Source organism: Nocardia sp. NPDC051832 (assembly GCF_040681285.1).
GTDB lineage: Bacteria > Actinomycetota > Actinomycetes > Mycobacteriales > Mycobacteriaceae > Nocardia.
Genome location: NZ_JBFAYL010000007.1, coordinates 1 through 56021 on the forward strand (window position 1 = coordinate 1; position 56021 = coordinate 56021).

Consider the following 56021-nt stretch of genomic DNA (forward strand, 5'->3'; position numbering starts at 1 on the left):
GGCCACGATCCACATCGCGGTGATCAATCAATGGCTACGACACAGTTGATGGCGGGCCACCGGCCCGCCATCAACACTTCGAGACAGAGCCTAGGTCACCGGTGACCGTCGCTCCAATGAGTGTGAGTGACTTGATGTGGGAGCCGCTGAGCTGCAGCGTTTGCAACGTCGAACCGGTCAGATTGATGTGATGCTCGACGTGGCACGCCGTGAGGTGCAGAGCGTGCTCGAACTTGATGTTTTCCAGATCGATCGGACCAATGATCCGAGCGCCGTTGATCCGGATCCCGTGGGGATCGACATCAAGGTCTCGGTCGACCAAAACTTTGCGCAGCGCGGCAGCCGGTATCTGGCGCTTGGACCGCCACTTTTTGCCGCTGGCCGGATCTCGGGCAGTTGAGTCGGCAGCGAGATCTTCCGCGAGATCGATTCGCTCACCCCGCTTGGCTGCGGTGGTTAGCCGTTCCACCCACGATGCAACGTTGTCGGCCTCCACATGCAAAGTCACGGAGGTGATCGTTCCGTACCGGCCCGGTCGACGTGCCGATGTTCGCGAGACTGGTCACACCTTGCCCAATTCCTCAGCCGCGCTAGGGTTCTCCGCGGCTCTGCCGAGGTCCATGACCCTTCTGCTGCCACTCGTTGGCAGCTGGGGTGGTCGCCACGCGTGGCGACGGTCCGCCGGATCGGTCGTATACGATTAACGGGCGGGTCTGCCCCGAGAGCTGAGATACGCACCAATAGAATATTGCGAGAGGCTCAGCGCCGAACAGTATAGTCGCAGGTCAGCACAGCGTCGGCAGTGTTTGATCTCATAATCCATTGGTCGTGGGTTCGAGCCCCACTTAACCCGCCGACCAGCGGGTTTTCTCATTTCACGAGAGGTTTCGGTCTAGAACAGTGCTCTTCCACGGATGGACTATGGGAGTACGTTCTGGGTTGGGGACGCTCTCGCTGGACGATATCCGCGAGTTGAAGGACGACTTCGCGACGGAGTTGCGGCGAAAGAACCGCGCCCAGAAGACAGTCGACGTGTACCTCGTGCACATCGGGCACTTTGCGGAATGCCTGCTCTCGGAAGGGTTTCGACCGACGCGCCCGCGATCACCCGCAACCACATCGGCGGCTACGTCGAGGAACTGTTGACCAAGGCCAACAAGCGCACCGGTGAGCCATGTCTCCGCAGTGCGCACGAAGTACCGGAGTCTTCAGCAGTTCTTCAAATACCCGACGGCCGAGGAAATCGTCGAATCGGATCCGTTCAGCAAGATGAGCCCGCCCGAAGCACAGGACACGCTGGTCACGGTGCCAAGCCTGGACTCTCGACGTAGCCCGTTGAACGACCGGGCGTGTCTGGCAGCCCCGGGCGGCACTCGAAACGGTCGGATCCAAGATCCGCCTGCCCGATTACCGACGAAGGTTGTTCAATGAGGCACTAGGCAGAACCTTGTGATCGGGATGGTGTGCGTGAATTCCGGTCACCGTGAGTGTGAGCTCTCCAGCCATGACAATCGCTCCTTATGAGAGGGGTGAAAAGGACCGGACCGACAGCCCACCGAGGGCTCGTTTCCCGCCGTCGCCGGATGCCGAAACAGGTTGTGGCGGAGCGTCATCAACTGAATGCGATGACGGTTGAGCAGTAGAGGTTCAACGGAACAGCGGGTTGGACACTGTCGCGCGCTGGCCAGTACGATCCGCTCATGGCTGACGGGGGATCATCGAACAACCTTGCTGTTGTGCCCGAGAAGGTTCGTGATGTCGGAAAGTACGTCTACGAGCTGGCCGACACCTTGCGCACGGCGATGGACGCGGCGGCAAAAGAAGTGGGCCTGCTTCTCGACGGGGGCTGGACGGGAGCTTCAGCGACGGACTTCGCTGAGGGCTGGACCGATGTCAAGGACGGCGGAGGGCAGATCATGTCAGCGTTGACTGAGATGGCCGAAAAGCTCGGCGTCACCGCCGAAACATATGAGTCGGTTGACGAGGGCAACGCCTCGCCGCTGTACACGTCCGCTTCGAGTTTGGATCTGCCATGACCACGGAATTCTCCGTCGATCTCAACCATCTCGAAGAAATCGTTGCCCGCCTGTCGGGCCTGTCCGGATTTATTGCAGAGCACCTCGATGAGGTCGATAACCGGGTGGCAGGTTTGGCCGGCACCGGTTGGGAAGGTGTCGCCGCAGCCGCGTACGCGGAGGCACACAGTGAATGGGTCGCAGGTGCGCGCGAGTTCGCCGAAGGCATTCGCAACATGAGCGAGGCCGCAAAGAAGGCTCACGGCCGCTACACCACTGCGATCAGCACCAATCTGAAGATGCTGCAGGGTGAGTGAGGGTGCGGGTCAACTGGCCAACCTACTATGAGGCGGCCAAGAAGTGCCATGACCTCGCTACTGCTCTGCGTACGGCGGACAAGCCCGTTCACGACGCGATGAAGAACGACTGCGTCGGCATGGCTGGGGACGCCCCGGGCTGTAGGGAGTGGGGACAGGCGTTCGACCGTGCAGCGCTGACCACCGCGCAAACGTGCACGAACCTGGCCGACGCGCTCACCAACTTCGGTTACGTACTGTATGCGGCGGGCTACAATCTCGGCGTCAGCGATGTGGGTAAAACCAGTACTCAGCCACCTCGCCCGGATGTGCGGCCGGTTTCTCTGTACAAGGTGGATTTTCCGTCCTCGGTGGGGGACAACGGAAACGGCATAGAACGCGACGACAGTGTCGGGGTCGAAGCGGTCTTCGACGAGGTCGCCGGCCAGGTCGCCAAGGTATTCGGCAAGCTCCCCAACGGTAATACTTCGAAACTGTCCAAGGCTGAGTCGGTCTGGACAGCTTTCGCCCGCGAGGAGACCGTTACCGGTGCTGCATCCCAGATCAAGACCATTCTCGGTTTGTTCGACGGTGCTGATGACCCGAGCAGCAGCGAATACCAGAAGTCTCTGGAGTCGATCCGTGGACACCTGGGAACTCTCCAGACCGGTGCCACCCAGCTTGCCGCAGCGTCGCTGACCATGGCGAATCCGATCAAGGAGTACAACTCCAGCACCACCGAGGTGCGCGTCGACTTTGGAAACGCGATCAAGTCAGCGTTGATCGCGATCACCACCGCGCTCGCCGTCACCGCCGTGACCGCATGGTTCACCTTCGGGGCAAGCGTGGCTGTAGGCGGTGCGAGTGTCGCGGTGATCGGGGGCAACACGATTCGTGCCATCCAACTTGCCTACGACGCAAGCAAACTATATAAAGCGCTAGGCTGGACCACGGCTGCTGCAGCAGCCTACGTAGGCACCATGGCGGCCTTCAACGGTGTGCCCGACCTTAATTCGGCGTCGGCCGCACTTGCGGGGATTATCTCGCTGGTCCCGACGCTCGATGGCGCGGATGAGGACATCAACTCCAGCAATCCGAGCGGTGCGTTCACGTCCCCGTCGATGACCACGAAGGTCCCCCGGATTGCCAGCCACTACGGAGTTCCCGCGCAGGAAGTAAGAGAGGCGATCCATAGGATCAAGAATGCGGCCGCGTTTCGCGGAAACGGCGCCATGAGAAACCCGGACGTGGTTGTGGATTTGGAGTCGGGCGAAGTGTATCCGAAGAATTCCGATGGCTCGGTTTCCGAGGATAGTATTGGCAATATCCTCGATGAGCTGGGGGAGTAGAATGGCTCTCTACATCAAAGAATACGACGACCGATGGATTATGGATCCAATTCGCGGTGCCAAAGTTTCCGGCATCGATTGGCATGCTGATCGCATCGACATCCGCTTCGGCGGTATGGCCACACTGACCGTTGGATACGATGCCGAGCTTGCACCGCGCTCGCTATTGGAAGACAATCCGGATCGCCATCCGATAACATACTGGACCCGGGCCGATCTGGAGCGAAATCTGGCGTCGCCCATTGCTTCGCCTGTCTTTTTCAAGTCAGGTCGTGTGCGGCTCGGCTTCAGGAACGGTTGGAAGCTTTTTTCGTCGATTCACGACACTCCTACCACCCTGAAACTTGGGAACGACTGCATTTGGACACCGTCGGGACTCTCGACCTCTACGGAGTATCCGGTCCTCCAGATCGATAAATGGACGGGCATGGCGATCGAAGCCCCTCCATGGCCAGGACGGCCGAAGGACCTACACTTTGACGATTCCGATGACATCAATGAGTGAAGGCGTCGCCTTCGGGCAGGCGGATCTTGGATCCGACGGCGAAGTTGCGTGCAACATTAGCAGTGATTGATCTCACAATCCATTGGTCGTGGGTTCGAGCCCCACCCGCCCACTTGCAAGGCCTGAACTGGGAGAATCTCGGCGAACGGGCGCATGCGATCGAGCCGGCCGCCGAGGCGGTTGGCGCAACAGGATGGCTGTGACCTTTGGGTGTTGGGTATTACCGGCGCACCCGCTACTCTGCGAACAAGGAATTGGGGGTGGGTGAGTCATGGTCGATTTCGCGGCCGACGTATCGGGTCTCGCGGGATTCAAGCTGGATCTGCAAGATCTCGGCACGAACTTCACGACGAATGCTTCGCGACTGCTGCCGGGGGTGGCGCTGCCCGCCGGGACGGCGGGACTCATGGCCACACTGGGGCCCTCGATCGAGAAGCTCACGACGGCGCTCAGTTCGGCACATCAGAAAGATCTGTCCGCCCTCGGCACGCTCGGCGACAATCTCGCCACGGCGAGCACGAAATACCAAGCGACAGATGGTAACTCGGCGAAGCAGCTGAACCAGGCCGCGGCGACCGGGCTCGGTGACACGGGCGGATCCGGCACCAGTAACGCCGAAGGTGTCAAGCGGTTCAGCGGTTTGCAGTTGCCCAGCCTGCCGGACGTGTCGGAGGAGCAGTACGCGACGCGCCAGGTCGTGACCGCGGGCATCGCCTCGATCAGCAAATACGACGAGGCGCTGAGCCAGGCGATCGGTATCAAACCCGCAGCCGACTACCTGGTCCCGCTGGAAGCGGATTGGGAAGCGCTACAGGCCATCGGGAAGCGGATCGGGCTGCTCGGCATCAACGACTTCGTCGCCTCGGAGAATCTCACCGGCGGCACGCGCTGGTTGCAGAGTCTCTGGTCCGGCGAGGCGGCAACGGCCTTCGGCACCAGCTCGACCAGCCTCGGTCAATCGATCGCCGGGCGCAGCACCGACTTGGAGACCATCGCGAAGATCGTCGAGAACGGCGGCACGGTGCTCGACCGGCTGGTCTTCAATCAGACCATGGGACTGGTCAGTGGGCTCGCACAGCCGATGACCTACCTCAATTTCACCCTCCCGCTAGGGGAATGGGCGCAACTGATCAACGACCCGATGCGGGAATCGATTCGGTCGGAGATCACCGCAGCGGTCGATGCACTGAAGAAATCAGCCGAGTCCAGGAAAGGGGCGCTTACCACGATGCTCGAACGCATCTCCAAAGCGTTGGACTACACGCCGGGGCAAAGCGTACCCGCTTACAACGCAGGCGAATTCGAGGTTCCCGAGAAGGTCGTCGTCGATGTCGGCGCGCTCCGGTACGGGTATGGAAACAACATCTGGTGGGAGAGCAACATTGCATCCGCCGGCTGATCCCGCGATACCGTCCAGTCACCCGCAGTTCGGCTCCGATCGCAGCATTCTCAACCGATCCGAAGCAGGCCTGATCAGTACGACAACGGCCCCGTCCGTGCAGCTCTACTTCGATCACAAGGGCTACGACTTCGCCGGGGACATCCTGGACCAGTACCTGGCCTGTCACGGCCCCGACTACGAATACATCATTCGACCGGTCAATGTCGCTCAGATCGTCAAGACGGGAGCCATCAAAGCCGCCGTCGAGAGCCAGTTGACGTGGATCAAAGGTGAGGCCAAGCGGAATGGCGACCGCGGCGGCGCCGTGCAGGAAATCACCGCTGCCTGGGAACCGGTGGTGGTGACCGACGACTCCGATGTCGTACTGGCGCTGGGCACCTTCTCGGTGGCGGTCGGTAGTGACACCACCGTGCAGAAATCGGGCGACAAGCTGACAGCCGACATCCGGTATCGCGTCTATGTTTATGACTTGTACGACTTCGACAAGACCGTCGACTGGTGGTCCTCGGATCCGGAGTTGGCGGTCAAGAAAGGCCTCAACCACGATATGCGGCAACTCGAGGAAGCGGGCTGGGCGCGCAGTTTCAAAGCGCGCGGCAACACCGAATCGCTGGGTGACTACACGTGGTCGGGGGAACTGTGATGCGGCGAATCCGTTGGGCGCCGGTGTTGATCGGCTTGCTGGTGCTGACAGCGTGTGGCGACGACCCTGCTGATGATGTCGAGCGGATCGGGGGCTGCGGCGACATCCATTTCCCGGAGAGCGCGAAAGCGGTGACGGCCAAGGACGCGACGGCCGGCCTCAACGATCAGATCGTCGAGGTGGTCGTCGAACTACCGCGTGCCGACCTGGACTCCTTCAAAGCGAAGTCGCGTCTCGGCCAATTCCAAGCCGGGGTGCCGAGCAACTGGAAGAGTCAGTACTGGCAGGGCAGCGGTGTAGCGGACAAGCTACAGGCCGACGCCGGCAACGAGCATTACACCGAATGGGACGGCAAGAACGGGCGCCAGGTCGTTGTGCACGACCTCGGCGGCGACAAGAGCATGGTGTTCGCCCGGGGATTGTGCTGACAGCAGCCAAGAGCTGGGTCCCGCGCCCGAATCGTTGTCGAAAAGGCCTGCTGGGCAGGATGTTTCATAACTGGCTCGACTGAGGCGACATGAAGGAGCTGCGATGCGGGGCGAGTTGATGCGGGGTCGGATCACCGGGGGTTTCGCGGCGCTGCTTGTCGCGGTCGGGCTGGTTGTGAACGCGCCGGCTGGGGCGAGTCCGGGGACGTGTGCGGCGGGGAATCCGCTGGCGCCTACTGCTGAGCTTTTCGCGACGGATAACACCGCGACGATCACGGATCCCGCGGATCAGCGGTTGCGGACTCGGTTGGAGGGGTTCGAGGTGGCGGTGGGGGCCATTGCCGTGCAGAACGTGGGGTTGCCGGTGGGGTCGACGCTGGTGAGCGGGGTGTTCTGGTCGGAAGACCGGCAGGCGGCGACGTATGAGCGGTCGCGGGCGTTTCGGCTGGCTTGTGTTGATGCGGCGGAGTTGGAGCGGATCGCCGATCAGGTGCGGGTGCGGTTTCGGCAGGAGTCGGTGCTGACTTTCGAGCCCTTGGCGGCGAGTGATCCGGAGGTGGACGCGTTCGTCGCGGAGATTCCGGGGGTTGATGTGCGCCGGTTTCATGACGGGCTGGTCGGGGATAGGGTGGCGCGGGAGCGGCTGGTGGGTGGGTCGGTCACCGAGGGGGACACGCTGATTTTGGTGGCCGAGCCGGCGGATCTCGAGGTGGCGCGGGATTTCGTCGCCGGGCTGGGGGCGAGCTGGCCGGATGTGGTGCGGTACGGCGACCGGGAGTTCGTCGGATAGCAGGAAGAGCGGGGCCGAGGGCCTCGCTCTTCCCGGACTTCCTTCGGTCAGCGGTTCTGGTGGCTGTGCGTGCCGCCGAGGCGTTTGGCCTCGACGGGCTGCGCCGCGGCACCCTTCTTGCCGGCTTCGCTGGCGCGCTTCGGATCGTTGTCGAAGCTGCCGCTGCTGGCTTTGCCGCCCTGGCTGGCGATTTTTCGTTGTCGCTCCGGGTCCATTGCCGCGAAACCTCGTGGCGTAGCAGCCATTAAGTCCTCCGTTCGATGGTTGCGGAGTGGTGGCGGCTGGTTCTGCACCACCATCTCGGAGCTACCCGTACGGTTCGAGGGCAAACCTTCAGCGCTTCGGCGGCGGCATTTGGGTGAGCGCCCACTGTGCCCAGTCCTGGTTCATCGCGTAGAAACGCTTACCCCATTCCAGGGCGATGTGGCCGTAGATGGAGAACGGGTCGTCGTCCCATTCGATCGAGGTCTCCAGTTCCGTGAGCCGCGCACCGGCCTTGGTCATCCGGTCTTCGATGTCGCTGAGGTAGTCGTGGGCCTGGTCGTGTTCGAGCACCCCGAGGCAGAACACGCGCAGCAGCATGTCGTTGCGCGCCACCGGTTTCGGCTCGGTTTCGGTGAGCCAGCGCCGCACCTCGGCCAGCCCCGCCGCGGTGAGCGTGTACTCCTTGCGCCCGCGTGGCCCCTCGTCGGACACCTCGATCAGTCCGGTCTCGGCGAGTTTGGTGAGCTCGGTGTAGATCTGGCTCTGGGTGGCGGGCCAGACGTTGGCCAGTGAGTCCTTGAAGATTTGCAGCAGGTCGTAACCGCTGGCGGGCCCCTCGGCGAGCATGCCGAGCACGGCGTGTCGAAGACTCATGCCCGGATCATACATTCCAGTATTGACAGGTCGAGAACGCAGACTCTACATTCGACATGTCAAAACTGGAATGTCGAGGAGATCTCTGGACATGTCGTCTTTGCGCACTTTCGCTCCCTGGATCATCTTCGCGGTGGTCCCGCAGGCGTACTGGCAGTGGGCCGCGCTCGCCGCGGTGCTGGTCTCGGTACTGGAGCTCGGCATCCGGTTCCGGCAGGGGAGCAAGCCGGACGCCCTCGTGATCGAGTTCGGCACGGCGCTGTTCTTCCTCGCGATGACGGTGCTCGCCTTCGTGAACCCGGATACCGCGGTGCACCCCTACGTGCCGGCGCTGGCCAACGGCATGCTCACGATCATCGCGGGCGTGTCCCTGGCCATCGGGCTGCCGTTCACCCTTCCGATCGCGAAACAGACTGCGCCCGAGGAAGTCTGGGACGAGCCGCTGTTCATCCGGTTGAACTACGTGCTCACCACGGCGTGGACCGCCAGCTTCGCGATCGGCGCGGTCACGCTGGCCTTCCTCGCGCATTCGCCCGGCCCACGGTTCGCGGTCATGGTCGCCGTGTTCGTGATCCCGGTCGTGTTCACCGTCCGCTATGTCGCCCACGTCCAGGCCCGCGCCGAAGCCCTCGGCGCACCCGAGTAATTCAGATTGGTTGTGTCCCATGGCTGTTCCGCATCTGACCGGTAACTATGCCCCCGTCACCGAAGAAGTCACCGCTGTCGACCTGGCGGTCACCGGCAGCATCCCGCCCGAGCTGTCCGGCTGGTACCTGCGCAACGGCCCGAACCCGCCCGCCGCCGATTCCATCCACTGGTTCGCCGGTGACGGCATGGTGCACGGGGTGCGGATCGAGAACGGTCAGGCGGTGTCCTATCGAAATCGCTGGGTGCGCACCACGACCTTCACCGACGGCGCCGCGTCCTACGGCCCGCAGGGCCGCGATCTCGCGGCGGGAGTTGCCAATACGCACGTCATCCGGCATGCCGGTCGCACGCTGGCCCTGGTCGAATCGTCGTTCCCGTATGAGATCACCTGCGAGCTGGACACTCTGGGCCCGCACGACTTCGACGGCAAACTGACCACCGCGATGACCGCGCACCCGAAGACCTGCCCCAGCACGGGCGAACTGCACTTCTTCGGCTATGAGGTGATCGAGGCGCCCTATCTGACCTACCACCGCGCCGACGCCGCGGGCAATCTGGTCGTCAGCCGCCCGATCGACGTGCCCGCCGCGACCATGCACCACGACTTCAATCTCACCGCCGAGCATGTCGTATTCATGGACCTGCCAGTGCTTTTCGACATGGACACCGCGATGCACGGCGGTGGCATGCCGTTCCGCTGGCGCGACGACTACCAGGCCCGGCTCGGCGTGCTGCGCCGCGACGACCCGTACGGCGAGGTCCGCTGGTTCGCGATCGATCCCTGCTACGTCTTCCACAGCCTCAACGCCTACGACGAGCCGGGCCGAATCGTGCTGGAGGTCATGCGTTATCCGGACATGTGGCGCACCGACTCCGCCGAGATCGACGACGCCACGCTGTGGCGCTGGACCATCGATCTCGCCGCGGGCACCGTCGACGAACGTCAGATCGACGACCGCCCAGCCGAATTCCCGCGCATCGACGACCGCCTGACCGGCCTGCCCGCGCACTTCGGGCATGTCAGCACCGACACCGCCCTGGTGCGCTACGACCTGCGGACCGGAGCCGGCACCGCCCACGAATTCGGTGCGGGTCGCCGCCCGGGCGAGGCGGCCTTCGCGCCGGCCGACGAAACCCCGGGCGGTGCGGGCTATCTCATGACCTACGTCTACGACGCGAGCACCGACCGCAGCGATCTGGTGATCCTGGACGCGGACGACCTGAGCGCCCCGGTCGCGGCCATCCATCTGCCGCAACGCGTGCCGTTCGGCTTCCACGGCAGCTGGCTCGCCGATCACTGACCAGGTTTCGATCTCCAGCCCGGCGGCATTCTCCAAGAACGAATACTCTCGGAAAGGCAGCCGGGAAGGGGATCAGCAATGGGTCATGTCGAGCACGCCGCGGTCGGGAACGCGCCACGGGAATACTCCTTCGACTACGTCAACGATTATCGCAATGTGCCGGACTGGATGTTCGGGGTGAAGCACTTCACGCCGGTGGGGGAGCAGACCAGCGGGGTCGGCGCGGTGTTCGACACCGCGATCAATCTCGGTCCGATGACGCTGCATGTGCGTGGCGACGTCGTCGAGTGGGAAGAGAATTCGGTGATCGCGTTGCGTGCGGTCAAGGGCATCGAGGGCCGGATGCGCTGGCAGTTCGAGGCGCTGGGCGCGGACACCACAAAGATCAGTGTGGTGTGCGACTACAAGGTCCCCGGCGGGTTAGCCGGGCGTGCGCTGGACAAGGTGATCCAGGCCTTCATCGGGCCCGCCATCCGGTACACCGAGAAGCATCTGCGGCAGCAGATCGAATCCGGCTACAAGAAGGCGTCCAGCGCCTAGGCGATCAGCGCGTTCATGATCGTGCCGGCGCTGGTCGCGACCACGCCGCCGATCATGGCGCCCGCCACCATCTTCGGTGAATCCAGCCCGCCGCCGGTCCACTTCTCCCAGGCGAACTTGCCGCCCGCGAAAATGATCGCGGCGATGCCGGCCAGGAGGACGAACCAGGTGAAGTAGCTGACCATCTGCTGGAACTTGTCGGCTATCGGCGGAGCCAACGGCTCCGGATTGCCGACCTGGGCCAAAGTGTCGAACGCGGTCACCAGAATCATTGCCAGTGCTGCTCATTCCGCTCGGGCCGACGGGGTTTCCCGAAGATGATATCGCGAATCGACTGACCTTGGTTGTGCCGCAACCGAACTGTCAATGGGGCTGCCGGTGATCTCTCGGCCGAAGTGGGTATGCCTGCCCATGATGAGGGATTGCGTCGCGATGAGGAGTAGGTGGTGACATGCTGACAACGATCGGGGAGACCCTGCTCGCGCAGATCGGAAACCCGACCCCGGAGACGCCTCCGCTGTCCGACAAGATCATGACGATGGTCCGCTGGCTGACCTGGTTCGCCATCCTCTCGGGGATCGTCGCGATCATCTTCGCCGGCGGCAAGTTCGCCTGGGAGAAGTGGCAGGGCAGCGCACTGCAGTCGCCGAAGATGGTGGCGGGAGCCATGATCGGCGGCGTGGTCGCCACCAGCGCGGGGACCATCATGAACGCCCTCGTGGGCGCGTGAATCGGACAAAGTAAACGGGTTTTACTAAACACTGTTCACAACGGGCAGTGATTGTGGTTACATACTCTCCACTGGAACGTGTTCTACACAACGTTGTGAGGTCCGCAGCCCGGACCGGTAGGAGATAGCCGTGACCACATCCGTCCCCGCAGGATTCGACTTCACCGACCCCGACCTGCTCGCCCAGCGCTTGCCGGTCGAGGAATTCGCCGAGGCGCGCCGCACCGCGCCGATCCACTGGGTCCCCCAAGCGGGCAGCGGATTCCAGGACGACGGCTACTGGGCGGTCACCCAGCTCGAGGACATCAAGGAGATCTCGAAGACGCCCGAGGTCTACTCCTCCGAGGAGAACACCGCGGTCATCCGCTTCTACGGCGACATCCTGCGCGAGGAGATCGAGGTCCAGCGCTACCTGCTGCTGAACCAGGACCCGCCGCGGCACACCAAGCTGCGCCGCATCATCTCCAAGGGTTTCACCCCGCGCGCGGTGGAATCGCTGCGTGCGGCGCTGCGCGAACGCGCCGAGCGGATCGTGTGGGAGGCCAAGAAGACCGGCGGCGGCGACTTCGTCGAGCAGATCGCGTGTGAGCTGCCGCTGCAGGCGATCGCCGAACTCATCGGTATCCCGCAGGAGGATCGCGGCAAGATCTTCAAGTGGACCAACGAGATGATCTCCTACGACGACCCGTCCTTCGAAGGTGACCACAAGGTCGCCACCGCCGAGGTCATGGGCTACTCCTGGAATCTCGCCGAGGAGAAGCGCAAGTGCCCGGTCGACCTGGGCGGCGCGGAGGACATCATGTCCACGCTGCTGAACGCCGACGTCGAGGGCGAGTCGCTGGCCTCCGACGAATTCGCCTGGTTCGTCATCCTGCTCGCGGTCGCCGGCAACGAGACCACCCGCAACGCCATCACCCACGGCATGAAGGCCTTCGTCGACTTCCCCGAGCAGTGGGAGCTCTACCAGGCCGAACGCCCGCGCACCGCGCCGGACGAGATCGTCCGCTGGGCCACTCCGGTCATCGCCTTCCAGCGCACCCTGATGCAGGACACCGTGCTGTCCGGCCAGGAGATGAAGAAGGGTCAGCGGGTCGGCATGTTCTACAGCGCCGCCAACTTCGACGAGCGGCACTTCGAGAACCCCTACCAGTTCAACGTGCTGCGCAACCCGAACCCGCACGTCGGCTTCGGCGGCACCGGCACGCACTTCTGCGTCGGCGCCAACCTGGCCCGCCTGGAAATCGACCTGATGTTCAACGTCCTCGCCGACGTGATGCCGAACATCAAGCAGGTTTCCGAGCCGGTCCGCCTGCGCTCGGGCTGGCTCAACGCCATCAAGAGCTGGCAGGTCGAGTACAACTGACGCACCGATTCCGGCCGCACCGAGCTGCGGCCGGCATCGATCACGCTGTGGCGTGATCAGCGCAGCCGTGATGAGGTGGCGGAATGAGTGAGGCCAAGTCGCGCGGGCGCGCGCCGGTGGTGAGCGACGCCGATATCCGGCGGGTCGCCCGGATGTTGCTCACTTCCGAAGGCGTCGACGCGGTGACGTTGCGGGCGATCGCCCGCGAACTCGGGATCACCGCGCCGGCGCTGTACCGGCACTACAACTCTCGTGACGATCTGCTCGAACGGATGCGGCTGGACTACTGCGCCGAGCTGGCCGCGGAATTGGCCGACGAGATCGCGCCGCTGCCCGAAGACGGTGCGGAGCAGTTCTTCGCCATCTGCAAGGGTTTCCGGCGCTGGGCGCTGGCGCACACCAAGGAATTCACCCTGGTGTTCGCCTCGCCCGGCACCGGATCCGCGCCCATGATGCGCCGTTTCGACGAACCCTTCGGCCGCATCTTCCTGGCGGCCGCCGGGCGACTGCTGGCGACCTACGACGTGGTCACGCCGCCGACCGATGTCATCCCGGAGGAACTGCGCGAAGACCTCGTCCAGTTCCAAACCGAGCTGCTGGCAACCCTTTCCGAGTCCGAGCAGAAGTTCCCGGCGGAGAAGCTGGATCTCGGCGTCACCTACCTGATGATCCAGATCTGGGCCCGCCTGTACGGGCATGTCACCCTCGAGGTGTTCGGCAACTATCCGATCCCGGTGTCGCACCCGGAGATTCTGTTCGACGCCATACTCACGGATCTGGGGCGCAACGCCGGGCTCATCCCCGGCTGACCGTCAGCGCTTGGTCAGCCACTCCGCGAAACCGATCCCGACTGCCGCGCCGCCTTCGCCCACGCACAGCCCACCGGCGCGCAGCCGGCGGCCGAGAGTACCGGGAATCGGCACGGGCAGAGGCAAACCCGCGCGCCCGGTGTGCTCGCGGTAGATCCGGGCCGCGTCGGTGAACGTGATGACCTCGGGTCCGCCGATATCGGGAACGCGCCCGGCGGGGCCGGCTTCCACCGCGTCCACCAGTCGCGCGGCGACCCTGTCGACATCGATCGGCTGCGTATTCGCCGACACGCGCGGCGCGATCCGGAAACGGGTGGGGACCGAGACGAATTCCTCGATCAGATGATGGAACTGGGTGGCGCGCAACAAGGTCCACGGCACCGGTCCTTCGGCGACCACGCGCTCCTGAGCGACCTTGGCCTTGTAGTAGCCCAGCGGCACGAGATCACATCCGACGATGGATATCTCGACGTGGTGCGCGATCCCGGCCTGCTGCTCCGCCTCGAGCAGCGTGCGCACGCCGTCGACCAGCACCGAATCGAACTTGGATCGGGTGCCGACGGCATTGACGACCGCGTCGCACCCCGCCAGCGCCTGCTGCAGCCCCGCCCCGGTACTCAGATCAGCCGCCCGATGCTCATGCACCCCGTCCTTCGGCGCACTCCGGCTCACCACCCGAACCTCATGCCCCCGCGCGCTCAACTCCCGCACCACGGAACTGCCCAGCACTCCGGTCCCACCGACAACCGCCACCCGCATGTTTTCCACTCCCTCCAAACCACCCTGTCCGGTATCGCTGCACGTTACGGCCCCGACATCGCGCCCCTCAACGTGCGTCATCCCATATGTCGGATCCGCCACGTGCGCTTCCCCGCACCCCGCCCTCTCCGCTAGGGACTCCGGCCCGACCCATCCGACCCGGCGGTCACGACTGATGCCGTTCGGCTGGGGATCAGATGCGGGCGCCTTTGACGCGGTTGCAGGCGCGGCAGAGGATTTGGAGGTTGGAGGCGCTGGTGGCGCCGCCGCGGGACAGCGGGATGACGTGGTCGAATTCGAGGTAGTGGCTGCTGCCGCATTCGACGCAGCGACCGCCGTCGCGTTGCCAGACTTCGGCTTTCACCTCTTGCGGGATGCTGCGGGAGTCGCGCTGACCGGGGGTGAGGACCAGGCGTTTGGCGACGCGGAGGGCGCCCTCCAGGGCGGCCGCGACATAGTCCGGGTCGTCGACTTCGAAGCTGGCGCCGCCGCGGGCGGAGGTGGCCGAGAGCACGACCAGGTCCTCTTCGATGGCGACCGAAACCACGCGGCTCCAGGGGAGTTCGGTGCCCGCGGAGGTGCCGACGAAACGCAGCTTCTTGTTGCTCGCGATGAGCCGGCCCTCGCTGAGTTTGGGGCCGCGGGCCAGCTGGCGCACGTGGGTCGCGGGCAGGTCGAGATGCACGCGTTCTTCGGGATCCAAGTGCAGGCCGGGAGTGCGGATGGCGGGCAGCTCACCTTCGCGCAGCCGGGACAGCAGACGGCCCCGGGCCATGCGCCGGTGCAGGTCGTCGATGAGCGGGCCGGTGAGGTCCAGTTCGACGAGGGCGTCCTCGAACGCGTCGAATTCGGACTGCGCGATCTCGCCGTCGGCGAAGGCGAAGGTCACCAGTCGCTCCACGTAACTCAGCGCCGCGTCCCGCAGCGCGAGCCGGCCCGCGTCTTCCTCGATGCGCTGATACCGCAGCGACGCCCACAGCGCGTCCCACTCCGGTCCGCTCGGCCCCGAGGCGGTGAGCACGCGCCAAGCCTGGGTGTGCCAGTGGGTGAGGAACTCCTCGATCTCGGGCTCGCAGATCGCGCACGGCGCGAGCCGCCCGAACAGCTTGCGCCGCCGCGGATTTCCGCACCGATCACAATGCCGGGGATTCGAAGGTATCGGTTCACGCCAGGCCGAGGTCCACTCGACGCCATCCCACCACCGTAGTCGCGCGGCGTTCTCCGGATCCGGATGCCAGTCCGCCCGTTCCGGATTCGGCGGGGGAGCGGGCGGCGGTTCGGGAGCTTGGACGGTGCGGCGGCTGAGGTCGATCGGGCGCGTGGTCCGGTCAGGGTGGATTTCGTCGGCCGGGCGGGTGGTCTGGCCGTGGTGGGTCCCGTCGGTCGGGCGGGTGGTCTGGCCGTGGTGGGTCCTGTCGGTCGGGCGGGGGCTCCGATCGCGGGGTATCTCGTCGATCGGATAACCCGTGGCGGCTGGCAGGGGTGCTGGGTGGCGCGTGTTGCCGGTGTCGGCCGTGTGAGCGTAACCCGTTGTGGGAGCTGTGGATTCGGGTGACCGATGCGAGGGCATCCCGACCGGCGGGTGCTGGGCCGGTGTGGCCTGCCCTGCCGAGGCCGGTTCGCGGGTGTCGGCCAATGCGGTGGCGCCGGCGGACGGCGCCGCCACGTGCCGAGTGCCCGCTTCGGGAGCAGAGGATTCGTGGGAGCGCGAGGCTGCCGGGCTGGTGTGCCCATGATCGGCTGCGGGTTCGTCGATCTGCACACCGAATTCGCCGATCAGCCCGGCCAGCCCCTCGACCCACCCCTGCCCGATGGCGCGGAACTTCCAACGCCCGTCGCGCCGGTAGAACTCGCCGAACATCATGGCGGACACCGCGTCCGCGTCGGTGATCTCGTACTCCGCGACCGGCCCGTCGGCGTCGAACACGGTGACGGTCAGTCCGGCGACCGCTCCGAATGTCCCGTCGTCGAGGGAACCGCTGAGCACTATCCGGTCCACCTCGGCCTCGGTGCGGGGCAGCGACACACTCAACCGGGCAGTCCCTGGCCCGGGTTCCTGGTCGAGCGTGACGGCCTGGGATACATGGCGCGGGGCGTTGTAGAACACCAGGTCCCGATCCGTGCGCACCGTGCCCGCTTCGGTGAGCAGCAAGGCATGCGCGTCCACGACATGGGCCGACCGCCATGAAACGACCACGGCCAGTAGGGATGTCGGAACCGCTGTGTTGGCGCCTTTGCTGAGTTTCATCGTGTCCGAAATACTGCCACGCCCCACCGACACGCCGAATTCCCCGACCCTTTCCCTCGGCGCTGCGGACCGTCCGCCGGTCCGGCACAGTGGAGGTATGACCAGTCCGCTGGGCCCCCGCCGCCGGAAGCCGATCCCGAAGCCGCCACCGCCATCGAGCCCCCGCCGATCCGGCCCGGCCGAGCTCATGGCTGCCGCGCAGGCCGCCGTCGAAGCCGCGCAGGCGGCCGCGGGTCAGGCGCTGGAGACCGCCCAGCTCACCGCGGGCCACGCCTTCGACGCCGCGGTCCGGCTCCCGCCCGCCTCGGCGCAATTGGTCGCCCAGCTTCCGGACCTGGTCGAGAACCTGGCCACCGCCGTCGATCGCCTCAACACCACCATCGACCGCCTGGACCGCACGCTCGCCCTCGCCGACCCCGCCTTCGCCGCCTACGACCGGCTCCTGCCACGCCTGGAGGCGATGATCTCGATGGGCGAGGACGTCTTCGGAGCGCTCGCCAAACTCCCGGGTGTCTCGCTGCTCGGCAAAGTCACCGGCTTCACCGCGAAACCCGAGTCCGCACCGGATGCGAAGCCCGGCAAGAGCCGCAAGAAGTAGGGCGCAATACCGGAAGCGATGGGGCGCTGCGGGATTCGCGGGCGGATTGTTGACTATCGCACAATCGCCACCAAGCAAGTGCTTGGCTTGATAACGTCGGAAGGGCAGGAGGAGGTGTCGGGATCGGTCGAGAGGCCGCGACCAGCACGCCGTTCGGGTCCGCGTATCGCGTGACCGTCGGAGATATCAATGGGGATGTGACCGGGGACAAGTCAGCTTTTCGTGTCGTCGCGCGCCGCCGCCGTTTCTCCGGCATCGTGACAGATCAAGGACGGCACCATGAGCGAAACCAAGCAGACGCAGGACCTCGACCACCCGCTGTTCGTCGCGGCTCGCGCCTATACGAACTACTTCACGCCCACCGTCACCGGGCTGGAGAATCTGCCCACCTCGGGCCCCGCGCTCGTGATCGGGAATCATTCGTCGATCTATTGGATGCCGGAGGTGTGGATCACCTTCATGGCGATGCTGGGGCACCGGCCGGACGAACCGTCGTTCGGGGTGGCGCACGATGTCGTGCTGGGCGCACCGATTCTCGGCGACGCCATCCGGCAATTCGGCGTCATCCCGGCGAACAAGGAGGCCGCCGCGGCGGGCCTCAAGGACGGTGGCGCGGTCCTGGTCTACCCCGGCGGCGACTGGGAAGCCTGCCGCCCCTGGACCGATCGCGGCAAGATCAATTTCGCGGGTCGCAAGGGCTTCATCCGTCTCGCCCTGGAACTGGGCGTCCCGGTGATCCCCGCCGTCGCCAACGGCGGTCACGATTCCATCTTCGTGCTCAGCCGCGGTGAACGGTCCGCCAAGCTGCTGCAACTGGACAAGCTGTTCCGCGCCAAAGTCTTTCCCTACACGGTGGGTGTCCCCTTCGGCGTCGCGCCGATCCTGCCGCAGCTCCCGCTCCCGGCCACGGTCGACGTCAGCTTCCTGCCCGCCCTGGACTGGTCCACCCAGCCCGGCGACCCGGAGGACACCGACCTCGTCGACACCCACTTCACCCACACCGTCGAGGTCATGCAGACCGAACTCGATCGCCTTCGCGCCGCCACTCCCCACCCGGTGGCCACCGGCATCAAGAACCACCTCGCGGGCCTGCCCGGCCCCCTCTCGGCCCTGGCCACCCTGGTTTCCTGATCAGCGGCGCAGCGCGCGGTAGGGGGCGGCGGCCTTGAGGAGGACCTCGTGGTACTCGGCGTGGGGGTCGGAATCGAGGACGATCGCGCCGCCCGCGCCGATGCGCCAATGGCCGTCGTGGCGGACGGCGGTGCGGATGACGATGTTCAGATCCGCGGTGCCGCCCAGGCCGAGGAAGCCGATGGTGCCCGAATAGACCCCGCGCGCTTCGGTTTCCAGCTCGTCGATGATCTCCATGGTGCGCAGCTTCGGCGCGCCGGTCATCGAGCCGCCCGGGAAACACGCACGGACGCAATCGATTACGTCGACGTCGGCGCGCAGTGTGCCGCGCACCGTGGAAACCAGTTGGTGCAGTGTTGTGTACGTCTCGGTGGCCATCAGGTTCGGCACGTGCACGCTGCCGATCTGGCAGACCCGGCCCAGGTCGTTGCGCAGCAGGTCGACGATCATCAGGTTCTCGGCGCGGGTCTTGGGGTCGGACGCCAACTCCCGGCGCAGGCGTTCGTCCTCGGCGGGGGTCGCGCCGCGCGGCGCGGTGCCCTTGATCGGCTTGCTCTCCACGGTCCGCGCCCGATCGATCCTGAGGAAGCGTTCCGGTGAGGAGCAGGCGATATCGAGGTCGTCGAAGCGCAGGTACGCCGCGTACGGTGCCGGGTTGCAGCGGCGCAGAGTCCGGTAGAAATCCAAGCCGTCGGCAGCGTCGGCGGCCACGGTCACGCCATCGGTCAGGCAGATCTCATAGGACTCGCCCGCCCGCAGCTTGTCCAGGCACACCGCGATATCCGCGAGGTACTGGGCACGCCCGCGGGTGAGCAACCCCTCGACCGCGCCGAGATCGGAATCCACCTCGAGTTCAGGTGGATTCGCCCAGGTGGGCAGCGCCTCCAGGACTTCGCGGGTATCGCGCAGCCAGTCCGCGGTCGCGTCGCGCGCCAGCTCCGACCGCGGATCGGTGAGCGCGAGCAGATGCGTCTGCCCGGTCACGTGGTCGACCACGACGAGCCGGTCGGCGAAGATCCACTGCGCGTCCGGCACCGCCGAACGGTGCACCGTGCCCGCCCCGCAATCGGCCTTCACCTCATACCCGAGATAGCCGACATACCCGCACGCGAAATCGAAAGGCAGCTCCGGTATCTCGGCCTTGCGCCAGCGCAGCTGCTGAGCCAGGTAGCTCAGGACGTCCCCCTGCTCGGTGTGCCGCTCACCGTCCGCGGTCTCCACCACGACCGAGCCGTCGCCGACCCGATAGCGCACCACCTCCGCGTACGGACCGCTCGCGTCCCCGAGGAAGGAGAACCGATCCAAGCCGGGCTCCACATGCTCACTGTCGAGCCAGAACGCCGTGGAAGATTCGCGATAGAGCCGAAGGAACGCCGCCTCGGTATCGATCGCCCGCTCGATCACCTGATGCCGCACCTGCCACGGGCGGCCGAATTCGCCCAGCCGGTAGGGAGTTTCAGCTGGGCCGTCCAGCGGGGAACGCCACACCTCCGGCACGGTCCCCGGACCCACCGCGGGCCCGACTGCGTCGGAATGTAAATCGCCAGAGCTGGGGGCGGTCATTGTGCCGGCGCGAGGGCGGCATGCCGCGGGATCGACGGCGGCAAGGCTGCCCGACTCGGCGGGACCCGCGAATTGTCGTACTGCGGACCCGCCGGGCACCGGGATGATCGCGCCGGGTTGCGGGTAGCGAGTGGGCGGATCCAGTGCTTCGAAGCGGTCGGCGGTTGGTAGATGATCGCTGACGTTGCTCAGGATCCGGTGCGCGGCAGTCAGTTCCGCGAAATTGCGGAGCAGCGTCGCGCCGTACTCCCCGGCGATGGATTCGGGGTGGAATTGGACGCCCCACTGGGGCCGGGTTCGATGCCGGACTCCCATGATCACCCCGTCGGGGGTGGTGGCGGTGATTTCCAGACTGTCGGGCAAAGGCTCCAGTGCGCACAGCGAGTGATACCGGACGACCGTGAAATCCTGGGGTAGTCCCGCGAACAGGTCCCGTTGGTCGTGGCCGACCCGATCCAGATATCCGTGCCGCGCCGCCGGGGCGCGCCCGACCACTCCGCCCGCCGCGACCACAATGCCCTGGTGCCCCAGGCAAACCCCGAGCAAGGGCAGCTCGGTTTCCCGGATCACCGCCGCGGAGATGCCGATATCTCGTTCCACATCGGGTCGGCCGGGGCCGGGCGAGACGACAACATTGTCGAAACCGGAAAGCCCCAGCTCCGCCACGGTCTCCACGGCATCGTTGCGCACGACGGTCGGCTCGACCCCGTTCACCTCACTGATCAGCTGATACAGGTTGTAGGTGAACGAGTCGTAGTTGTCGATGAGCAGCGTGCGCATGGTGTGCAAAACCCTACGCCGGGCCCGGGCGGGCTAACTGTTGTCACTTGCCTTCAGTTACTCCGGACTCGTGGTGCACAATGTGGGCATGTCTGATGCGCAACCGGCCGGAGTGGATCCTGACGTCGTCGATTTCGCCGTCGTCGGGAAGTGGATGGATGAGCAGGGGTTGCCTGGCGCGACTTTCGAGGAGGTGCGCGCGCTCGGCGGCGGCACCCAGAACATCATGCTGCGCTTCACCCGGGGCGGCCGCGATTACGTGCTGCGGCGCGGCCCGAAGCACCTGCGCGCCAAGAGCAACGAGGTGATCCGCCGCGAGGCTCGTCTGCTCGGTGCGCTCGACGGCACCGGGATCCGGGCACCGCGCGTGATCGCCGCCTGCCCCGACGAGTCCGTGCTCGGCGCCGTCTTCTACCTGATGGAACCGATCACCGGCTTCAACCCGCAGAACGAAATGCCCGAACTGCACGCCGGCGACCCGGAGGTCCGCCGGCAGATGGGTCTGTCGGCGGTCGAGGCCATCGCCCGGCTCGGCATGCTCGACTACGAGAAACTGGGCCTGGCCGATTACGGCAAGCCCGCGGGCTTCCTGGAACGCCAGGTTCCGCGCTGGCTGGGCGAGCTCGACTCCTACTCGGCCAACGAGGGATACCCCGGGCCGGAGATCCCCGGCGTGCGGGAAGTCGGCGACTGGCTGGAGCGCAACCGCCCCACCGAGTGGCGCGCGGGCATCCTGCACGGCGACTGTCATCTCGCCAACATGATGTTCGAGTTCGACAGTCCGCGGGTCGCGGCGATGGTCGACTGGGAGATGTCCACCATCGGGGACCCGCTGCTCGACCTCGGCTGGCAGATCGCCACCCGCCCGGAACCCGGCACCACCATCGGCTCGCTGACCGGCAAACTCGGCACTGTCGGCGGCCTGCCGACGCCGGCGGAGATGGTCGCGCACTACGGCGAATTCTCCGACCGCGACCTGTCCGCCGTCGACTGGTACACCGTGCTGGCCTGCTTCAAGCTCGGCATCGTGCTGGAGGGCACCTACGCCCGCGCGTTCGCGGGCAAGGCGCCCAAGCAAGTCGGCGACTTCCTGCACGCGTGCACCCTCGAACTCTTCGAGCGGGCGCACCGCGTAATGCAGTAGATCTCAGGTCCTTCGAGCGCGACGAACAGATCCGGCGCGGCCGCACCAGCGGCCACGCCGGATTTTTTGTTGTCCGGCCATGCCTCCCGGAGCAACTTGGGTTGACTATCTAGAATTGTCAACTAAGGTTGCTTACATGTCCGACCTGGAGATCCCCGACGCCACCGATCCCGCCGGCCGCCTCGCGGCGGTGGTCGCCCTGCGGCGCCTGGCCGATCGGCTGGAAGACCTCGCCGTCGAGGAGGCGATGCGGGCGGGCTGGGGCTGGCCGCAGGTGGCCGAGGCGCTCGGCGTCACCCGTCAGGCAGTGCACAAGAAACACGCCAAGCGGCTGATCGCCGCCGGCGTCCGGCTGAGGAGGCGCTGAAACATGTTCGGCAACAACGAATTCGACAAGTATCTGCACGCGGTCATGGAGCGCGGCGGGCACGAGGCGCGGCAGGACGGGTCGGCGACGATCGAGGCGCAACACCTGCTGCTGGCCGTTGCCGCGCAGGACGGCACCGCGCCGCAGCGGCTGCTCGCCGAAGCCGGGCTGGATGCCCGGGCGATCCGGGACGCGCTGGACCGGGAATTCGAGCAGAGTCTGGCGATCGCGGGTGTCTCGATCGCGAATCTGCCTGGACCGAGTCGGCATTCGACCAAGGCGCCGAGTGTCGGGGCGACGGGGAAGCTCGTGCTCGAACGGATGACCACCACCTACCCCAAACGTGAACTACGCCAAGCGAATGTGCTGCTCGGGATCCTGCAGGCGGAGGTCGGCACGGTGCCGCGGGCGCTCGCGCTCGCGGGCGCCGACCGGGTCGCGCTGGTCACCCGAGTCCACGAATCGCTGGAAGATCGATAGGAGCGAGAATGCATGTCATGGCGGTGTCGGCAGTGTCCGACAATGACGGTTTCTGGAATGCGCTGAAGCAGGCGCATGTGCGAATGCCCAAGGGCAGCAGATGGACTCTCGCGGTGGCGAGCGCCGACGGGGCCAAGGCTGTCAACCTGATCGTGGGCGAATCACTCGAAAGCGTTCAGGCCTTCTTCGACTCCCACGCGGGCTCGTTCGCGGCGACCGAATTCTTCGAAGCGGACGCCGCCAATGCGGTCGGTCTGCCGAAGTAGGCGATCGCGATGCGGCTCGACCTGATTCGAGAACTGTTGCCGGAGTACGGAATTCCCAGCGCTGTCCTCGGCGTGCTCCATGCCGGGCAGGTCACCGAGTTCACCGTCGGCGTCAAGGACGTATCGACCGGCGAAGCGGCAACCACGGACACCGTCTACCAACTCGGTTCCATCTCCAAAACCTTTACTGCCCTTGCTTTCATGCAGTTCGTCGACGAAGGCAGGATCGGCCTGGACGATCCGATCCGCGCGTATCTGCCCGGTTTCTCGGTGGCCGACCCGCGGGTCACGGCCGAGCTCACCGCGCGCCACCTGCTCAATCACACCCATGGCATCGAGGAAGCCTTCGGCGACCCCGGCGAAGGCGCCGACGTGTACGCCCGCATGGTTTCGGCCATCGCCGGCGCACCCCAGGTCTTTCCGCTGGGCGAAACCCACGGCTACAGCACGGCATTGGGCTACGCCCTGCTCGCCCGCCTGATGGAAGTCCTCGACGGCCGCTCCTGGGACGATCTCGTGCGCGAGCGCCTGCTGACTCCGATGGGCTTGTCCGACACCAGCACCTGGCACGCGCAGGTCGACCCGGCCCGCGCCGCCACGGGCCATCTGCTCCGTTCGCTCGACGAGGGCCCGATCGTCACTCCGATCCCGCACCTACCCCGGTCTTACGGCCCCGCGGGCAATTTCACCGCCACCGTGCGCGACTTGCTGGCCGTCGGCCGGCTCTTCCTGGACGACGGCAAAGCCCCCGACGGCACACGGATCGTCTCCCCGGCCGCCCTTCGGGAAATGACGTCCTCGCGCGTGCCCATCCCCGACCCCTACATGTTCGGTCCGGAATGGGCTCTGGGGCTGATCGTCTGCGACTGGTCCGGCCACACCGTCTATGCCACCGACGGCAGCACCATCGGCCAGAACGCTCGCCTCCGCATCCTCCCCGATCACGACACCATCATCGCGATGGTCACCAACGGCGGCCCTCGGGAAACCTTCTACCAGAAGGTCTTCCAGGAAATCCTGAGCACCCTCGGCATCCCCGGCCTGCCCGCCCCGCCGAAACCGAACCCCGCCCTCGCCCTGGACCTGTCCCGCTACGAAGGCGTCTACGAACGCCCCGGCACCCGCTATGTCGTCCACGCCGAAGCCGGCCGCCTGCACCTCACCCTCGGCCTCGACCCCATGCAGGCTCAGTTCCTCGGCAAACCCGACCACCTCCGCTACGACCTGCTCCCCATCAGCGAAACCCACTTCCTCATGCCACCCACCGACCCCCTCGAAGACCCGCAAACCGTCGCCCTCTACGACTTCCGCGACGGCCGGGCCCACTACCTGCACACCAACTCCCGGGTGCACCCCCGAACGGACTGACGGCGCGACACCCGGTTCGAATCCGGACCCGTGATCGCCCGCCGGTACGCTGGCTCGGCGATACCCCCCAACCGTCTGGAGGACCCCTGATGTGTTACCCGATCACCTGCCCGAGCTGCGGCAAGACCACCTGGGACGGCTGCGGCGAGCACGTCGACGACGTGCGCGCCATGGTCCCCGCCGAGCAGTGGTGCGAGGGGGAGCACGACGCGTCCGGGGCCGAGTAGCGATCGGGGTCGTTAGGGTCGAGCCGTGGCAAAAGGTTCCCGGCGGGCGTATCGGACCGGTCTTTCGCGGGCGGTGATTGTCGAGGGGGCGCTGGCGTTGACGGCGGAGCGGGGGCTCGATGGGTGGAGCATGCGGGATCTCACCGGGCGGCTGGATACGTCGCTGTCGGTGATCTATCACCATGTGGGGGATCGGCAGCGGGTGTGTGCGGCGGTGATCGATCGGATTTTCGCGGAGATCGATTTGAATCTCGGGGAGCCGGATTGGCGGAAGCTGTTGCACGGGATTCTGTCGCAGATCATCGAGCATTTCTCGGGATATCCGGGTACCGCGACGTGGCTGCTGCGGAACGGGCCGCAGACCGAGGAATTGCTGCCGTCGATGGACGCGGGGATGACGCGGATGCTGGAAGCGGGGTGGGGGGAGGAGGCCGCGATCGCGTATTCGGTCGCGTTCAACAGCTGTCTCGGGATGATCGCGCTGGGGGACCAGCGCGCCAGTGACGACGGGGAGCTGGGGATGGCCGGATTGCAGAGCCTGTTGGCGGGGCGGCCGGATGCCGGGCCGGGCGCGCAGGAGATGTTGCGAATGGTGCGGCGGTACGTGGGGAACCCGCGGGAGCGGGACGCGGCGCACCGCGAGCAGTGCCGGTACGCGCTGGAGCGGACGCTCGAGGGGATGGCGGCCCGGCTCGAGGTGATCAGGAACGCGTCGCCGTAGCGGCGGTTCGCGAAAAAGATTCTGTACCGCGGCCGGAGTGCTCGCTACACTGCAAATTGGAACAGTGATCTAATTTGCCCTTGGGAGCCCGATGAGTACAGCGGTGCTGGATCCGGTAGCGGTCCAGGAAGAACAGCCGAGCGAGAAACCTGGCGGGCTGAAGGTCGTGCTCGCCCCCGTGCGCGGGCGGCTCGCCGGGGCGGCGGTGCTGCAATTGGTGGGTGCGCTGGCGGGGCTCGCGCCCTACATCGCGGTCGTGGAGATCGCGCGGGAGCTGCTGGGCGGCGCGGATCGCGGCGCGGTGTGGCTGTGGGTGGGGATCGCGGTGGTCGGGTTCGCCGTCCGAACCCTGGGCGCCGCAAGCGCTTACACGATCAGCCATATCGCCGACGCCGACCTGGGGTTGCAGATCCGGCGGCAGATGGCCGACCGGCTGGGCGGTGTCGCGCTGGGCTGGTTCACCGACCGCAGCTCCGGACGGGTGAAGCGGGTGCTCTCCGATGACGTGGGCGCGATCCACCACGCGGTGGCGCACGCGCTCAACGACCTGGTGGCCGCGCTCGTCACGCCCTTGGTGGCGCTCGGCTACCTCTTCTACCTGGACTGGCGGCTGGCGCTGATCTGTCTTGTGCCCCTGGTGCTCTGGTTCGCCGCCACGGCTTTCGAGCTGCGCGACGGCGGCGCGGGCATGAAGCGGTTGAGCTCGGAGCTCGACAAGGTCAACGCCGCCGCCGTCGAGTTCGTCGACGGCATCGCGGTGGTCAAGGCTTTCGGCCAGGCCGGGCGCGCCCAGGACCGATACCGCCGCGCCGGGGACGATCTGGCGCGCTTCTTCGGCGAATGGCAGGGCCCGATGCGCCGGGTCGAATCGATCGCGAACACCCTCATCGCACCGCCGATGCTGCTGCTGGTGGCACTCGCCGGAGGCATTTGGCTGCAAGCGGATCTGGTCGAGGTCATCGCCTTCGTCATGCTGGCGGTCGGGCTGGGCGCTCCGATCATGGCACTCGGATTCGGCGCCATGGCCATGCAGGCGGCCGCCGAAGCGGCCGGCCGGATCGGCGAGCTCCTGGCGACCCCGGAATTGCGCCGGGTCGGCACCCCGCGGACACCCACCGGTGCGAGCGTCGAATTCGACAGTGTGCGTTTCTCTTACGACGGTCGCACCACCGTGCTCGACGGCGTCGACCTGCGCCTGGAGCCGGGTACCGTCACCGCCCTGGTCGGCGCCTCCGGCTCCGGTAAGTCGACGCTGGCCCGGCTGCTGCCGCGCTTCTGGGATGTCACCGAGGGCGCGGTGCGCATCGGCGGCGTCGATGTTCGCGACCTGTCCGAGCGCGATCTCTACCGGCGGGTGGGTTTCGTCTTCCAGGAAACCTCGTTGCTGCGCACCAGTATTCGCGACAACATCGCCCTCGGCCGCCCAGAAGCCGACCTCGCCGATATCGAAGCCGCGGCTCGGACCGCGCAGATCCACGACCGCATCATGGCCTTGCCCCGCGGCTACGACAGTGAGATCGGCGCCGACGCGCACTTGTCCGGCGGTGAGGCGCAACGGATTTCGATCGCCCGCGCGCTGCTGGCCGACACCCCGGTGCTGGTCCTGGACGAGGCCACCGCCTTCGCCGACCCGGAATCCGAAGCGGCCGTGCAGGACGCGCTGTCCCGCTTGGTCGCCGGCCGCACCCTGCTGGTGATCGCCCATCGCCTGCACGCCATTCGCGGCGCGGACCGCATCGTGGTCCTGTCCCGCGGGCAGGTGCTCGAATCCGGCAAGCACGACGACCTGCTGGCCGCCGACGGCGCGTACGCCCACCTGTGGCGCACTCAGACGCAGCCCCTCGCTGTAAAGGAATCCTGATGATTCGCAAGCTGTTTCGTCTCGTCGATCCCGCCGACCGCCCGCGTTTCGTGCGCTGGATCGGCCTGATCATCGCCTTCTCGGTCCTCCAAGGCCTCTGTGTGCTGCTGGTGGTCCCGGTCCTGCGCGCGCTGCTGGACGGCGACCGCGACGCCGCGATCGGCTGGCTGGCGGTGCTGGCCGGGACCACCGCCGCGGCGGCCGCCGTCTTCTACGCGCAGGCGATGGACGGTCAGCAGATCGCCAACGACCTGTTGCTCGGCATGCACCACCGCATCGGCGACCACCTTTCCCGGCTGCCGCTGGGCTGGTTCGGCACCGATCGCACCGGCCGCCTGACCCACTCGGTTTCGCAGGGCACCGTGAGCATCGGCGCCGTGCCCGCACATCTGATGCAACCCGTGATCAGCGGTGCGATCACCCCCGTCGTGGTCGCGGTCGGTATGTTCGCCTTCGACTGGCGGCTGGGGGTCGCGCTGCTCGCCGCGGGCGCGGTGCTCCTGGTGGCGCACCAGTGGTCCCAGTCGGCCATCGCCCGCAGTTTCGGCGCGATCGATGCCACCGCCGTCGAATCCGCGGGCCGCATTGTCGAATTCGCGCAGAATCAGCCGATCCTGCGCGCCTTCGGCCGGCGCGGCGAGAGCAATCGCCTGCTCGACGACGCGCTCGCCGGCCAGCGCCGCGCCTACGGGGCGATGAATCGCGGGGCGGTGACCGCCCTGCTCACCTTCTCGGTCGCGGTGCAGTCCGCCTTCCTCGCCCTGATGGCCGTGGGAGTGACACTGGCGCTGGGTGGTTCGCTCGACGCCGCCGAACTGATCGCGCTGCTGGTGCTCATCACCCGCTTCGCCGGTCCGCTGCTGGAGATCGTCGACCACTCCGCCGCTCTGCGCATGGCCGCGGAGAACCTCGACCGCATCGACGAGGTCCTCGAGGTGCGGCCGCTGCCTGAAGGCGGCCAGGAGCGTGCGGTCGCCCCCGGCAAGGTCAGCTTCGAGCACGTCGGATTCGGTTACGACGACCGAACTGTCCTGCGGGACATCAGCTTCGACGCCCAGCCGGGCACGCTGACCGCGATCGTCGGCCCGTCCGGCGCGGGTAAGACCACCCTGCTGCGGCTGGTCGCCCGATTCTGGGAGGTGAACACCGGCACGGTCCGCGTCGGCGGCGTCGATGTCCGTGATCTGTCCACTGAGGCGCTGATGAGCCAGCTGGCCATGGTGTTCCAGGACGTGTACCTCTTCGACGACACCATCGAAGCCAACATCCGCCTCGGCCGGCCCGGCGCCGGCGCCGCGGAGATCCGCGAGGCCGCCCGGCTGGCCCGCGTCGACGAGATCGTCGACCGGCTGCCCGACGGCTGGGAGACCCGCGTCGGCGAGGGCGGCGTCAGCCTGTCCGGCGGTGAGCGCCAACGAGTTTCGATCGCCCGGGCGCTGATCAAGCAGGCCCCGATCGTGCTGCTCGACGAGGCCACCGCCGCACTGGATCCGGACAACGAGGCGGCGGTCGGCGCGGCCGTGCGCACGCTGGCCGAGCAGCGGACCCTGCTCGTCGTCGCGCACCGGTTGCACACCGTCGCCGCCGCCGACCAGATCCTGGTGCTCGACGAGGGCGGTATCGCGCAGCGCGGCACGCACGCCGAGCTGATCGATCAACCCGGCCGCTACCAGGACTTCTGGCGGGAACGCGAGCGCGCGCAGGGCTGGCGACTGGTCGGCTGAATCTTTGCGCAGGGTTGGCAGAATATTGCTGTTCAAATATATTCTGCCAACCTACAGTGTTCCGCATGGCTATCGTCCCCGATGACAAGAACTGGACCTGGGTCCTGGAGAAGACCTGTCCGGAATGCGGTTTCGACGCACCCGCGACACCGTACGACAAGGTGCCGGCCCTGACCCGCGACTACGCGGCGCGCCTGGCCGGAGCGTTGACCAGGGACGACGCTACCGTCCGCCCGGACGAGAGCACCTGGTCGGCGACGGAGTACGCGGCACACGTCCGCGACGTGTGCCGCATCTTCACCTATCGCACCGATATCGCCGCCCGGCGCGAAGCCGTCGATCCGCGGGTCCCGGGCTTCGACGCCACCACCGGCAGCGCCGAAGGCCTGCCGTTGTTCTCCAACTGGGACCAGGATGTCACCGCGATCGCCGCCGGCTACGGCGCCCAGGAGCCGGCCGTGGTCGCCGCCGAACTCGCCGTCGCGGCCGAATCCGTGGCGCGCGCAATCGAATCCGTTCCGCCGGCCGATCGGGAATTGGCCGTTCGGCGCAGCGACGGCTCGGGTTTCACCGTAGAGTCTCTGGCGATCTACTTCCTGCACGACGTGGTCCACCACGTGTACGACGTCCGGGCCTGAAAAGACGCCCGACCAGCCGCTGTCCAGGAAATTCGACCCCGGCACTAGAACGAGTTCTACTTTTCTCGTAGTGTGTGTGCAGTCACATAAGTACACGTGCACGCGAGAGGTCGACAGGAATGAAGACGAAGGGCGCGATCCTGTGGGGGATCGACCAGGAGTGGTCGGTTGAGGAGATCGAGGTCGGTGACCCGGTCTCCGGCGAGGTGCAGATCCGGATGGAAACCGCCGGTATGTGCCACTCGGACCATCACATCGTCACCGGGGCGACGCCGATGCCGGGCTACCCGGTCATGGGTGGCCACGAGGGCGCGGGCGTGATCACCAAGCTGGGCCCGAACTGCCCGTCGGACCTGGCGGTCGGCGATCACGTGATCCTCTCGTTCATCCCCGCCTGCGGCCGCTGTCCGTCCTGTGTGTCGGGCAACATGGCGCTGTGCGACCTGGGCGCGGGCTTGCTGATGGGCCAGGCGATCAGCGACGGCACCTACCGGATCCAGGCGCGCGGCGAGAACGTCATCCCGATGTGCCTGCTGGGCACGTTCGCGCCGTACATGACGGTGCACCACACCTCCGTGGTGAAGATCGACCCGAGCATCCCGTTCGAGGTGGCCTGCCTGGTCGGCTGTGGCGTGCCCACCGGCTTCGGCTCCTCCACCCACGTGGCGCAGGTGCAGCCGGGCGAGACCGCGGTCATCGTCGGCATCGGCGGCGTCGGCATGAGCGCGCTGCAGGGCGCGGTGCTCTCCGGCGCCTCCAAGGTCATTGCCATCGACCCGAATCCGTGGAAGCTGGAGCAGGCGCAGAAGTTCGGCGCCACGCACACCTACCCGACCATGGCCGAGGCGATCATGCCGATCATGGACATCACCGAGGGCCGGATGGCGGAGAAGGTCATCCTCACCATGGGTGAGATGCAGGGCCAGTACGTCGAGGAGGGCCTGATCCTCACCGGCAAGGCCGGCACCATGGTCATCACCTCCATGGGCCGGATGGAAGACGGCGACGTCAAGATGAACAGCTTCCTGCTGTCCATGCTGCAGAAGACGGTCAAGGGCTGCATCTTCGGCGGCGGCAACGCCCGCCAGGACGCTCCGCGCCTGCTGTCGCTGTACAAGTCCGGTCAGCTCAACCTGGACGACATGGTCACCCGCCAGTACTCGCTGGAGGAGATCAACCAGGGCTACAAGGACATGCTGGACGGCAAGAACATCCGCGGCATCATCCGCTACACCGAGAACGACTGGTGAGCTGACGCCGTAACCGAAAGGGCCCCTGCGTAATCGGCAGGGGCCCTTCGCGTCTCAGTGGCAGCGCAGCAGCGCTTCCCGCAGATTCCGGCTGCGCACGTCATCGAGCACGGCCATACCGAGCCGGTTCATCGTGTAGCCGAAGCCCAGACCCGTTGTGGGATCCGCGAATCCGAAGGACCCGCCCAAACCCGTTGTCCCGTAAGCCCGCTTGTCGGAGCCGAATCGGAAAGAACCGCGCGACTTGCGGAATCCGAGGTGGTACCGACTCTTGGTGTACAGCACGAGATCGTCGGCGGGTACGTCATCGGCGGTGTTCGCGGCGGCCAGATGCGAGAGCACCGCGTCCGCGATCGGCAGCGCACCGGTGCGACCGGCGGCGGCGCCATAAACCTTGGCCAGCGAGCGGGCATTGCCCACGCCGTTGGACGCGGGCAGTTCCACCTCCAGGAATTCGCGACGCGTCGCGCGGGCGGGGGCGCCGACGCGCGGATTGGTCAGCGAACCGTAGGCAGGTCCGCGCTTGGAGTAGACGTCGAGGCCGATCCGCAGCGGCAGATCTCGCTCGTAACGCAGAATATCCAGCCCCTTGGTGGCCGACAGCACGGCGATCCGGTCCATCGCCTCCTCGGCGGGCAGCCCGATGAAGAAGTCCAAGCCGAGCGGTTTGGCGATGTCCTCGGCGAACACCCGGCCCAGGGTGCGATGTTCCGGATCGACGCGGCGGATCAGCTCGCCTTGATACAGGCCGAGCGTGATGGCGTGGTAACCGTGCCGGGTGCCCGGCTGCCATGCCGGCTTCTGCGCCGCGAGGATTGTCGCCAACCCGTCGAAGTCTTTGAGCTGGTCGAACTTCACCACGGTATCGAGTCCGGACAGCCCGGCCTGATGGTCGATCAGCTGACGGACCGTGATCTCGCCCTTGCCCTGGGCGGCGAACTCGGGCCAGTAGGCGGCGACCTTCTCCTCGTAGTCCAGCAGGCCCTTCGACACCGCGGCCGCCACCACGAACGCGGCCATGCCCTTGGTCGAGGAGAACACCGGAACGATGGTGTCGCGCTCCCACGGCTGCGCCCGGTTGCGGTCGCGATGCCCTGCCCACAGGTCGACCACCGGCCGGTCACCGGCGTAAACGGCCACGGCCGCGCCGATTTCACCGTGCTGGGCGAAGTTCTTGCGGAAGGCGTCGGCGACGGGGCCGAATCCGGCCTCCACATCGCCGTGGATCGTGGGTCGCGCACTCATAGTGCAGTCGATGGTACCGGCGGTACCGCGTGCCGATGACCCAGATTTGCGCCTAGGTGTGCTCCGCCCGGTCAGCGGTCTCGTAGGCTCGTTTGGTGCGATCACTCGAGCAGATCAAGGACTGGCCGGTTCGGCATGCGGGCGCGGGCGTCGTGACCCCGGCGGGCGCGAACTCCGCGGGCGACACCGATCGGGTGTTCCCGCTGGCCTCGGTGACCAAGCCGCTGGTTGCCTACGCGGTGCTGGTGGCCGTCGAGGAGGGCGCGATCGAGCTGGATCAGCCGGTCGGCAGCCACTCCGCGCCGCCCGGAACGACTGTGCGGCACCTGCTCGCGCACACCTCCGGCATCGCCTTCGACACCACCGACGCGCTGGCCGAGCCGGGCGCCAAGCGGATCTACTCCAGCGCCGGATTCGAGGTGCTCGCGCAGTTCGTCACCGCGCAGACCGGAATCGCGTTCGACGAGTATCTGCGCGACGCGGTCTTCGAGCCGCTGGGCATGAAGCACTCGGTGCTCACCGGTTCGGCGGGGCACGGCGCGCGATCAACTGTCGACGATCTGCTGCTTTTCGCCGCGGAGTTGCTGAATCCGCAATTGATCTCCGCGGAGATGCATAGCGAAGCATGCACCGTGCAATTCCCGGGAAGTAATGGTGTCCTGCCGGGTTACGGTTCGCAGCGGCCCAACGACTGGGGGCTGGGATTCGAGATTCGCGACAGCAAATCCCCGCATTGGACCGGTAGTGCGAATTCGCCTCGTACATATGGACATTTCGGCCAATCGGGCACATTCTTGTGGGTTGATCCGGAAATCGAGGTGGCGTGTGTCGCGCTCGCCGACGAGAATTTCGGGGACTGGGCGCGGGCCGCGTGGCCGGTATTCAGCGACGGGGTGATTCAAGAACTATCGCGCGGGTAATCCAGCTAGCACTGTTCAGTGTCGAAAAGCGGGAAACGGCAACACAGCCGCGAAGTAACACCCGTAACATCGGACACTCCAGTACACTCAGGCACCGTAGCGACCGCCAGCGGTCGCTCGATGTTTCAGCCAGCCGAAACGGGTCGTTGGGGAAGACGGTCCTCGTCGACGCTGGAGGTTTTAGTGGTGCGTGCATCGAGTCAGTTCGCGGACGCGACGGCGGGTGTTGTCTGGATCCACTCGTCGCCAGCCGCGTTGTGCCCGCACATCGAGTGGGCGCTCACCTCCGCGCTCGGCACCCCGGCGAAACTCCGCTGGACCGCCCAGCCCGCCGACGGTTCATTGCGCGCAACCAGCGATTGGGTCGGCCCCGTCGGCACCGCCGCGCGCATTGCCCAATCCTTGCGCTCCTGGCCGGTCCTGCGTTTCGAGGTCACCGAGGAACCCAGCGAGGGCGTCGACGGCGAGCGCTACAGCTTCGTGCCCAACCTCGGGCTCTGGCACGGCTCCACCAGCGCCAACGGTGACGTGGCGCTGGGCGAGATGCGACTGCGAGCGATGCTGCAAGCCGCCCACGAACTCGGCAAATACAACAGCTACGACCTCGCCGCCGAAATCGATCGCGCCCTGGGCACCGCCTGGGACGACGATCTCGAGCTCTATCGGATCGGCGTGGACGGCGTCGGCGCCGAGATCACGTGGCTGCGCCGCGACGTCGGCTGAGTGCCTCGAACTTCGGTTCCAGCCCGTCCAGGAACGCGCTGAGCGCCAATTCGAAACTGTCCGAGTCGATTTCCTCGGCTTTGTCGCGCAATAGATGCGCCTGCTCGAGATTGGGGTAGCGGTCGCGATAGACCTGGATGTCGTCGACGAAGCCGCGGGAGAACGAGCCGACCGTCGAACCGAGGACCAGGTAGCGGGCGGCGGCGCCGATCATGGTCGCCTGGCGGGGCGGCCAGCCGGCATCGACCAGGCCGCCGTGCACGGCATTGGCGGCGCGCAGGGCTTCGTCGCGGCGGCCTGGGCCCGAAATCGCCAGGTAGGGAACGAAGTTGGGGTGCTTCGCCAGGGCGGCGCGGAACGAGCGAGCCCAGGAAACCAGTGCGCTGCGCCAGTCTTCGCGTGCGAAGGCCGAGGCGTCGACGTGGCTCATGATGGCGTGGGCGATGTCGTCGAGCAGGTCGTCCTTGGTGGGGTAGTGGCCGTACAGCGAGGCCGCCTGGACGCCGAGTTCGGCGGCCAGCTTGCGCATGGAGAGCTCGCCGAGGCCGTCGCGGTCGATGAGCCTCAGCGCGGATTCGCGGATCCGGTCGCGACTCAACAGCGGTACGCGGGGTCGCGCCACGGCTTTCACCTCCTGGAACAGTTCGTCGAACCTAGCACCCGGACGAACCGGGCCTTGTCTGCCTAACAGCGTTGAGCTAACGTGCGGCCGGTAAACCTAACACTGTTTGGTTCAGGATGGCACTGCATGAATCTGGAATTGAGCGAGACCCATCGCGATCTGCGCGAGCTGGCTCGCACCTGGGTGGACAAGGAAGTCGTCCCCAACGCCACGGCATGGGATCGCGCCGAGGCAGTCGATCCGGCCATCGTGGGCAAGCTCGGCGCGATGGGCTTCCTCGGTATCGGGGTGCCCGAGGAGTACGGCGGTTCCGGCGGCGACGCCCTCGACTACTGCCTGCTGCTGGAGGAACTCGGCCGCGGCGACAGCGCGGTGCGCGGCATCGTCTCGGTGTCACTGGGATTGGTCGCCAAGAGCATCGCGGGGTACGGCACCGAGGAACAGAAACGGCGCTTCCTGCCGGAGCTGTGCGCGGGACGCGCGCTGGGCTGCTTCGGGTTGACCGAGGCGGGCACCGGCTCCGATGCGGCGAGTCTGGTGACCAAAGCCGAACGGGTGGGCACGGACTGGGTGCTGTCCGGCTCGAAGATGTTCATCACCAACGGTACTCGCGCGGATATCGCGCTGATCTTCGCCCGTACGGGTGGTCCGGGGCCGAAAGGCATTACCGCTTTTCTGGTTCCGGCTGATTCGCCGGGCTTCGCGCGCACCGAGATCAAAGGCAAGCTGGGGCTGCGCGGGCAGGCGACCGCCGAGCTGAGTTTCGATCAGGTCCGGGTGCCCGACGCGCTGCGCCTCGGCGGCGAAGGCGCCGGCTTCCGAATCGCCATGTCTGCCTTGGACAAAGGCCGCATGGGCGTGGCGGCGGGCTGCGTCGGCGTCGCCCGGGCTTGCCTGGAGGCCTCGGTGCGGTACGCGGGGGAGCGGGAGCAGTTCGGCAAGCCGATCGCCTCCTACCAGCTGGTGCAGCAGATGCTCGCCGATATCGCCGTCGAGACCGACGCGGCCCGGCTGCTCACCTGGCGGGTGGCCGATCTGATCGACCGCGGACAGCCGTTCGGCACCGAGGCGTCCATGGCCAAGCTCTACGCCAGCGAGACCGCGGTGCGGGCGGCGAACAACGCGATCCAGGTGTTCGGCGGTTACGGCTACATCGACGAGTACCCGGTGTCGAAGTACCTGCGCGACGCTCGCGTGCTCACGCTCTACGAGGGCACCAGCCAGATTCAGAAGCTGCTCATCGGCCGCGCCCTGACCGGCGTGAACGCCATTGTCTGACAAGGAGTTCCAGATGCATGAAGTCGCAGTGGTAACGGGCGCCGCCCGCGGGATCGGCGCCGCCACCGCCGCCCGGCTGGCCGCCGGCGGCGCCGCGGTCGCGGTCGTCGACTTGGACGAGGCCGCCTGTCGGGCGACGGCGGCACAGATCGCGGCGGACGGCGGCACCGCCATCGGGATCGGGTGCGACATCACCGACGACCAGCAGGTGCAGGGCGCGTTCGCCCGCACCGCCGCGGAGCTCGGATTGCCGAACATCCTGGTGAACAACGCGGGCGTGCTGCGCGACAACATGCTGTTCAAGATGTCGGTCGAGGACTGGGACACCGTCATGGGCGTGCATCTGCGCGGCGCCTTCCTGTGCTGCAAGACCGCGCAGCAGTACATGGTCGAGCAGCGCTACGGCCGCATCGTCAACACCTCGAGCGTGTCCGCCCTGGGCAATCGAGGACAGGCGAACTACGCCGCCGCGAAGGCCGGGATCCAGGGCTTCACCCGGACCCTGGCGATGGAGCTGGGGCCGTTCGGCATCACGGTCAACGCGGTCGCCCCGGGGTTCATCGCGACCGAGATGACCGCGCAGACCGCGGCCCGGATCGGTGTCACCGCAACCGAATTGCAGGACAAGACCGCCGCGATCACGCCCCTGCGCCGGGTGGGTCAGCCCGCCGATATCGCCGGTGTGGTCGCCTTCCTCACCGGCCCGGACAGCACCTTCGTCACCGGGCAGACCCTGTACGTCGACGGCGGCCGCCGGCTCTAGCCGCGCGTAGCGATACGCATCACAAAACCGTCGTAGAAATACACGACATTAGATGTCGTGATTCCCTGGCAAGCTTCCTGTTTGTAGGAACACCCGATGAATTGTGGGAGCTGAAGTGGGAATCGAACGTACGGCCGTCAACCCGGTCACCTGGTCGCTGGGCATGGGTTTCAACCAGGGCGAGCTCGTCTCCGGGCAGACCCGGACCCTGTACTGCTCCGGGCAGACCTCGATGAGCAAGGACGGCAAGCCTGAGCACGAGGGTGACCTGGCGGCGCAGCTGGCGCTGAGCCTGGACAACCTGGAGGCGGTGCTCGCCGAAGCCGGGATGTCGCTGGCGAACCTGGTGCGGCTCAATGTTTACACCACCGATGTCGATGAGTTGTTCCAGCACTACGGTGTGCTGGCCGGGCGGCTGGGTGCGGCCCAGGTGGCGCCGGCGACCACCATGCTCGGGGTGACCCGCCTGGCGATTCCGGGCCAGCTGGTGGAGCTGGAGGGGACCGCCGTGGCGTGATCCGTGGGCTGCCGGGGCCGTCGTGACTCGTGGAGTGCGACGGCCACCAGCATTGTCCGCGGCGGACAAAGCGCATTCGCGAAGTTGGTCCTCCGCGTCCGATGTGCGTGTCTACCAGCGGTTTTACGCTTTGCGGGACCTTATAGCCCGCAGCCGAGCGCCGCCGGTTTCACTGCTCGCCCGCTGTCCAGACGCGGGCTGGAGGACGCATGCTCGAAATTTCCCAGCTGACGCTTCGTTTCGGCGGCATCACCGCGCTCACGGACGTCGGATTCCAGGTCGCGCCAGGGGAACTCGTGGGGCTGATCGGCCCGAACGGGGCGGGCAAGACCAGCCTGTTCAATTGCCTCACCCGGCGCTACACCCCCGACAGCGGCGCGATCACCTACCAGGGCGCCGACCTGCTGACGGCGCGACCGCACACCCTGGCCGGGCTCGGCATCGCCCGGACCTTCCAGAACCTCGGCCTGTTCACCCGTATGTCCGTGCGGGACAACGTGCTCGTCGGCGCGCATCATCGCGCCCGCGCCGGCTTCGGCACCGCGGGCCTGCGGCTGCCCCGGGTGCGCTGGGAGGAGCGCAAGCTGCGCGCCGAAGCCGACGCCCTGCTCGAGCGTCTCGACCTGACGAAGGTGGCCGGGCATCCGGCCGCCGGCCTCCCGTTCGGGACGTTGAAGCGGATCGAGTTGGCGCGCGCCCTCGCGATTCACCCGCGGCTGTTGCTGCTCGACGAACCGGTCAACGGCCTAAGCCACGGCGAGGTCGACGAGTTCGCCGAGCTGGTTCGCGGCCTGCGCGCCGAACTGGACCTCACCGTCATCGTCGTCGAGCACCACATGGGCTTCGTCATGGGGCTGTGCGACCGCGTCGTCTGCCTGGACTTCGGCCGCGTCATCGCCGAAGGCAAACCCGAACAGGTGCAACAGCATCCGGACGTCATCGCCGCCTACCTGGGGACCGCGGCATGAGCGAACCGTTCCTGACCGTCACCGATCTGCACGCGGGCTACGGCGCCGCACGCGTTCTCCAGGGCCTGAGCTTCACGGTCGACAAGGGTGACGTGTGCGCCATCCTCGGGCCCAACGGCGCGGGGAAGACCACGCTGCTGCGCGCGCTGTCCGGCATGGTGCGCACCGACGGCGCGATCCGGCTCGACGGCGCCGCCATCGCGGGCCGTAAGCCCGAAGCCATCGCCCGCCGCGGCGTCGCGCACGTGCCGGAGGGCCGCGGCACCTTCGCTCCGCTGACCGTCGAGGAGAACCTGCGGCTTGGCGCCTACCCGCGCCGGGACCGCCCCGGCGTGGAAGCGGACTTGGCGCGCGTCTTCGGCTTCTTCCCGGTGCTGCGGGAGAAACGGCGCGAAGCCGCGGGCGCGCTGTCCGGCGGCCAGCAGCAGATGCTGGCGATCGGCCGTGCGCTCATGCTGCGCCCGCGGCTGCTGCTGCTCGACGAGCCGTCGCTGGGCCTCGCGCCCCTGGTCACCCAGGAGCTGTTCCACCTCATCGGCACCATCAACGAACAGGAGCGGATCACCGTGCTCGTCGTCGAACAGAACGCGCATCTCGCGCTGGGCATCTCCAGCCACGCCCACGTGCTGGAGGCCGGCCGGATCGTGTTGTCCGGCACGGCATCCGAGGTCCAGGCCGATGCGAAGGTCGTGCAGTCCTATCTCGGATACCGGGTGTGATCGTGATCGGATTCTTGCAGCAACTCATCGAAGGGCTCAGTGCCGGAGCTATTTACGCCGGATTGGCGCTGGCGCTGGTGCTGATCTACCGGTTCACCGGAATCGTGAATTTCGCCCAGGGCGAGCTCGCCATGTTCTCCGCGTTCCTGGCTTGGCAGTGCACCGAGAGCGGGATGCCGTTCTGGCTGGCGCTGCCGATCACGCTGGCGGTGTCCTTCGCCGGCGGCATGCTCATCGAGCGCGTGATCATCCGGCCGGTGGAGGGCGGCGCGGAACTGACCCTGGTCATCGTGACGGTCGGGTTGTTCTTCTTCGTCAACGCGGCGGCCGGGTGGATCTGGTCGTATCAGGTGAAGGCGTTCCCGAATCCCTTCCCGGAGGGCACTTTACGCGCGGTCGGAGTGAGCGCCGGATACGGCAGCCTCGGGGTGATCGCCGTGGTCGCGGTGGTGATGGGCCTGCTCTATCTGATGTTCCGCTACACCCGGATCGGGTTGGCGATGCGCGCGGTCGCGTGCAATCCGGCTTCGGCGCGGCTGGTCGGCATCCGGGTCGGTGTGGTGCTGGCGCTCGGCTGGGGTCTGGCCGCGCTGGTCGGCGCGGTCTCGGGCGTGCTCTCGGCGCCGCTGCTGTTCTTGGAGCCGAACATGATGGGCGGCGTCCTGATCTATGCCTTCGCCGCCGCGACGCTCGGCGGATTCGACAGTCCCGGTGGCGCGGTCGCCGGCGGGCTGATCGTCGGTGTCGCCGAAACCCTCACCGGCGCATACGTCGACTTCATCGGCACGGAGCTGAAAATCGGTGTGCCACTGGCGATCATCCTCGGCGTGCTGCTGCTGCGGCCGCAGGGGCTCTTCGGGAAAGCGGCGGTGGAACGGGTATGAGCATCAAGGACACCGCCGCACCCCGTGCCGTGGACGCGCCGGAAGTGGCAGCGTCGCCGCGGCTTTCCCTCCTCGGCCGGATACTGGCGCGGCGCCGGTTTCTGGTGATCGCGGCGCTCTTCGTGGCGGCCTGCTTCGCGCCATTCCAGCTGACGCCGTTCCACACCTTCCAGCTCAGCATGGCGCTGGTGTACGCGATCGCGCTGCTCGGCTTGAATCTGCTTGTCGGGCAGGCCGGTCAGATCTCGCTCGGGCACGGTGCGTTCCTGGCCGTCGGCGCGTACACCGCCGCGGTCCTCCTGGACCGCTGGGACACGCCATACTTGGCGACCCTGCCGGTCGCCGCGGCGGTCTGCTTCGTCCTGGGTCTTGCCCTCGGCGTGCCCGCGCTGCGCCTGCGCGGCCTGTACTTGGCCTTGGTCACACTCGCCATCGCCATCTTCGTGGTGCCGCTGCTGAAGCGTTTCGAGTCCGTCACCGGCGGCTCGATGGGGCTCACCCTCGACAAGCCGATCCCGCCGGAGTGGTCCGGGCTCGCCGAGGATCAGTGGCTGTACTTTCTCTGCCTCGCGACGGCCGTGGCCTGCCTGCTGGTGGTCGCCGGAATCCACCGTTCGCGAGTGGGCCGGGCGCTCAACGCGATTCGCGACAACGAGACCGCCGCCGAGATCATGGGCGTGCGCCCGGCCTACTACAAGACCCTGGCCTTCGCCTGGAGCGCCATGCTCGCCGGGGTCGCGGGCTGTGTGTACACCTGGGTGATCGCCTACGTCTCGCCGGACTCCTTCGCGGTCGGCCTGTCCATCACCCTGCTCGCCGGGCTGGTGGTCGGCGGCCTCGGCTCGCTGTGGGGCCCGCTGTTCGGCGGACTGTTCGTGCTGTTCGTCCCGAGCTTCGCTCAGGACATCAACCAGGCCGCGCCGGGAGCCGTCTTCGGCCTGCTCATCATCGCGGTCATGTACCTCGCGCCCAGCGGTCTCGCCGGTCTGGGCGGCCGGATCGCGACCGCCATAGCAGGCCGGCGCAAGTAGAAAAAACTCCGAACCGCCGCGGCGCCATCCGGTACCGCGGCGGTTCGCTGTTGCGCGGGGGGAGCGGTCCCCGTGTCGATCGCCCGATCGGAATCGCCTATCGCCCCGGTGTTCCGGGTGGCCGCGGCCCCAGACTTCGGTGGTACGAGCCCAAGCCCGACCGGAGGAGCCCTGGTGGCCCGGCTACAGATCGATGCGATCGCCAAAACCTATGGCGCGGACCATGCCGTTCGCGAGGTGAGCCTCGACATCGCCGACGGGGAATTCATGGTGCTGCTCGGCCCGAGCGGCTGCGGCAAATCCACTCTGCTGCGGATGATCGCGGGGCTGGAGGAGCCGACTTCGGGCCGAATCCTGCTGGACGGCACCGACATCACCGATACCGCTCCGCAGCAACGGGACCTGGCGATGGTGTTCCAGAGCTACGCGCTCTACCCGCATCTGACGGTGGCGAAGAACATCGGGTTCCCGCTGCGGGCCCGGCGGCAACCGCGCGCCCGGATCGCCGAGCGGGTCACCGAGGTGGCCAAGACCCTCGAACTGTCGGCGCTGCTCGATCGCCGCCCCGCCGCACTCTCGGGCGGGCAGCGACAGCGAGTCGCCCTGGCGCGCGCCATGGTTCGCGACCCGGGCGCGTTCCTCATGGACGAGCCGCTGTCCAATCTCGACGCCAAACTGCGCAGCGCCACCCGCGCCGAACTCATCGCCCTGCACCGCCGCCTCGGCGCCACCTTCCTGTACGTGACCCACGACCAGGTGGAGGCCATGACCATGGCCACCCGCATCGCCTTGCTCGACGCGGGCCGCATCGAACAGGTCGGCACCCCCGAGGAGCTCTACGACCGGCCCCGAACCGCCTTCGTCGCCGGCTTTCTCGGCTCCCCGCCCATGAACCTGTTTCCCGCGGTCGTGTCCTGGCGGGACGGCGGGTTGCGGGTGTTGTCCGACGGCATCGACGCCGCCTTGGACATCACGGCGGATTCCGGTGACGACAGCGCCGTCCTCGCCGGAATCCGCCCCGAGCAACTCCGGATCGATCGCGCGGCGTCCGCGGTGCGCGGACGCGTGACGATGGTCGAGAACCTCGGCAGTGAGGAGCTGGTGCACGTCACGGTCGGCGCTGACTCGCTGTGCGCCCGCATGCCCCGGCCCTGTGGTGTCCGCGCCGGGGACGATGTCGGCTTCCGCGTCGATCCCGCGCACATCCACCTCTTCCACCCCGATTCCGGCTTGCGCCTGACCTGGCAAGAGCCGCAATCGGTTTCGCCTGAGCCGTCCGCGGCCGCCGTGCCCGTCCCCTGACTACCGCACCACACTTGATGAGGAGAACCTCGTGAAACGCGCCGCCCCCTTCCTGGGTCTGGTGTTCGCCGTCGCCACAGCCGTCAGCAGCTGTGGCCTCGGGGGCACCACCACCGAACCCACGTCCACCGCGCAGGTCCCCGAACTGGCACCGGGGCAGCAGGTTTCGATCGTGTTCGAGTCCTACAACTACGGCGTCGCCGGTGCCTGGACCGATACCTTCAATTCCTTGATCGCCGATTTCGGCAAGAAGTTCCCCAACATCAAGGTGACCGCGCAGAAGCCGCAGGGCAACAGCCCCAACCCGGCCACCGACACCGTCTCCAGCATCCAGAACCAGATGGTCGCGGGCAACCCGCCGGACGTGGCCCAATTAGGTTTCAGCGACCTGGATTTCACAATCAATCAGCTGCGCGCCAAGCCGCTGGACACCCTGTTCGGCAAGGACGCGGTGCAACGCAACTTCGACGGTCGCCTGCCCTACCACCCGCGCGCCCGCACCCTCGACGATTGGGGCGGCCACACCTACGGCGTCCCGTTCGTCTTCTCCACGCCGGTGCTGTATTTCAACGCGAACCTGTTCACCGCCGCCGGTCTCGACCCGAACCAGCCCCCGGCCACCTGGCAGCAGGTCGCCGAAGCCGCGCGGGCCATCAACGCCAAGACCGGTAAGGACGGCATCTACATCGACTGCCTGACCAAGACCGCCAAAGACTGGTGCTTCCAGTCGCTGGTGCGATCCAACGGCGGGCGCATCATCTCCGACGACCGCCGCACCCTCACCTACGCCGAGGCCCCGGTCGTCGAAGTCACCCGGATGGCACAGGATCTCGTCAACACCAGCGGCATGCCGAAGCTCGCGCAGAAGCAGGGCTACGAATCGTTCGCCCGCGGCGACGTCGGCATGATCCTCGAAACCAGCGCTCTGCAAGGCACTTTCGTCACCGGGGCCAAGGACAAGTGGGACCTGCGTTCCACTGCCATGCCGCGCTTCGGCGACAAGCCCGCCGTGCCCACCAACTCCGGTGCGGGCCTGCACATCCTGGCCAACGATCCAGCCAAGCAGCGGGCGGCCTGGGAGCTGATCAAGTTCCTCACCAGCGAGGAGTCCTACGTGAAGATCTCGAAGAACATCGGCTACCTGCCGCTGCGCACCGGATTGCTGAACGAGCCGAGCTCGCTGGGTGCCTGGTCGGCGGCGAACCCGCTGCTTGCGCCCAATGTGGCGCAGCTGAACGGCATGGAGCCCTGGGTCGCCATGCCCGGCAACAACTATCTGCAGATACGTGACGGCATGATGGACGCCGTCGAGTCGATCGTGTTCCAGGGCAAGGATCCGCAGTCCACCCTGGCCGCCGCTCGCGCCGAGGGCGCGAAACTCCTTCCGGCCGCATGAGGTTCGCGCAAATGCGAGATCTACGGATCGTGCAGCTCACCGACACCCACATCCGACCCGCCGGTGAGCTGCTCTACGACGCGGTGGACACCTACGCCAACCTGACCCTGGTACTGGACCGATTGCGGGCCTCCGGCCCGATCGACGCATTGATCCTCTCCGGCGATCTCACCGACAACGGGTCGCCGGAGGGCTACCGCAGACTGCGCGCGGCCGTCGAACCGGCGGCGGCCGAATTGGGCGCACAGGTCGTCTACGTCATGGGAAACCACGACGAGCGCAGCGCATTCGGCATCGAACTGCTCGATCACACATCGGGCGCGGTATCGATCAAGAAGCCGCACGACCAGGTCTTCGAAGTCGCGGGCCTGCGTATCATCGCGATGGACAGCACCACGCCCGGGCGGCACGGGGGCAAACTGGAGGCCGGCCAGTTGGTGTGGCTCGGGCGGAAGCTACGCCGCCCCGCACCCCGCGGCACGCTGCTCGTCCTGCACCACCCACCCCTGTCGTCCGGCATGGCGGCGTCCGAGCTGCTCAACCTCGACCAGGCGGTCCGGCTGGCGGCCGTGGTGGCGAACACCGATGTGCGCATGATCCTGTGCGGCCACAACCACATGACCGCGGCCGGTTCGCTGGCCGGGATTCCGGTCTGGGTCGGCCCCGCCGTCGCCTACCGCTTCGACGCCATGCCACCCACCGGCCGGATGCGCGCGGTCCAGGGCTTCGGCTACAGCCGAATCGATGTGCTCGGCATGGATTTCGTGGTCACCGCAGTGGAAGCCACACCGGCGGGTGACGTCTACGAGCGGGATGAGGGGGAGATGCTGGACCATCTGCGAGCCATCGACCGAGTCGAGGCACAGTGAGTTCGTCCAGATCCGCCGGTGTGCGCGGCTTGACGGCTGAGCCTCGGCTGGCAACAGAGCTCGAGACGCAGACGAGGGCTCCGCATGACGGCGGGACTCGGCCTGCCGACAGAGTTCCGGATCGGTTCCGGGCCAGAGCTGATGAGCCGCGTTCCGCAAACAAGGCTCGGGACGGCGACACCCTCGGGCTGGCCACGGAGCTCTGGACGGCTGCGGAGCCCGGAACGGCGTCGGGAGGTCTCCGCATGGTTGCGAGGCTCGGGGCCGGCGATGGGTTCGGGAGCGGCCCGGGCTCCGGACGACGGCGAGTTTCGGAATGACGGGGAGGCCGGGGCGGCATGTTCGTCGTTGTTGAGGAACGGGAAGCGGATCTGGAGATCGGGCGGCGAGTGGCACCCACGCGCCGGTTGTTGTCACGGCGGATCCTGCGTGGCTGCGCTCCGTATCTGTACTTGGCCCCGGCGCTGTTCCTGCTCGTGGTGTGGACCTACCAGCCGTTGGCGCAGGCGTTCCAGCTGTCTACGTACTCCTGGAATCTGCTGCCCAGCTCTCCGATGACCTCGGTGGGCACCGCCAATTACGAACGGCTGCTGGAGCTTCCGGCATTTCGGGACGCGCTGGGGCGGACGGCGGTGCTGATCGTGGGCCTCCTGCCGTTGACGGTATTGCTGCCGGTGCTCATCGCTTTGGCGAGTCGGCGCGTGCACGGCCGGGCCAGGACCGTCTATCACGCACTGGTTTTCGCGCCGTTCCTGGTCGCGCCCGTCGCTGCGGCGGCGGTGTGGCGGTGGTTGCTGCATCCCGGCAGCGGTTTCGTGGACCAGATTCTCGGATCGGATCGCAACTGGGTGTACGACGCCGCCACCGCGCACGGTGTGATCCTCGGGATCACCGGGTGGCAGTTGCTGGGGTTCGCGGTGCTGGTGGTGTGGGCCGGGCTGGCGGGGATCAGTGGTGATTACGACGAGGCGGCTCGGGTCGACGGCGCGAGCCCGGGGCAGATTCGGCGGTGGATCACGCTGCCGTTGTTGTCGCCGACGCTCATGTTCCTTGTGCTGACCACCGTATTGCTCAGTCCGACACTGACATTCCCGCTGATCGATTCGATGACCCAGGGCGGGCCCTCGCAAGCGACCACCAATATCTACTACCTGCTCTGGGATTACGCGTTCCACAGCTTCGATGCCGGGCTCAGCGCGGCGGCGGGCGTGCTGTTGTTCCTCGGGTTCGGCGTCCTCGCGGGAATCCTGGTCTGGATCTCGGAAAAGGTGGCCTTCCATGATGATTGAACGTGCGCGCACCACAGCGAGTCACCTCCTACTCGGGGCTACCTCGCTGCTGTGCATCTTCCCCATCTATTGGCTGTTCGCGACCGCGCTGCGCCGCCCCGAGGACATCAACTCGCTGTCGCCTTTTCCGTGGCCGCTGTCGCTCGCCAACTACGCGGACGCGGCGAACAAGGTGGACATCACCGGGTTGATCGCGAATACCTTTTTCGTGGCGTCGCTTTCGGCCGCGGGCCAGCTGCTCATCGCGTTGCTGGCGTCCTATGCCTTCGCGATGTACAACTTCCCGCTGCAACGGGTGCTGTACTTGGCTTTCGTCGGCACCTGGCTGGTTCCGTTCCAGGTGACCATGCTGCCCAACTACATCCTGCTCAACCGTTTGGGATTGATCAATTCGCTTATCGGAGTGGTACTTCCGACACTGTGCTCGGCGCTGGGCGTACTGCTGCTGCGTCAGCACATGGCCGCCTTTCCCAAGGAGCTGATCGCCGCCGCCAAGATCGACGGCCGCTCGTCGTGGTCGATCCTGTGGACCGTGGTGGTGCCGAACCTGCGACCCGCCCTCGCGGCCGTAGGCATCCTGCTGTTCATCAACGCCTGGAACGAATACTTCTGGCCCGCGGTAGTTCTGCGGCAGTCCAACAGCGTGCTACAGCTGGGGCTGCGCAGCTTCATGGGCAGCGAGGGCGACCAGTGGGGGCCGCTGATGGCGGTGGCGAGCCTGGCCTGTCTGCCGGTGCTACTGCTCTACCTGGTGTTGCAGCGCCACATCGTGAACGCTTTCGTCCGTTCGGGTTTGAAGTGATTCCAGGCAGTCCAGAAACAGCGCCGTGGCTGGATTCGTCTCCTCGGCCCGCCACACCGCGTACAGATCCAGCGTCGGCACCGGGTTCGAAAGTTTCACCGCGACCGGGCCGTCGCCGTGCGCGCCCAGCCCCATCGACATCGCCCGCGTCACCGACGCGAACCCGACCAGTGGGCGCACCGACACCATGTGCGCGGTCGCACCGGGGTCGTCGGCATGCCGGGCGACCGTCAGCGAGATCCGATTCTGCGCCGCCGCACGGAAAATGGAGTCGTACATGGCCGGGCACTGGTCCCGCGAGAACAGCACACACTCCTGCCCTTGCAGTTCCGCGAACGGCACACTGGCCCGTTCGGCCCAGCGATGCCGCCGCCCCACCACCGCCACCAGCGGCACCCGATGCAGCAGCAGCCGATACCGGAACTCCGAGGTGCTGGGATGCCCGTATACGAGGGCGATATCGAGCGAGCCGTCCGCCAAGGCCGTCAACTGCGGCCCGGTGCGCTTCTCCCACAATGCGACCGCGATATCCGGATGCCGGTCGGTCATCCGCGCCAGCGCGTCCGGCAGCACGTGCCGGCTCGCCGGCAGGTTGTAGCCCACGCTGAGGGTGCCCGCGCGTCCCTCCGCCGTCGCCTTCGCCGCCAGCGCGGCCCGCTCCATCTGCGCGACGATCTGCCGGGCTTGCAGCTCGAACTCCCGCCCCGCGGGAGTCAGCCGCACCTCGTGCGAATTGCGTTCGACCAGCAGCACATCGAGCGCCGTTTCCAGCTTGCGCAGCTGGGCGCTCAGACTCGGCTGGGTCAGATGCAGTCGTTGCGCCGCCCGGCCGAAATGCAGTTCATCGGCGATCGCCAGGAACGAAACGAGATGCCGGAATTCCATGCCGCCTCCTTCCGCGTACCCGTGAGGGTAGCCACGGCAGCTAACACCGGATGAATCCGGGACGGACGGCGGTCGGCGGCTCGATGGCGTGCCCGCGCGCGGCGCTGTGGTACCGCACGCGCCGGTGGCAGCGGCTTTGAGCGAGGCGTCGCCGCCTCGCTCAGAGCCCGGTTGCTAGGCCTGCACTTCGGAGCGGTCGCCGCTCCACAGCGTGTGGTACTTGCCCTCGGCATCGATGCGCTCGTAGGTGTGCGCGCCGAAGAAGTCACGCTGGCCCTGGGTCAGCGCGGCGGGCAGGCGTTCGGCGCGCAGCGCGTCGTAGTACGACAGCGAGGACGCGAACGCCGGCACCGGAATGCCCAGCAGGGTGGCCGTGGACACCACGCGCCGCCAGCTGTCGATCGCCGTCTCGATGGCCTCGCGGAAGTACGGGGCCAGGATCAGGCTCGACAGCTCCGGGTTCTCGGCGTAGGCGTCCTTGATGCGGTTCAGGAAGCGGGCCCGGATGATGCAGCCGCCGCGCCAGATGGTGGCCAGATCGCCGGGCTGCAGATCCCAGTCGTATTCGGCGCTGCCGGCCGCGATCTGATCGAAGCCCTGCGCGTAGGCCACGATCTTCGAGGCGTAGAGCGCCTGGCGGATGTCCTCGGTGAATTGCGCGACGTCGGTGGGCTTTTCGGCCAGGGTGCCCGAGGCCAGACCGACGGCGGCCTGCCGCTGCGCGCGGGAGCCGGAGATGGCGCGGGCGAACACGGCCTCGGCGATACCGGTCACCGGCACGCCCAGATCCAGCGCCGACTTCACCGTCCAGCGGCCGGTGCCCTTCTGCTCGGCCGCGTCCACGATCACATCGACCAGCGGCTTGCCGGTCTTCGCGTCGACCTGGTTCAGCACCTCGGCGGTGATCTCGATCAGGTAGCTCTCCAGATCACCGGCGTTCCAGTCGGTGAACACGTCCGCGATCTGCTTGGCGTCGAAACCGAGTGCGTCCCGGAACAGGTGGTAGGCCTCGCCGATCAGCTGCATGTCGGCGTACTCGATGCCGTTGTGCACCATCTTCACGAAATGCCCGGAGCCGTCCGGGCCGATGTGGGTGCAGCACGGCACGCCGTCGACCTTGGCGGCCACCGACTCCAGCAGCGGGCCCAGCGACTCGTAGGACTCCTTCGGCCCGCCCGGCATGATCGCCGGACCGTTCAGCGCGCCCTCCTCGCCGCCGGAGATGCCCGCGCCGACGAAGTTGAGCCCGCGCTCGGACATGGCCTTCTCGCGGCGGATGGTGTCGGTGTAGAGCGCGTTGCCGCCGTCGATGATGATGTCGCCGGGCTCCATCGCGGCCGCCAGCTCCTCGATCACGGCGTCGGTGGCGTCACCCGCCTTCACCATGATCAGCACGCGGCGCGGCTTCTCCAGCGCGCCCACGAATTCCTCGATGGTCTCGGTGCGCACGAAGTCACCGTCGCCTCCGTGCGCGTCCAGCAGCGCGTCGGTCTTGCCGACACTGCGGTTGTGCAGCGCGACGGTGTACCCGTTCCGGGCGAAGTTCCGGGCGATATTGCTACCCATGACCGCCAGGCCGGTCACACCGATCTGTGCGCGCGCTTCAGAGGTCGCCATGAAGAGCCTCTCTCCTTCAGGTGTCGTTGCGTGGCCGCGCGAACCGCGCCCGACCCCTTTTCTACCCCGTCGCGCCCGAGCTCAGGACATCGGGCGCTGCACCGCGAGGTAGACGCTGCTCCATAATTGCGCGGCGTTGGATTCGGTGACGTCGGCGGTGCGGGCGCCGAAGGGGACGACGCGGAAGGAGTCGTTTTCGAAACTCCAGGTCCACAGTTCGGAATTCCGCATCGACGCCGCGGCGTCGATCGCGTCCCACAGGGTGCGCTGCGCCGTGCGCAGGAGGTCCTGGGTCGGCTCGGGCAGGTCGGTGCGCTGTAGTTGGCGTTGCAGGCCCGCGGCGAACGCGGCCTGGACCCAGGACCACACCACGGTGCCGTGGTAGTCGTGCGTGGTGAATCGGGCTTGCAGTGCGGGGTCGGCGAAGACCGGGTTGGCGACGACCATTCCGGCGCCGGTCATCAGGCCGAGGGGGAACGGGCGGACCAGGGCGGCGACCTTCTTGCCGAGGTCGTCGGGGGCGGGGCGGCTGAACAGGAGCTCGAAGATGTCATCGGAGTGGGCGATCGGGATCGGTGTGCCCGCCGCGCTGAGGGAAACGGCAGGGAAGACAACAGGATCGGGGCCGAGTGCCGTCGTCGGAACCCCGACCTCGGCGGCGTAGGTGTCGACCGCCTGCTGTGCCTGGCGCTGCTCCAGCGTCACGGTGAACAGCCTCGGCGCTTCGGCCCGCCAGACCTTCGCATGCGCTGCGGCGTAGGACAATTCCAGTCGATCGGTCTCGGTCAGATACGGCGTGAGGAGTCCGCTGTCCAGCAGCCGCGCGGTCGCTTCGAGCGCGGCGGGCACCAGGATGGCGTTGACGTCGTACGGATAGCGGCCGTTTCCGATTCCGATATCGCTGTCCCGCCACTGGCCGGAATCCCGTCCCGCCAGCAACGCGATCAGGTTCTGATACCGCGGCTCGGCCGCGAACGCAGTCGCGCTCGACACCACCAGCCGGAGATTCCGCACCAGCGTCGACCCGACTACATTGTCGCCGCGCAGATAGTCGCCGCCGCGCTGTGCGCCCGCTCCGTTGTCGAGCAGATATGCGGCGGCTACGGGCGCGAGCAGGTAGCTCTCATCGACCATGTTGTAGTCCAGAATCGGCCCGTCGCCGGGCGGTTCGCCTTCCCGCTGCCGGGTCAGCAGCGCGAACTCCGACAGCGATTCCTCGTGTGCCACCGCCCCGTCGGGCCCCAGCCGGTTCAGCACCGCCCGCAGGCCCGCCTCGGTCGCCTCCGGCGCCAGGACCGGCATCAACAACATCGTCGAGATCAAGGTGTCCCGCCCGAAGTAGGTGAGGTACTGCCACGACCCGCCCAGGAACTTCTCCCGGTAGCTCAGGAACGTCAGCGTGTTCTTCGCGCCTTCGAGCCGCGCTTCGCTCCCGTTCAGCAGTTCGTTCCCGGTCAGCGGAGTCAACGGTGTATCACCGGTGGACGCAGTCACCCGCAGCCGGATCCGCCCGTCCGCGGGCGCGGAGATCACCCCTGCCGCCACCGTGCCGTCCGCGACCTCGATCCGCAGCCGATATCCCGGCCCGCCATCCACCCGATCCCGCTCCCAGGTCATCGCATTGCCCGAAATGACAGGCGCGACAAGCACTTCCGACGGGACAACCCCTTTCTGGTTGTAGTCCCGCAACACCCGCACATTCGACAACACCCCTTGCCGCACCGTCAGGCTCGGCGTCCTGATCGACGCCGTGAACTCGATTCCCGTGCGCGCTCGGCCCCGGGAGTCCTTGTCCGCCTTCGCCTCCGGCGCTTCCGTCAAATCCCACTCCGCCGCCGCGCCCAACGGCTCGAACCACGCCCCGACCCCACTGTTCCCCGCCGGAAACGCCACCACGATCCGCGGATTCACCCCCGACCGCAACAGCAGATGCGCCGCCGTATCCCCCTCGCGGAGCAGATAGTTGAGGTTCTGCCCTTCGGTGACCTGAAACCGGAAGGCCTGCTCGCCGCCGTCCGGCCCACACCCCGGCGCTGCGAGCAGGACCACCGCGACCCACACCGCCATGAGCTTCTTGCCGATCGAGCGCTGCATCCGAGCCTCCATCCCTGGCGGGCCAGCTTTCAATGTATCGGCCGGGAACCCCCTGGCGCGGCAAGAAACCGGGCATAATTCCTGCAATGCTGGATCGAATCCGCTACGTGGCGAAATCGGTGATCGGCCTGGCCCGGGGCATGTCGTCCTTCAGCCGGACCGGCCAATTCGGCGACGGTCGCGAGGCGGCGGCCCGCGACTACGTGCTGGCCCACGCGACACCCGGCGACCCGGAAAGCATGCTGCGTACCATCGGCGAATTCGCCCGCGCCCGAACCCTGTTGCCGAACGTCGGCGACGAGAAGGGCCTCCTGCTGGACGCGGCGATCCGCAAAGCGCAGCCGACCCTGCTACTGGAGCTCGGCACCTACATCGGCTACAGCGCGGTCCGCACCGCCCGTCTCCTGACCGGCGACGCCCGCCTGCTCTCCCTCGAACTCAACCCCGTCAACGCCGCCCTGGCCCGGGACATCATCGCCCACGCCGGCCTCGCCGACCGAGTCACCGTCCTCGACGGCACCCTCGGCGACGGCGGCTCAACCCGCCACAAACTCACCACCGACCACGCCCTCACCCCCGGCGCGCTCGACTTCGTCTTCTTCGACCACCTCAAGAGCGCCTACCTCCCCGATCTCCACACGATCCTGGAAGCCGGCTGGTTACACCCCGGCAGTGTCGTCGTCGCCGACAACGTCAAGATCCCCGGAGCCCCGGACTACCGCCGCTTCATGCGCGACCACGAGGGCACGTCGTGGCGCACCGTCGAGCACAACACCCATGTCGAATACCAGTCATTCCTGAAAGACCTTGTGCTGGAATCGGAATACCTCGGCTGAACCGAATCTTCGCGAGCTCAGCTCAGCCGGGTCCGGGCTCCGTCGAGTACCGATTCGATGTCACACCAGGTCTCACGCACGATGTCCGCGACGGGCCGCAGATCGGTGATGCGCGCCGATACCTGGCCCGTATTGGCCACGCTGGCTTCCAGATCCCCGGCGAAATACAGTTCTTCGATCCGGCCGAGCAGCCGTGCGTCGGAGGCGTTTTCGCGGATCCGCGCCGCCATCCCCACCCGCAGCACCCGCATCGTGGGATTGCCCGGGACCTCCAGCAGCACCGTCCCGGCGTCGTCGGCGGCGACGATCGCGTCCTTGAAGTTCGTGTGCACCGCGGCCTCCACACTGGCCAGCATGCGAGTGCCCATCTGCACGCCTTCCGCGCCGAGCACCACCGCGGCCGCTCCCGACCGCGCGTCACAGATGCCGCCCGCGCAGATCAAGGGCAGATCCAGGTGCTGTGCGATCAGCGGCAGCAACACCATCGTCGAGGCCCCCAGCGCCGACTTGAACCCGCCGCCTTCCACCCCCTCGACCACCAACCCGTCCACCCCCGCGGCCGCCGCCTTGAGCGCACCCCGCAACGACCCGACCACGTGCACCACCGTCATCCCCGCATCGTGCAGCCGCTCGGTGAACAGCGCCGGATCACCCGCGGAAGTGAACACATGCCGCACCCCCGCCTCGGCCAGCACCCCGACAATCGACGGGTCCCGCTTCCACCCCTGAATCATCAAATTCGCCGCCACCGGCCGCTCGGTCAACTCCCGCACCCGCAGCAGATCCGCCCGCCCCTCCGGCGTCAACGTCTCGATCATCCCGAGCCCGCCACCCTCGGACACCGCCGCCGCCAACTCCGCCCGAGCGATATAAGTCATCGGAGCCTGCACAACCGGAAACTCGACCCCGAGCAAAGCCTGAACACGATTCGTCACAGCCTCATCCTGCTACGACAGGACCCGTGCCGCGCGGCGACGATCGCCGATCTCGATGGTGCGCGAAGAGGGTTTCGAACCCCCGACCGCTGGTGTGTAAACCAGTACCGCAGCGGCGGTGTCGATCTGGCTTCGGCCTGGTGCGGAGTTCAGCATAGATCCATGCAGGCCAGCAAGTTTCGATCTCCAGCAGCTGGAACAGGAGAAGCGAACCGCGAAGAAGGCGCTGATCGATCAAATTCGCTCCGAACTCCGCGTCGAACGGGCTAGGACAAGGTCATTCCGAAGCTTCCAGCTCCGGCCTGAACGAGCCAGGACTTGGTTCTTACGAAACGTTTGGCCGAATCTCAAAGCGCCCAATGCCATTTCGAGCGCCGACCTCCGTGCTCCAGATCCTGCTGGATGACGGTCCGACCGGGCCTCGCAGGCTGTTTAGAGCCTCGTCAGCTGCCGAGCTGGGTCATACAGGGCTCGATGCCACTTCACAACGGAGCACTCTGCCAACCCGACCGACGTAAGAGTGGTGAACCGGCGCTGCGCCATGTCTTCGCGCATAGCAGGGTTTCTGAGGATGTTTAGCGGCTCGCCGCAGTGCGTGCAGCCGCCGCATAGTGCGACGCCGTCTCCGGCTGGATCAGGCCTTGCCCTGATGGCGGCTGCGATGTCGGTGGCGACCTGCGATCGATCGAGTAGCTGTTTGGCCAGCTTCCACGCGCTGTCGGTCGTCATCAGAACAAGCCAGTTGAAGGCGCCGCGGTTGTCCGAGACGGGTTTGATGCCGATGAGGCCCATCCCGATGCCACCGCACTGGCTGCATGGCCACCGCACGCCCATGGCGCTCAACCAAATTCGACTGGCGGCGTTGCCAGGTGGCTTGTCAATCGGGATGTCGGGAGGTGGCTGTGAGGTGTGGTATTTGAACCCGGTCCGCCGGGCCATGTCTTCACAGCGCCCGCATGTCACGGTCCATGCACCAGGCCCACCGCCTAGCAGGCCGCGGCGGTCGGCCACCATGACGAAACACATCACACAGTTCTGGCCCCACCGTGCCCGGCCTGTTCTTGCCATCGGCCGTCCTTCCTCGACTGCCTTCGGGATCAGACCAGTCTCCGGGATAGCACCGACAATATTTCGGACATATCGGGCGAAAATCGGGACAATTGCCCCACGTTCGTCCCATGGATCGATGACGTGGGGCAACAAGAAACCGGCAGGCACCCACGGGTACCTGCCGGTTCGAAGTGCGCGAAGAGGGTTTCGAACCCCCGACCGCTGGTGTGTAAAACCAGAGCTCTACCACTGAGCTATTCGCGCGGGGCCGTCGGTGGGAACCGACGGCGCGGTTTATGAATCTAGCGCGGCGAGCGCTTTCTCCCAAGCCGCCTGGTCACGGGGCTCTCCGGGGCCGTTCATTTCGGAGAATCGGATGTGGCCGGTCTTGTCTACGACGAAGGTGCCGCGGTTGGGGTAGCCGGATTTCTCGTTGAAGACACCGTAGGACTGGGCGACGGCGCCGTGTGGCCAGAAATCGGAGAGCAGGGGGAAGACGTAGCCCTGTTCGGAGGCCCAGATCTTGTGGGTGGGCGGGGGGCCGACGGAGATGGCGAGGATTTCGTGGTCCTCGTTCTGGAACTTGGGCAGCTCGTCGCGCACCTTGCAGAGCTCGCCTTGGCAGATGCCGGTGAAGGCGAGCGGATAGAACACGATGAGCACGTTCTTCACACCGCGAAAAGACGAGAGCGTGACGTCCTGGTTGTTCTGATCCTTCAACGTGAAATCCGGCGCTAGCGCACCGATTTCCAAGGGTCCATCCAGGGGCATCCGCGAGTCCTCCATCGTGTCGGGTTTCGCCGGGCGACGAAAGCATCGCCCGGCGAAAACCATAGCGAATGGGTCAGCGTTGCCTGTACTCAGCGCTGCTTGATAGGGGCCTTCGGCTGTACCAAGCGGCTTCCGGTCCACGAACCCAGGCTGATCGCAGAAGTCTGCGTCAGGCCCGCCGTGGGCGCGGCTTCGGCGATCTCGCTCGGATCGACATGGCCAGGTTTACCGGTCTTGGGGGTGAGGACCCAGATGACGCCGTCGTCGGCCAGCGGGCTGATGACTTCCATCAGCTCGTCGGCCAGATCGCCGTCCCCTTCGCGCCACCAGAGCAAAACGGTGTCGACCACCTCATCGGTGTCGTCGTCGACCATTTCACTGCCGATGGCTTCCTCGACATCGGCCCGCAGGTCGTCGTCGGTGTCCTCGTCCCATCCCAGTTCCTGGACAACCATGCCGTGTGTAATGCCAAGCTTCTGAGCGTAGTTCTGCGCGTCCGCCGCGGCGACCACGGTGGTGTCCTCCTCAACTCCCGAGACAATAGGTAGTTGCAAGCGAACATGGTTATCGCCCCGAGCGCAAGCCGATCGGCGGAATTGCCACCGAATGTCGCGGGTCGATCTCGGGTTTCCGGTCGGTTTTCAGCGTTTCGGGCAAGCGTCCTTCACGGCGGTGCGTGCGTCGTTGACCTGCTTGCTTGCCTCGTTGAGCCCGCCGACGGGAGCGGTATAGGTCATTTTCCGGGTCTCCTCGGCAAGCGAACGAGCCGCGGAAACGTAAGCGGAAAATTTACTGGCAAGATCGTCCGGCAGCGTGCCGCCGGCGACACTGTTCATCCCCGCCTCGACTTTGTTGGCCGCGTCGTCGAGGGTCTGCGCGGCGCCGTCGCGCTTGGCCGCGTAGTCGGCGGCGTTCGAATCGTGAGCGTCCACGAAATCGTTGTAGGCCTTGACGCCGACTCCGGTGGTCGTCGGGAACTGCGCGCAGTTCTCACTGATGGCCTGCGCCTGCGCGGCGGCCTTCCGGGAGGACGTGGCGGCCGCCGAGGACGCGACGGCGTCGGACTTGTACGCGGCCAGATCGGCGGCGTTCGGATTGGCGACGCCGTCAACCCGATTCGCGCAGCCCGCGACGGTCAGACCTGCGGCGACGGCGGTGGCCGCGCACACGAGTCCGAGACGGCGTGGATCCAGCAGCTTCATCACTCTCCCCGCTCTTGGGTGTCTGGGCGGTATCGATCAGCAAAAGCGCGCGCCGGAAAACTACCGGGTAACCCGCTGCGGAGGAAACCGTACTGGATTTCCTGCTGACATGATGACCTGGGACGCGCCTTCAGCAAGGATGGAAGGTGCGCCCGGACCTTACGTAGACGGGTGGTTCGCACAACCTCAGCGGCCCGCCCGGGGATACAGACGCCAACAGCTTGTCCACCCCCTGTACGAGGAGCAGATTTGACCGACCTGATCCACTCTTCCGCCGCAGCGAAACCCGCTGCGCCGAATACCGACCCCGCCTCCGCCGGCGGCGCGCCCAAGGCGCACCAGGCGGCGGCTCGGGTTCGGGTGATCCGCGAAGGGGTGGCGTCCTACCTACCGGACATCGACCCGGAGGAGACCAGCGAATGGCTCGAGTCGTTCGATGAGATGCTCGACCGGGAGGGCCCGGGGCGTGCGCGCTACCTGATGCTTCGCATGTTGGAACGG

60 protein-coding genes and 1 tRNA gene (1 of these 61 running past the window's edge) are annotated in these 56021 nt (G+C 66.7%); 43 read left to right on the forward strand and 18 right to left on the reverse strand.

Annotated features, from left to right (window positions below; translation table 11 throughout):
* Window positions 1–70: 70 nt before the first annotated feature.
* Window positions 71–508, reverse strand: coding sequence for a hypothetical protein (locus AB0M14_RS34165; RefSeq protein ID WP_365003073.1), 438 nt, complete (start codon window positions 506–508; stop codon window positions 71–73).
* 1192 nt (window positions 509–1700) lie between these two features.
* On the opposite strand from AB0M14_RS34165, the gene AB0M14_RS34170 reads away from it, so the two are divergent.
* From AB0M14_RS34170 to AB0M14_RS34205, 8 genes are all read left to right on the forward strand, one after another.
* Window positions 1701–2036, forward strand: coding sequence for an ESX-1 secretion-associated protein (locus AB0M14_RS34170; protein ID WP_365003075.1), 336 nt, complete (start codon window positions 1701–1703; stop codon window positions 2034–2036).
* The gene (locus AB0M14_RS34175) at window positions 2033–2332 is read left to right on the forward strand and encodes a WXG100 family type VII secretion target (RefSeq protein ID WP_365003078.1); all 300 of its coding nucleotides are present in this window, start codon (window positions 2033–2035) and stop codon (window positions 2330–2332) included. The genes AB0M14_RS34170 and AB0M14_RS34175 overlap by 4 nt, the downstream gene beginning before the upstream one ends.
* A gap of 2 nt (window positions 2333–2334) precedes the next feature.
* Window positions 2335–3660 carry a hypothetical protein gene (locus AB0M14_RS34180; protein WP_365003081.1) on the forward strand — a complete coding sequence of 442 codons (1326 nt, stop codon included), beginning with the start codon at window positions 2335–2337 and terminating at the stop codon, window positions 3658–3660.
* Window position 3661: 1 nt separating this feature from the next.
* Entirely contained in the window at window positions 3662–4165 is a 504-nt protein-coding gene (locus AB0M14_RS34185; protein ID WP_365003083.1) for a hypothetical protein, read from the forward strand.
* Window positions 4166–4541: 376 nt separating this feature from the next.
* Window positions 4542–5564 (forward strand): hypothetical protein, encoded by a 1023-nt coding sequence (locus AB0M14_RS34190; protein ID WP_365003085.1) that lies wholly within the window; start codon window positions 4542–4544, stop codon window positions 5562–5564.
* A gap of 97 nt (window positions 5565–5661) precedes the next feature.
* The gene (locus tag AB0M14_RS34195; RefSeq protein WP_365003088.1) at window positions 5662–6210 is read left to right on the forward strand and encodes a hypothetical protein; all 549 of its coding nucleotides are present in this window, start codon (window positions 5662–5664) and stop codon (window positions 6208–6210) included.
* The gene (locus tag AB0M14_RS34200; protein WP_365003091.1) at window positions 6210–6638 is read left to right on the forward strand and encodes a hypothetical protein; all 429 of its coding nucleotides are present in this window, start codon (window positions 6210–6212) and stop codon (window positions 6636–6638) included. Before AB0M14_RS34195 ends, AB0M14_RS34200 begins: the two co-directional genes overlap by 1 nt.
* A 103-nt stretch (window positions 6639–6741) precedes the next feature.
* A complete protein-coding gene (locus tag AB0M14_RS34205; RefSeq protein WP_365003093.1) occupies window positions 6742–7428 on the forward strand; it encodes a hypothetical protein in 687 nt (228 codons plus the stop codon).
* A gap of 47 nt (window positions 7429–7475) precedes the next feature.
* On the opposite strand, the gene AB0M14_RS34210 is transcribed toward AB0M14_RS34205, so the two are convergent.
* Window positions 7476–7727 (reverse strand): general stress protein, encoded by a 252-nt coding sequence (locus tag AB0M14_RS34210; RefSeq protein ID WP_365003096.1) that lies wholly within the window; start codon window positions 7725–7727, stop codon window positions 7476–7478.
* 34 nt (window positions 7728–7761) lie between these two features.
* Window positions 7762–8286: a PadR family transcriptional regulator gene (locus AB0M14_RS34215; RefSeq protein WP_365003099.1), complete on the reverse strand. Its 525-nt coding sequence runs from the start codon at window positions 8284–8286 to the stop codon at window positions 7762–7764.
* A 91-nt stretch (window positions 8287–8377) separates the two neighbouring features.
* Between AB0M14_RS34215 and AB0M14_RS34220 the strand changes: the two genes are divergently transcribed.
* The 3 genes from AB0M14_RS34220 to AB0M14_RS34230 all read left to right on the forward strand — a co-directional run bounded on the left by AB0M14_RS34220 (window position 8378) and on the right by AB0M14_RS34230 (window position 10775).
* On the forward strand, window positions 8378–8932 hold the full coding sequence (locus AB0M14_RS34220; RefSeq protein ID WP_365003102.1) for a hypothetical protein: 555 nt from the start codon (window positions 8378–8380) through the stop codon (window positions 8930–8932).
* Between the two features lie 19 nt (window positions 8933–8951).
* Window positions 8952–10235: a carotenoid oxygenase family protein gene (locus AB0M14_RS34225; protein ID WP_365003105.1), complete on the forward strand. Its 1284-nt coding sequence runs from the start codon at window positions 8952–8954 to the stop codon at window positions 10233–10235.
* Window positions 10236–10313: 78 nt separating this feature from the next.
* Window positions 10314–10775, forward strand: coding sequence for an SRPBCC family protein (locus AB0M14_RS34230; RefSeq protein ID WP_365003107.1), 462 nt, complete (start codon window positions 10314–10316; stop codon window positions 10773–10775).
* Here AB0M14_RS34230 and AB0M14_RS34235 read toward each other — a convergent pair.
* The gene (locus tag AB0M14_RS34235) at window positions 10772–11047 is read right to left on the reverse strand and encodes a hypothetical protein (RefSeq protein ID WP_365003109.1); all 276 of its coding nucleotides are present in this window, start codon (window positions 11045–11047) and stop codon (window positions 10772–10774) included. The two genes, AB0M14_RS34230 and AB0M14_RS34235, sit on opposite strands and share 4 nt — an antisense overlap.
* 179 nt (window positions 11048–11226) lie before the next feature.
* On the opposite strand from AB0M14_RS34235, the gene AB0M14_RS34240 reads away from it, so the two are divergent.
* From AB0M14_RS34240 to AB0M14_RS34250, 3 genes are all read left to right on the forward strand, one after another.
* Window positions 11227–11505 carry a hypothetical protein gene (locus AB0M14_RS34240; RefSeq protein ID WP_365003112.1) on the forward strand — a complete coding sequence of 93 codons (279 nt, stop codon included), beginning with the start codon at window positions 11227–11229 and terminating at the stop codon, window positions 11503–11505.
* A gap of 130 nt (window positions 11506–11635) precedes the next feature.
* Window positions 11636–12868: a cytochrome P450 gene (locus tag AB0M14_RS34245; protein WP_365003114.1), complete on the forward strand. Its 1233-nt coding sequence runs from the start codon at window positions 11636–11638 to the stop codon at window positions 12866–12868.
* Window positions 12869–12951: 83 nt separating this feature from the next.
* Entirely contained in the window at window positions 12952–13677 is a 726-nt protein-coding gene (locus AB0M14_RS34250; RefSeq protein WP_365003118.1) for a TetR/AcrR family transcriptional regulator, read from the forward strand.
* A 3-nt stretch (window positions 13678–13680) separates the two neighbouring features.
* On the opposite strand, the gene AB0M14_RS34255 is transcribed toward AB0M14_RS34250, so the two are convergent.
* Together AB0M14_RS34255 and AB0M14_RS34260 are read right to left on the reverse strand one after the other, a co-directional pair.
* Window positions 13681–14436: an NAD(P)H-binding protein gene (locus AB0M14_RS34255; RefSeq protein ID WP_365003121.1), complete on the reverse strand. Its 756-nt coding sequence runs from the start codon at window positions 14434–14436 to the stop codon at window positions 13681–13683.
* 193 nt (window positions 14437–14629) lie between these two features.
* Window positions 14630–16684: a TerD family protein gene (locus AB0M14_RS34260; RefSeq protein WP_365003124.1), complete on the reverse strand. Its 2055-nt coding sequence runs from the start codon at window positions 16682–16684 to the stop codon at window positions 14630–14632.
* Between the two features lie 97 nt (window positions 16685–16781).
* Between AB0M14_RS34260 and AB0M14_RS34265 the strand changes: the two genes are divergently transcribed.
* Both AB0M14_RS34265 and AB0M14_RS34270 read left to right on the forward strand, forming a co-directional pair.
* Window positions 16782–17282: a hypothetical protein gene (locus AB0M14_RS34265; protein WP_365003128.1), complete on the forward strand. Its 501-nt coding sequence runs from the start codon at window positions 16782–16784 to the stop codon at window positions 17280–17282.
* Window positions 17283–17561: 279 nt separating this feature from the next.
* Window positions 17562–18413, forward strand: coding sequence for a lysophospholipid acyltransferase family protein (locus AB0M14_RS34270; protein ID WP_365003131.1), 852 nt, complete (start codon window positions 17562–17564; stop codon window positions 18411–18413).
* Here the strand turns inward: AB0M14_RS34270 and pabB are convergent, their stop codons facing one another.
* Window positions 18414–20756: an aminodeoxychorismate synthase component I gene (gene pabB, locus AB0M14_RS34275; RefSeq protein WP_365003134.1), complete on the reverse strand. Its 2343-nt coding sequence runs from the start codon at window positions 20754–20756 to the stop codon at window positions 18414–18416.
* Between the two features lie 88 nt (window positions 20757–20844).
* On the opposite strand from pabB, the gene AB0M14_RS34280 reads away from it, so the two are divergent.
* The 11 genes from AB0M14_RS34280 (at window position 20845) to AB0M14_RS34330 (ending at window position 30802) form a co-directional block, all read left to right on the forward strand.
* Complete coding sequence (locus AB0M14_RS34280) at window positions 20845–21900, forward strand: phosphotransferase family protein (protein WP_365003136.1); 1056 nt, start codon at window positions 20845–20847, stop codon at window positions 21898–21900.
* 136 nt (window positions 21901–22036) lie between these two features.
* Window positions 22037–22267 (forward strand): hypothetical protein, encoded by a 231-nt coding sequence (locus AB0M14_RS34285; RefSeq protein ID WP_365003139.1) that lies wholly within the window; start codon window positions 22037–22039, stop codon window positions 22265–22267.
* 3 nt (window positions 22268–22270) lie between these two features.
* Window positions 22271–22747, forward strand: coding sequence for a Clp protease N-terminal domain-containing protein (locus AB0M14_RS34290; RefSeq protein ID WP_365003141.1), 477 nt, complete (start codon window positions 22271–22273; stop codon window positions 22745–22747).
* 8 nt (window positions 22748–22755) lie between these two features.
* Window positions 22756–23013 carry a hypothetical protein gene (locus AB0M14_RS34295; protein WP_365003144.1) on the forward strand — a complete coding sequence of 86 codons (258 nt, stop codon included), beginning with the start codon at window positions 22756–22758 and terminating at the stop codon, window positions 23011–23013.
* Window positions 23014–23022: 9 nt separating this feature from the next.
* Complete coding sequence (locus tag AB0M14_RS34300; RefSeq protein ID WP_365003146.1) at window positions 23023–24381, forward strand: serine hydrolase domain-containing protein; 1359 nt, start codon at window positions 23023–23025, stop codon at window positions 24379–24381.
* Between the two features lie 89 nt (window positions 24382–24470).
* On the forward strand, window positions 24471–24608 hold the full coding sequence (locus AB0M14_RS34305; RefSeq protein WP_365003148.1) for a hypothetical protein: 138 nt from the start codon (window positions 24471–24473) through the stop codon (window positions 24606–24608).
* Between the two features lie 25 nt (window positions 24609–24633).
* Window positions 24634–25329, forward strand: a complete 696-nt coding sequence (locus AB0M14_RS34310; RefSeq protein WP_365003151.1) for a TetR/AcrR family transcriptional regulator — start codon at window positions 24634–24636, stop codon at window positions 25327–25329.
* Window positions 25330–25420: 91 nt separating this feature from the next.
* Window positions 25421–27190, forward strand: a complete 1770-nt coding sequence (locus tag AB0M14_RS34315; RefSeq protein ID WP_365003154.1) for an ABC transporter ATP-binding protein — start codon at window positions 25421–25423, stop codon at window positions 27188–27190.
* Window positions 27190–28914, forward strand: a complete 1725-nt coding sequence (locus AB0M14_RS34320) for an ABC transporter ATP-binding protein (RefSeq protein WP_365003157.1) — start codon at window positions 27190–27192, stop codon at window positions 28912–28914. Before AB0M14_RS34315 ends, AB0M14_RS34320 begins: the two co-directional genes overlap by 1 nt.
* A gap of 65 nt (window positions 28915–28979) precedes the next feature.
* Entirely contained in the window at window positions 28980–29552 is a 573-nt protein-coding gene (locus AB0M14_RS34325) for a DinB family protein (protein WP_365003161.1), read from the forward strand.
* Between the two features lie 119 nt (window positions 29553–29671).
* On the forward strand, window positions 29672–30802 hold the full coding sequence (locus AB0M14_RS34330; RefSeq protein WP_365003163.1) for an NDMA-dependent alcohol dehydrogenase: 1131 nt from the start codon (window positions 29672–29674) through the stop codon (window positions 30800–30802).
* A gap of 54 nt (window positions 30803–30856) precedes the next feature.
* On the opposite strand, the gene AB0M14_RS34335 is transcribed toward AB0M14_RS34330, so the two are convergent.
* Window positions 30857–32047: a serine hydrolase domain-containing protein gene (locus AB0M14_RS34335; RefSeq protein ID WP_365003166.1), complete on the reverse strand. Its 1191-nt coding sequence runs from the start codon at window positions 32045–32047 to the stop codon at window positions 30857–30859.
* 95 nt (window positions 32048–32142) lie between these two features.
* Here AB0M14_RS34335 and AB0M14_RS34340 point away from each other — a divergent pair, with 95 nt between their 5' ends.
* Together AB0M14_RS34340 and AB0M14_RS34345 are read left to right on the forward strand one after the other, a co-directional pair.
* Window positions 32143–32967, forward strand: coding sequence for a serine hydrolase domain-containing protein (locus AB0M14_RS34340; RefSeq protein ID WP_365003169.1), 825 nt, complete (start codon window positions 32143–32145; stop codon window positions 32965–32967).
* A 186-nt stretch (window positions 32968–33153) separates the two neighbouring features.
* Window positions 33154–33690 (forward strand): DUF3145 domain-containing protein, encoded by a 537-nt coding sequence (locus tag AB0M14_RS34345; RefSeq protein WP_365003172.1) that lies wholly within the window; start codon window positions 33154–33156, stop codon window positions 33688–33690.
* Here the strand turns inward: AB0M14_RS34345 and AB0M14_RS34350 are convergent.
* On the reverse strand, window positions 33662–34312 hold the full coding sequence (locus AB0M14_RS34350; protein ID WP_365003175.1) for a TetR family transcriptional regulator: 651 nt from the start codon (window positions 34310–34312) through the stop codon (window positions 33662–33664). The genes AB0M14_RS34345 and AB0M14_RS34350 overlap by 29 nt on opposite strands.
* Before the next feature lie 126 nt (window positions 34313–34438).
* Here AB0M14_RS34350 and AB0M14_RS34355 point away from each other — a divergent pair, with 126 nt between their 5' ends.
* The 12 genes from AB0M14_RS34355 (at window position 34439) to AB0M14_RS34410 (ending at window position 46130) form a co-directional block, all read left to right on the forward strand.
* A complete protein-coding gene (locus AB0M14_RS34355) occupies window positions 34439–35590 on the forward strand; it encodes an acyl-CoA dehydrogenase family protein (protein WP_365003177.1) in 1152 nt (383 codons plus the stop codon).
* Window positions 35591–35603: 13 nt separating this feature from the next.
* Window positions 35604–36353 (forward strand): 3-oxoacyl-ACP reductase FabG, encoded by a 750-nt coding sequence (gene fabG / locus AB0M14_RS34360; protein ID WP_365003179.1) that lies wholly within the window; start codon window positions 35604–35606, stop codon window positions 36351–36353.
* Window positions 36354–36474: 121 nt separating this feature from the next.
* A complete protein-coding gene (locus tag AB0M14_RS34365) occupies window positions 36475–36870 on the forward strand; it encodes a RidA family protein (protein ID WP_365003853.1) in 396 nt (131 codons plus the stop codon).
* A 209-nt stretch (window positions 36871–37079) separates the two neighbouring features.
* Window positions 37080–37838, forward strand: coding sequence for an ABC transporter ATP-binding protein (locus AB0M14_RS34370; RefSeq protein WP_365003182.1), 759 nt, complete (start codon window positions 37080–37082; stop codon window positions 37836–37838).
* Window positions 37835–38557 carry an ABC transporter ATP-binding protein gene (locus AB0M14_RS34375; RefSeq protein ID WP_365003184.1) on the forward strand — a complete coding sequence of 241 codons (723 nt, stop codon included), beginning with the start codon at window positions 37835–37837 and terminating at the stop codon, window positions 38555–38557. Before AB0M14_RS34370 ends, AB0M14_RS34375 begins: the two co-directional genes overlap by 4 nt.
* 2 nt (window positions 38558–38559) lie before the next feature.
* Window positions 38560–39441 carry a branched-chain amino acid ABC transporter permease gene (locus tag AB0M14_RS34380; protein ID WP_365003187.1) on the forward strand — a complete coding sequence of 294 codons (882 nt, stop codon included), beginning with the start codon at window positions 38560–38562 and terminating at the stop codon, window positions 39439–39441.
* Entirely contained in the window at window positions 39438–40472 is a 1035-nt protein-coding gene (locus tag AB0M14_RS34385) for a branched-chain amino acid ABC transporter permease (protein ID WP_365003189.1), read from the forward strand. Before AB0M14_RS34380 ends, AB0M14_RS34385 begins: the two co-directional genes overlap by 4 nt.
* Before the next feature lie 174 nt (window positions 40473–40646).
* Window positions 40647–41774 carry an ABC transporter ATP-binding protein gene (locus AB0M14_RS34390; RefSeq protein WP_365003192.1) on the forward strand — a complete coding sequence of 376 codons (1128 nt, stop codon included), beginning with the start codon at window positions 40647–40649 and terminating at the stop codon, window positions 41772–41774.
* A gap of 31 nt (window positions 41775–41805) precedes the next feature.
* Window positions 41806–43170, forward strand: a complete 1365-nt coding sequence (locus AB0M14_RS34395) for an ABC transporter substrate-binding protein (protein ID WP_365003194.1) — start codon at window positions 41806–41808, stop codon at window positions 43168–43170.
* Between the two features lie 11 nt (window positions 43171–43181).
* Window positions 43182–44039, forward strand: coding sequence for a metallophosphoesterase (locus tag AB0M14_RS34400; protein ID WP_365003197.1), 858 nt, complete (start codon window positions 43182–43184; stop codon window positions 44037–44039).
* A gap of 338 nt (window positions 44040–44377) precedes the next feature.
* Window positions 44378–45328, forward strand: coding sequence for a sugar ABC transporter permease (locus AB0M14_RS34405; protein ID WP_365003200.1), 951 nt, complete (start codon window positions 44378–44380; stop codon window positions 45326–45328).
* Entirely contained in the window at window positions 45318–46130 is an 813-nt protein-coding gene (locus AB0M14_RS34410; protein WP_365003202.1) for a carbohydrate ABC transporter permease, read from the forward strand. Before AB0M14_RS34405 ends, AB0M14_RS34410 begins: the two co-directional genes overlap by 11 nt.
* On the opposite strand, the gene AB0M14_RS34415 is transcribed toward AB0M14_RS34410, so the two are convergent.
* The 3 genes from AB0M14_RS34415 to AB0M14_RS34425 form a co-directional block, all read right to left on the reverse strand.
* Window positions 46065–47015 carry a LysR family transcriptional regulator gene (locus AB0M14_RS34415; protein ID WP_365003205.1) on the reverse strand — a complete coding sequence of 317 codons (951 nt, stop codon included), beginning with the start codon at window positions 47013–47015 and terminating at the stop codon, window positions 46065–46067. The genes AB0M14_RS34410 and AB0M14_RS34415 overlap by 66 nt on opposite strands.
* A 174-nt stretch (window positions 47016–47189) precedes the next feature.
* The gene (gndA, locus tag AB0M14_RS34420) at window positions 47190–48632 is read right to left on the reverse strand and encodes an NADP-dependent phosphogluconate dehydrogenase (protein WP_365003207.1); all 1443 of its coding nucleotides are present in this window, start codon (window positions 48630–48632) and stop codon (window positions 47190–47192) included.
* Window positions 48633–48713: 81 nt separating this feature from the next.
* Window positions 48714–50726, reverse strand: coding sequence for a hypothetical protein (locus AB0M14_RS34425; protein WP_365003209.1), 2013 nt, complete (start codon window positions 50724–50726; stop codon window positions 48714–48716).
* A gap of 86 nt (window positions 50727–50812) precedes the next feature.
* On the opposite strand from AB0M14_RS34425, the gene AB0M14_RS34430 reads away from it, so the two are divergent.
* Window positions 50813–51562 (forward strand): class I SAM-dependent methyltransferase, encoded by a 750-nt coding sequence (locus AB0M14_RS34430; RefSeq protein WP_365003212.1) that lies wholly within the window; start codon window positions 50813–50815, stop codon window positions 51560–51562.
* Window positions 51563–51579: 17 nt separating this feature from the next.
* Here the strand turns inward: AB0M14_RS34430 and AB0M14_RS34435 are convergent, their stop codons facing one another.
* The 6 genes from AB0M14_RS34435 to AB0M14_RS34460 all read right to left on the reverse strand — a co-directional run bounded on the left by AB0M14_RS34435 (window position 51580) and on the right by AB0M14_RS34460 (window position 55520).
* Window positions 51580–52497, reverse strand: a complete 918-nt coding sequence (locus AB0M14_RS34435) for a nitronate monooxygenase (protein WP_365003215.1) — start codon at window positions 52495–52497, stop codon at window positions 51580–51582.
* A 432-nt stretch (window positions 52498–52929) separates the two neighbouring features.
* Window positions 52930–53289 carry a hypothetical protein gene (locus tag AB0M14_RS34440; RefSeq protein ID WP_365003217.1) on the reverse strand — a complete coding sequence of 120 codons (360 nt, stop codon included), beginning with the start codon at window positions 53287–53289 and terminating at the stop codon, window positions 52930–52932.
* Between the two features lie 450 nt (window positions 53290–53739).
* Window positions 53740–53811: transfer RNA gene (locus AB0M14_RS34445), tRNA-Val, on the reverse strand.
* Window positions 53812–53841: 30 nt separating this feature from the next.
* Window positions 53842–54318 (reverse strand): peroxiredoxin, encoded by a 477-nt coding sequence (locus AB0M14_RS34450; RefSeq protein WP_365003220.1) that lies wholly within the window; start codon window positions 54316–54318, stop codon window positions 53842–53844.
* Between the two features lie 89 nt (window positions 54319–54407).
* Window positions 54408–54830 carry a DUF3052 domain-containing protein gene (locus tag AB0M14_RS34455; RefSeq protein ID WP_194819238.1) on the reverse strand — a complete coding sequence of 141 codons (423 nt, stop codon included), beginning with the start codon at window positions 54828–54830 and terminating at the stop codon, window positions 54408–54410.
* A gap of 129 nt (window positions 54831–54959) precedes the next feature.
* A complete protein-coding gene (locus AB0M14_RS34460) occupies window positions 54960–55520 on the reverse strand; it encodes a hypothetical protein (RefSeq protein WP_365003224.1) in 561 nt (186 codons plus the stop codon).
* Window positions 55521–55880: 360 nt separating this feature from the next.
* On the opposite strand from AB0M14_RS34460, the gene aceE reads away from it, so the two are divergent.
* Window positions 55881–56021, forward strand: the start of a protein-coding gene (aceE, locus tag AB0M14_RS34465; RefSeq protein ID WP_365003856.1) for a pyruvate dehydrogenase (acetyl-transferring), homodimeric type. Its footprint extends 2658 nt past the window's final position; only the first 141 of its 2799 coding nucleotides appear in the window; its start codon is at window positions 55881–55883; the stop codon falls past the right edge of the window.

Coding starts and splice junctions, on each gene's coding strand:
- AB0M14_RS34460 (WP_365003224.1), bottom strand. CDS start 55,520: ATGAAGCTGCTGGATCCACGCCGTCTCGGACTCGTGTGCGCGGCCACC.
- AB0M14_RS34330 (WP_365003163.1), top strand. CDS start 29,672: ATGAAGACGAAGGGCGCGATCCTGTGGGGGATCGACCAGGAGTGGTCG.
- AB0M14_RS34290 (WP_365003141.1), top strand. CDS start 22,271: ATGTTCGGCAACAACGAATTCGACAAGTATCTGCACGCGGTCATGGAG.
- AB0M14_RS34325 (WP_365003161.1), top strand. CDS start 28,980: ATGGCTATCGTCCCCGATGACAAGAACTGGACCTGGGTCCTGGAGAAG.
- AB0M14_RS34185 (WP_365003083.1), top strand. CDS start 3,662: ATGGCTCTCTACATCAAAGAATACGACGACCGATGGATTATGGATCCA.
- AB0M14_RS34270 (WP_365003131.1), top strand. CDS start 17,562: ATGAGCGAAACCAAGCAGACGCAGGACCTCGACCACCCGCTGTTCGTC.
- AB0M14_RS34425 (WP_365003209.1), bottom strand. CDS start 50,726: ATGCAGCGCTCGATCGGCAAGAAGCTCATGGCGGTGTGGGTCGCGGTG.
- AB0M14_RS34240 (WP_365003112.1), top strand. CDS start 11,227: ATGCTGACAACGATCGGGGAGACCCTGCTCGCGCAGATCGGAAACCCG.
- AB0M14_RS34280 (WP_365003136.1), top strand. CDS start 20,845: ATGTCTGATGCGCAACCGGCCGGAGTGGATCCTGACGTCGTCGATTTC.
- AB0M14_RS34410 (WP_365003202.1), top strand. CDS start 45,318: ATGATGATTGAACGTGCGCGCACCACAGCGAGTCACCTCCTACTCGGG.
- AB0M14_RS34300 (WP_365003146.1), top strand. CDS start 23,023: ATGCGGCTCGACCTGATTCGAGAACTGTTGCCGGAGTACGGAATTCCC.
- AB0M14_RS34405 (WP_365003200.1), top strand. CDS start 44,378: ATGTTCGTCGTTGTTGAGGAACGGGAAGCGGATCTGGAGATCGGGCGG.
- AB0M14_RS34415 (WP_365003205.1), bottom strand. CDS start 47,015: ATGGAATTCCGGCATCTCGTTTCGTTCCTGGCGATCGCCGATGAACTG.
- AB0M14_RS34295 (WP_365003144.1), top strand. CDS start 22,756: ATGCATGTCATGGCGGTGTCGGCAGTGTCCGACAATGACGGTTTCTGG.
- AB0M14_RS34260 (WP_365003124.1), bottom strand. CDS start 16,684: ATGAAACTCAGCAAAGGCGCCAACACAGCGGTTCCGACATCCCTACTG.
- AB0M14_RS34370 (WP_365003182.1), top strand. CDS start 37,080: ATGCTCGAAATTTCCCAGCTGACGCTTCGTTTCGGCGGCATCACCGCG.
- AB0M14_RS34175 (WP_365003078.1), top strand. CDS start 2,033: ATGACCACGGAATTCTCCGTCGATCTCAACCATCTCGAAGAAATCGTT.
- AB0M14_RS34320 (WP_365003157.1), top strand. CDS start 27,190: ATGATTCGCAAGCTGTTTCGTCTCGTCGATCCCGCCGACCGCCCGCGT.
- AB0M14_RS34225 (WP_365003105.1), top strand. CDS start 8,952: ATGGCTGTTCCGCATCTGACCGGTAACTATGCCCCCGTCACCGAAGAA.
- AB0M14_RS34450 (WP_365003220.1), bottom strand. CDS start 54,318: ATGCCCCTGGATGGACCCTTGGAAATCGGTGCGCTAGCGCCGGATTTC.
- AB0M14_RS34400 (WP_365003197.1), top strand. CDS start 43,182: ATGCGAGATCTACGGATCGTGCAGCTCACCGACACCCACATCCGACCC.
- AB0M14_RS34255 (WP_365003121.1), bottom strand. CDS start 14,436: ATGCGGGTGGCGGTTGTCGGTGGGACCGGAGTGCTGGGCAGTTCCGTG.
- fabG (WP_365003179.1), top strand. CDS start 35,604: ATGCATGAAGTCGCAGTGGTAACGGGCGCCGCCCGCGGGATCGGCGCC.
- AB0M14_RS34285 (WP_365003139.1), top strand. CDS start 22,037: ATGTCCGACCTGGAGATCCCCGACGCCACCGATCCCGCCGGCCGCCTC.
- AB0M14_RS34200 (WP_365003091.1), top strand. CDS start 6,210: ATGCGGCGAATCCGTTGGGCGCCGGTGTTGATCGGCTTGCTGGTGCTG.
- AB0M14_RS34215 (WP_365003099.1), bottom strand. CDS start 8,286: ATGAGTCTTCGACACGCCGTGCTCGGCATGCTCGCCGAGGGGCCCGCC.
- AB0M14_RS34170 (WP_365003075.1), top strand. CDS start 1,701: ATGGCTGACGGGGGATCATCGAACAACCTTGCTGTTGTGCCCGAGAAG.
- AB0M14_RS34265 (WP_365003128.1), top strand. CDS start 16,782: ATGACCAGTCCGCTGGGCCCCCGCCGCCGGAAGCCGATCCCGAAGCCG.
- AB0M14_RS34385 (WP_365003189.1), top strand. CDS start 39,438: ATGAGCATCAAGGACACCGCCGCACCCCGTGCCGTGGACGCGCCGGAA.
- AB0M14_RS34230 (WP_365003107.1), top strand. CDS start 10,314: ATGGGTCATGTCGAGCACGCCGCGGTCGGGAACGCGCCACGGGAATAC.
- AB0M14_RS34235 (WP_365003109.1), bottom strand. CDS start 11,047: ATGATTCTGGTGACCGCGTTCGACACTTTGGCCCAGGTCGGCAATCCG.
- AB0M14_RS34250 (WP_365003118.1), top strand. CDS start 12,952: ATGAGTGAGGCCAAGTCGCGCGGGCGCGCGCCGGTGGTGAGCGACGCC.
- AB0M14_RS34335 (WP_365003166.1), bottom strand. CDS start 32,047: ATGAGTGCGCGACCCACGATCCACGGCGATGTGGAGGCCGGATTCGGC.
- AB0M14_RS34355 (WP_365003177.1), top strand. CDS start 34,439: ATGAATCTGGAATTGAGCGAGACCCATCGCGATCTGCGCGAGCTGGCT.
- AB0M14_RS34375 (WP_365003184.1), top strand. CDS start 37,835: ATGAGCGAACCGTTCCTGACCGTCACCGATCTGCACGCGGGCTACGGC.
- pabB (WP_365003134.1), bottom strand. CDS start 20,756: ATGCGCACGCTGCTCATCGACAACTACGACTCGTTCACCTACAACCTG.
- AB0M14_RS34440 (WP_365003217.1), bottom strand. CDS start 53,289: ATGGGCCTCATCGGCATCAAACCCGTCTCGGACAACCGCGGCGCCTTC.
- AB0M14_RS34210 (WP_365003096.1), bottom strand. CDS start 7,727: ATGGTGGTGCAGAACCAGCCGCCACCACTCCGCAACCATCGAACGGAG.
- AB0M14_RS34220 (WP_365003102.1), top strand. CDS start 8,378: ATGTCGTCTTTGCGCACTTTCGCTCCCTGGATCATCTTCGCGGTGGTC.
- AB0M14_RS34205 (WP_365003093.1), top strand. CDS start 6,742: ATGCGGGGCGAGTTGATGCGGGGTCGGATCACCGGGGGTTTCGCGGCG.
- gndA (WP_365003207.1), bottom strand. CDS start 48,632: ATGGCGACCTCTGAAGCGCGCGCACAGATCGGTGTGACCGGCCTGGCG.
- AB0M14_RS34315 (WP_365003154.1), top strand. CDS start 25,421: ATGAGTACAGCGGTGCTGGATCCGGTAGCGGTCCAGGAAGAACAGCCG.
- AB0M14_RS34430 (WP_365003212.1), top strand. CDS start 50,813: ATGCTGGATCGAATCCGCTACGTGGCGAAATCGGTGATCGGCCTGGCC.
- AB0M14_RS34305 (WP_365003148.1), top strand. CDS start 24,471: ATGTGTTACCCGATCACCTGCCCGAGCTGCGGCAAGACCACCTGGGAC.